This is a genomic window from Nocardia sp. NPDC006982, from assembly GCF_042869435.1.
GTDB lineage: Bacteria > Actinomycetota > Actinomycetes > Mycobacteriales > Mycobacteriaceae > Nocardia.
This window is the reverse complement of record NZ_JBIAFV010000009.1, coordinates 225,525-283,195: the sequence shown is the minus strand read 5'-3', so window position 1 is coordinate 283,195 and position 57,671 is coordinate 225,525. Positions and strand designations below refer to the sequence as shown.

Here is a 57,671-nt window from a genome sequence, read left to right as displayed (position 1 = left end):
CGGTCCAGCCGACCGTCGCGCAGCCGCAGGCCGAGCCGCAGGCCCAGCCGAAGTCGCTCTGAGCCCAGCCTTGCCGCCGGGGTGAGTAGCGAACTCGCTCCGGTCCTAGTGCTGTTGCCCGCCGACCGCTGCGGGCACCGTCGACCCCAGGGGCCAACACACCACCATGCGAATCCCGTTCGATCCCCGGCGCAGTAAGCGCAGGACGAATCCCGACGGCACCATGTCGTTGGTCGAGCATCTGCAAGAGCTGCGCCGTCGGCTGCTGGTCTCGATCGCCGCGGTCGTCGTCACCACGCTGTTCGGCTTCTTCTGGTACGCGCACACGATCTTCGGTATCGAAAGCCTCGGTTCGCTGCTGACCGGACCCTACTGTTCCCTGCCCGCCTCGTCGCGAGCCGTGCTCACCGCCGACGGCGCCTGCCGTCTGCTGGCGACAGCGCCCTTCGAGCAGTTCATGCTGCGGTTGAAGGTCGGTATGACGGCCGGCGTGGTACTGGCCGCTCCGGTGTGGCTGTATCAGATCTGGGCTTTCATCACGCCCGGTCTGTATGCGAAGGAACGCAAGTACGCGGTCGGCTTCGTCACCTCCGGTAGCGCGCTGTTCGTCACCGGCGCCGTACTCGCGTATTGGGTTGTCGCGCACGCGTTGAGCTTCCTGCTGAACATCGGCAACAACGCGCAGATCACCGCGCTGAGCGGTACGCAATACTTCAGCTTCATCATCCAGCTGCTCGTCATCTTCGGTGTCAGCTTCGAAATCCCGCTGCTGGTAGTCGGATTGAATCTGGTCGGAGTGCTGCACTACGACAAGCTCGCCAAGTGGCGACGCGGAATTGTCTTCGGGCTCTTCGTCTTCGCTGCGATCGTGACCCCGCAGGATCCGTTCTCCATGCTGGCCCTGGCGCTGGCGCTGACGGTGCTGTTCGAGGTTGCCATCCAGTTCTCCCGGATCAACGACAAGCGGCGCGCACGTCGGGAGGCCGAGGAATTGGCGGCACTCTCGGATGAGGAAGCCTCGACGATCTCCGGCCCCGAGCCGATCAACCCCGCCGATTCGATCATGGATCCCGCGGAGAAATCGGCGCGAGCTATGCCTACCCACTCCGCCGGCTCCGCCGGCGACCATCCCCCGATGTCGGACTACTCCGATACCCTCTGACCGTGACGTATCACCAGTCGCAGGCGGGCGAGCTGGCAAAGTTCTCCGCCGAGCTGACTTTCGGGTTGGATCCCTTCCAGCGCAATGCCTGTAAAGCCCTCGAGGGCGGGCACAGCGTGCTGGTCTGTGCTCCGACCGGCGCGGGTAAGACCGTCGTCGGCGAATTCGCGGTGCACCTCGCGTTGGCAGCGGGCGGAAAGTGTTTCTACACCACACCGATCAAAGCGCTGTCGAACCAGAAGTTCGCCGACCTGACCGAGCGCCACGGGCGCGACCAAGTCGGACTGCTCACCGGTGACCAGTCGATCAACCCGGACGCGCCGGTGGTCGTGATGACCACCGAGGTGCTGCGCAATATGCTCTACGCCTCCTCGGACGCGCTGCGCGGACTGTCGTATGTGGTGATGGACGAGGTGCACTACCTCGCCGACCGCTTCCGCGGCGCGGTCTGGGAGGAGGTCATCCTGCACCTGCCGCCGGAAGTGCGGCTGGTCAGCCTGTCGGCGACGGTCAGCAATGCCGAGGAATTCGGCGCGTGGATGGAAACCGTGCGTGGCGATACCGCGGTGGTCGTCGACGAGACCCGCCCGGTGCCGCTGTGGCAGCACGTCATGGTCGGGCGGCGGATGTTCGATCTGTTCGATACCGACTCCAGCGAGCAGAAGGTCTTGGTCGACGAGGATCTGGTGCGCTATATCCGCCACCGTGAGGCGGCGGACCGGATGAACAGCTGGGGTGGACCGCGCGGTCGCGGTGGCAACCGCAACTTCCGGCCGTTGCCGCGGCCGGAAGTGCTGGCCAAGCTCGATCAGGAAGGCCTGCTGCCCGCGATCACCTTCATCTTCAGCCGGGCCGGATGCGATGGGGCGCTTGCTCAGTGCCTGCGTTCGCGACTGGATCTCAGCTGTGACGACGAGACCGTAGAGATCGACGCGATCATCGAGAAGCACACCGGGGATCTGCCCAAGGTCGATCTGGAGGTGCTCGGCTACTGGGAGTGGCGCGAGGCGCTGCATCGCGGCTTGGCCGCGCATCACGCGGGCATGCTGCCCGCCTTCCGGCATACCGTCGAGGAATTGTTCGTGCGCGGTTTGGTGCGGGCCGTATTCGCCACGGAGACACTGGCTTTGGGCATCAATATGCCCGCGCGGACGGTGGTGCTCGAGCGGCTGGTCAAGTACAACGGCGAGTCGCACGCCGAGCTGACGCCGGGGGAGTACACGCAGCTCACGGGTCGGGCGGGGCGACGCGGGATCGATGTCGAGGGCCATGCGGTGGTGCTGTGGCAGCCCGAGGTCGATACCAGTGCGGTCGCCGGTCTTGCCTCCACCCGGACCTATCCGCTGCGCAGTTCGTTCCGGCCGGGCTACAACATGTCGATCAATCTGATCGATCGGATGGGCGCGGACGAGTCGCGGGCGCTGCTCGAGCGGTCTTTCGCGCAGTTCCAGGCCGACCGGTCGGTGGTGGGGTTGGTGCGCGGGATCGAGCGCAATGAGGGGCAGTTGCGCAAATTGCGAGGTCAGCTCGGCGGCGAGGACGGCGGCTTCCTGGAATACATCTCCCTGCGCGAGCGGATCAAGCAGCGTGAACGTCAGATCGCACAGCAGGGTCGGGCCGATCGGCGCGGGGCCGCGGTCGACGCGCTGGTCTCCCTGCGGCGGGGTGATGTGGTGGCCATTCCATCCGGGCGGCGGGCGGGGCTCGCGGTGATACTGGAGCCGGATGCCACGCCGGGGGATCCGCGTCCGTTGGTACTGACCGAGGACAAGTGGGCGGGTCGGGTATCGGTCGCCGATTTCCCGGTGCCCGCGAAGACATTGGGGCATATGCGGCTGCCGCGCAAGATCGATCACCGCACGGCACGGACTCGGCGTGATCTGGCGTCGGCGTTGCGCAGCACCGGGATCTCGGCGCCGGGCCGGTCGCGCCGTGGTGACCGTTCGCAGGCGGGCGAGGACCGCGAGCTGTCGACATTGCGGCGCAGTCTGCGTTCGCATCCGGCGCATACGCGGCCCGATCGCGAGCAGATGAGCCGGATCGGCGAGCGCTATAACCGGCTGCTGCGCGAGACCGAGACTATGCGCCAGAAGGTTGCCGCGACCACCAATTCGCTGGCGCGCACCTTCGACCGGATCCTCGGCCTGCTCGAGGAACGCGGGTTCGTGCACGCGGGCGAAGTGACCGCCGACGGACGGCGGCTGGCCAGGATCTACGCCGAAAGCGATCTGCTGGTCGCCGAATGTCTGCGGCAGGGACTGTGGCGCGGGCTCGGTCCGGCCGAATTGGCGGCGGTGGTTTCCGTTCTGGTGTACGAATCCCGCCAGGAGGGCGGCTATCTCGGCGCCAGCGGGCCGACCGAACCGATTCGCCGTGCCGTCGGCGCGACCGTCGGGGTGTGGAGCGAGTTGCGTTCCGATGAGGCACGGCACAAGCTGCCGCCCACCCGGGAACCGGATCTCGGTTTCGTGACAGGTGTTTACAAATGGGCGCGCGGCGATGGGTTGGCCGAGTCGTTGCTGGCCAGCGGCGATCATAACGCCCCGCTGTCCGCGGGCGATTTCGTGCGGTGGTGCCGACAGGTGATCGATCTGCTCGATCAGATCCACGGAACCGCCGACGATGCTGAGATCGCCGGGACCGCGGCCAAGGCCGTCCGCGCGATCCGACGGGGTGTCGTAGCCGTGGACGCCGCGTAGCCGATTCGATTGTGATTTGATTTCTTTCGCGTACCGACCGTGGCGGAGGAGTCGGACAGGATCGCACCTCATACGGGATTGGTCCTGTTGTGCGACGAGTCTCACGCGGGGGGCTACCGTGTGTATAACGATGCGAGTGGAGGCAACCAGATGAGCGGCCCGTACGGACCGAACGACGCCCCTGGTCCCGGGGAGGGACGCAACGATCCCACCCAGCAGTGGAGCGGACAGCAGGCACCCGGTGCAGCCGGGCCTACTCAGCAGTGGGGTGCTACCCCGCAGGCGCAGCCGACTCAGCAGTGGGGCGATCCGAACGCGCAGCAGCCGCAGTGGGGTCAGCCGAATCCGCAGAGCCAGCCGAGTCAGCCGCAGTGGGGCCAGCCTCAGCCCAGCCAGCCGAGTCAGCCGCAGTGGGGCCAGCCTCAGCCCAGCCAGCCGAGTCAGCCGCAGTGGGGTCAGCCGACCCAGCAGGACTGGTCCGCGCAGCAGGGGCAGCAGCAGCCCTGGCAGCAGGGCCAGCAGCAGCCGTGGCAGCAGCAGACCCCGCCGCCGAGCAGCGGCGGCAAGAGCAAGGGCCTGTTCATCGGCCTGGGTGTGCTCGCGCTCGCCGTCATCGGTGCCATCGTGGTGCTGGTGCTCGTGCTGACCAGCAAGGACGAGCTCGACCAGGCCGCCGTTCAGGACGGTGTCAAGAAGGTGCTCTCGGATTCTTACGGAATCCAGGACGTCGCCGATGTCTCCTGCCCCTCCGGCCAGCAGGTCAAGGTCGACGCGACCTTCACCTGTGACCTGAAGGTCAGCGGGGAGCAGAAGAAGGTCACCGTCAAGATCACCAAGGACGACGGCACCTACGAGGTCGGCCGCCCGAACTGACGGTTCTTCGGTCGGCAGGTCGGCGAGCGGGCGTCGGTGGGGCGACCCCGCTGCGCGGGCCTAGTAGAGGGCGAGCGCGCGTACGTCGGCGCGGCGACCAGGTACTCCGCAGGTAGGTACAACTCCTGAGTCGGGCGGCGCACCGCCGAGCTGTTCGCCTGGTGGCGCAGAGGTAGCGACGGCCTCGTCGCGCAAGCTGTGCAACCTATGCGAGGTCGCTACTGGGTATGCGAGGCCTCGTGCTTGTGCATGACAATCGGTGCGGTCACCCCGAGTGCGCTGCGGTCAGTGCCGCGATCAGGCGGGTGATGGGACTTTCCGCGTTGTAGGTGGTGGCCAGTTCGCGGAGGCGGTCCGGGTCGGCGGGGGTCATGGGGAGGGTGTCGGGGCAGGACAGCTCCACATCGGCGTCGCAGACCACGCGGGTGACCGGGGCGGCGGCCTTCAGGTAGGTCTCTGCGGCGCGGAGTTTGGCGCGGATGCCCTGGGCCATATCGGCTGCGGGGTCGTCCACGGCCGCGGTGAGCGCGTCAAGGGAGCCGAAGCGGGAGATGAGCATCGCGGCGGACTTCTCGCCGATACCTGCGACGCCGGGCAAGCCGTCGGAGGAGTCGCCGCGCAGGGTCGCCATATCCGCATAGGCAGGGCCCGCATTCTCCAGTGGCACACCGTATTTCGCGGACACCTCGGCGGGACCGAACAATTCGGCCTTGGCCAATCCGCGACCGGCGTAGAGCACGCGCACCGGCGGTGCCGGCTCGTCGCGGACCAGCTGGAGTAGGTCGCGGTCGCCGCTGACGACCACCACCGGATCGGTGCGCTCGCGGGTGGCCAGGGTGCCGAGCACGTCGTCGGCCTCGAGTCCGATCGCGCCGCCGGTGGCGATGCCCGCCGCAGCGAGCACGTCGAGGATCATCTCGACCTGCGGGGTCAAAGTATCCGGGACGTCCTCGGCGCCGGGTGCCGCATCGGCGGTGGTGTCGAGGCGGTGGGTCTTGTAGGTCGGCACCAGCGCCACCCGGAATGCGGGGCGCCATTCCAGGTCCAGGCAGACGACCAACCGGCTCGGCTTGTGCTTGGTGATGAGCGAGGCGACCATATCGGTGAAGCCGCGCAGGGCGTTCACCGATCGGCCGTCGGGTGCGGTGATTTTCTCCGGAATCGCGTGGAACGCGCGGAACCACAGGCTCGCGCCATCGAGCAACAGCAGGGGCCCACCGGAAGTCGCAGTGTTCACGCCGCTGAGGCTACCTGTCCGCAACGACAACCTCGGGTGATCGGTATTCACATTCGGGTTGATGTCGGGGGCGGGTAACGTCGCACGGTATGAGCTCGCACACGGAGTCCCGATTCGCGGCGGATATCTACGGTGATCGACTCGAGCGGGCGGTGCAGTTGATGCGCGCCGCTCACCTGGACGCGCTATTGATCACGCCGGGGCCGGATCTGCGCTATCTCATCGGCTCGGCGGCGGAGTCCTTCGAGCGACTGACTTGTCTGGTGATCACGGCCGACGGTGCCACCCCCTCGGTGGTGATTCCGAAGCTCGAACTGGCTTCGCTGGAGGGTTCGGCCGCGGGTGAACTCGGTTTGCAGGTGCTGGATTGGGTCGACGGCGTCGATCCGTATCAGCTCGTGAAGTCGTCGCTGCACGTCGGCTCCCGGGTCGCGGTCACCGATGTCATGCCCGCAATGCATCTGCTGCCTTTGGCCGAATCCGTCAGTGGACTGCCCACTTCGGCCACGCCGGTACTGCGGGAACTGCGAATGATCAAGGACCAGGCCGAAATCGAGGCTCTGCGGCGTGCCGGTGCGGCCATCGACCGGGTGCATGCGCGGATGGGTGAATTCCTGCGCGTCGGTCGCACCGAGGCCGAGGTCGGCGCTGACATCAAGGCGGCGATCGTCGAGGAGGGGCACACCGAGGCGGCGTTCGTCATCGTCGGCAGCGGACCGCACGGCGCCGACCCGCACCACGGCGTGTCCGATCGTCGCATCGAAGCCGCAGATGTGGTGGTGATCGATATCGGCGGCCCGGTCGACCCTGGCTACTACTCGGACTCGACCCGCACCTACGTCCTCGGTGAGCCCGAGTCCACCGTGGCCACACGATTCGGGGAACTCGAGCGCGCCCAAGCTGCCGCGGTAGCCGCCGTCCGCCCAGGTGTCACCGCCGAATCGGTCGACGCCGCAGCGCGAAACCTGTTGACCGAAGCCGGTTTCGGCCCCGCCTTCGTCCACCGCACCGGCCACGGCATCGGCCTCTCGGTCCATGAGGAGCCCTACATCGTCGAAGGCAACAGCCTGGTCCTGGAACCCGGCATGGCCTTCAGCATCGAACCCGGCATCTACTTCCGCGGCGATTGGGGCGCACGTATCGAGGACATCGTCGTGGTCACCGAAGACGGCTGCGAGTCGATGAACCAGCGGCCGCATGGTTTGACAGTGCTCTGAGCCGAGCTGTGTCTCCGTGACTGCTGGGGTGTGCCATTGCTACCGGCCGTGAATTCGTCGCAGAGTGACCGCGCTATGCGCGGCGTGGTGAATGCGCAAGCACGGTGATGGCGTTCCCAGCTCGATGATTCTTCGCGCGCTCAGCGGCGGTGCGGTAAGCTGCGCGGCGAAATACCCTGGGATGCAATGACTTCGGGTTCGAGGTCAGGTCGGCGGTGGTTCAGGCCGGGGCGGGGGCGAGGGTGCTGCTGGAGAGTACGTGCTGGACTTGGATTGCGATGACCACGCGGGTCGGGTTCTCCCGGGGGACTCGGTAGCGGCCCGCGTATCGGTCTACGGCTTCTGCGACGTTGTCCGGATCGTCGAGCACCGTGGCCGGGCCTTCCAGGGTGATCCAGCGGATTCCGTCCACCTGGCTCACTGCCGCGTAACCGGAGCGCCGCACATTGCGCACCTTCACCGAGCCGTCGTTGGTGATCACTCGCGCGATCCCGGCTTCCGGATCCCAGGTGAAGCCCACCGCGACCACATGTGGCGTGCCGTCGGCACGGAGGGTGGTCAGGGTCGCGAGGTGTCGCTCGGTGACGAATTCGAGTGCGGCAGTGGACAGCTGTGCGGTGCTGGTCGGCATCCCCTGACCGTAGCGGTATGCGGGCCGCCCGGCACCGGCACATACCGCGGCAGCACATCTGGTACGGACTGGTCAGTTCGGTGTTTCGTGCGTGCTCGGATATTCTGAGCGCCGAGATCGACAATCGAGGGGTTCAGGGATGCAGAGCACCGATGTCCAATTGGCCGCTCGATGGTGGCAGTGGGCCATGTCGATTCCGATCGCCAAGAATCCGGTCTGCGACGAGACCGGGGCCTGCGCGGCCGAAGCTCAGCCCGACGATGTCTGGTTCCTCGCCGGAACGTTCGGCGGCAAGGTCAGCCGAAGCTGTGCTGTGCCCTACGGTCGCCCTATCTTCTTTCCCGCCTTCAATACCTTCCAGAAGGTCGAAAGGTCGTTTTTCCAATTCGGCAGCCGACCGCCGGTGGTGCCGACGGCGAGCGGCCACGCCGAGCTGAACGGCGTCGCATTACCGCTGCTGGAAGTGACCAACCGCGCGGCATTCCCCATCAACCCGGCGGCGGGCGGCCCGTTCCAGGTGACCGGCCGTTTCAAGGCGACAGCATGGGGGCTCTGGTGCAGGCTGGACGACCTGGTCCGCGGCGACTACATCCTCGCCTTCGGTGGTGAGTACGAGCCGGGCGGCTTCTGGGTCGAGGCCTCCTATCAGCTCGAGATCGTCTGACCTGGCGGATCGGCACAGCGGGGTGGGGTGAAAGACTGGCAGCATGGGATCGCGTGGAATTGCCGAGGGGCCGGTGCTGGTACTCGGGGGCCGCAGTGAGATCGGGCTCGAGGTGGCGCGACGGCTGGCGCCGGGGCGTGTTGTGATACTCGCGGCGCGACGCAGTGCGGAGTTGACGCAGGAGAGTGCGGCGGTTGCGGCAGCCGGGGCGACGGCAGTGCATACCGTCGAATTCGATGCGGACGATACGGCGAGTCATCCCGCGCTGCTGGAGAAGATCGCGGCCGAGTACGGCGGGATCGGGGTCGCGGTGATCGCATTCGGAGTGCTCGGGGATCAGGCGCGGGCCGAACGCGATCCGGCACATGCGATCGCGGTCGTGCACACCGATTATGTCGCGCAGATCAGCGTGCTCACCATCCTCGCGAATATGCTTCGGGCGCAAGGCAGTGGGCATCTCGTCGTCTTCAGCTCGTTCGCGGGCGCGCGGGTGCGGCGAGCCAATTACGTCTACGGTTCGGCGAAGGCGGGTCTCGACGGATTCGCCGGCGGTCTCTCGGATGCTTTGCACGGCAGCGGTGTTCACCTGCTGCTGCTGCGTTGCGGGTTCGTCATCGGCCGGATGACCGAGGGCATGGACCCGGCACCGATGTCCAGCACCCCCGACCAAGTGGCGGATGCGGTCGTGCGCGGCCTGCGTCGTCGCGCCGGTCGGGTGTGGGTCCCCGGCATTCTGCGTCCGGTCATCTTCGCGATCCGCCTACTGCCCCAACCCATCTGGCGTCGGATGCCGCGGTGAACGGCGGTGCGCAGTGGAGTGGGCCGCCGATCGCTGTCATCGGTATCGGTGCCGACGGGTGGAGCGGGCTCGGCGAGGCTGCGCGCGAAGCGGTCTCGGATGCCGAAGTGGTATTCGGATCGGCGCGGCAACTCGAGCTGATTCCGCAGGATGTTGCTGTGGCGCGGCGAGAGTGGCCTTCGCCGTTGGTCCCTGCACTGCCCAGTTTGTTCGCCGACCACACCGGTCGGCGGATATGCGTGCTGGCCAGTGGGGATCCGATGTTCTACGGCATCGGGGTGACGTTGGCGCGGCTGTTCGGTGCGGATCACCTGCGGGTATTTCCGCAGGCATCATCGGCATCGCTGGCATGTGCACGGCTGGGTTGGGCGTTGGCGGAAACTCCGGTGGTCAGCGCGGTGGGGCGGCCGGTCGAGTCGGTGTTGCCCGAGTTGGCCGACCGGCGGCGGGTGCTGGTGCTGAGCGCGGACGAGCACACGCCGGGACAGCTCGCGGAACTGTTGCGGGACAATGGTTTCGGGGAGTCGGCATTGACCGTGCTCGAGCAGTTGGGCGGCCCGCGCGAAAGGGTCGTGCACGATCGCGCGACGGGGTGGGAACTCGCGGCGGGGGACCCGCTCAATATCGTCGCGATCGACTGCGTCGCCGACCCTAAGCACCTGCGGGCGACGCGTGTGCCCGGACTGGCGGATGAGCTCTTCGGCGGTGACGGTCAACTCACCAAATCCGAGGTCAGGGCACTGACACTGGCCGCGCTGGCACCCGCGCCCGGGGAATTGCTGTGGGACGTCGGCGGTGGTTCCGGCAGTATCGCGATCGAATGGTGCCGCACGCATCCGAGCTGTCGGGCGGTCAGCTTCGAGCGACTCGAACACCGGCGGCGGCAGATCGCCGACAACGCCGCCGCCCTTGGTGTTCCATACATCGGTGTTTTTGGAGAGATACTCACCGATGTCGGAAAATCTACCGAATCACCACCTCCGGACGCAATATTTATCGGTGGCGGGCTCACCCAGGATGGCGTACTCGAGACATGCTGGTCGCGTCTACGTCAGGGCGGCCGCTTGGTGGCGAATGCGGTGACAGCGGAATCCGAAGCATTGCTACTGAATTGGGCTGCTGTGCACGGCGGTGAACTGCGGAAGTTTCAGATTTACCGGGCCGAAGCCCTCGGCAAGTTCACGACCTGGCGGCCGCAATTGCCGGTCGCCCAGTGGGCAGTTGTGAAACGCGGCTCGGTCTGAAACCTCGCTTCGCGGGTGAAATGGACTGTAGGGTCGGTGCCCGAGATCCGGACGTTATCGTCGGATCCGCGTCCTATTGGGGAGATTTATGAAGTACAAGAAGTTTGCCGCCACCGCAATGATGGCCGTTGCCGCCACCGGAATCGCGGCGGGTACGTCCGGCGCTGCGCCGGCGGGACCCGCGCCTGCCGTGCAGAACCAGGCCGCGCCCGTCGCCCAAGGCGAGGATCACGGTGTGAACTACGCGGTGCAACTCGTCGACAAGTCGATCGTCGCGGCGGTCACCGGTGGCGCGTTCAGTCTGGATGCCGACCAGAGGTACGTCACGGTGCAGAACACCGAGGGTGCGGTCGTCACCTCGATTCCGCTGCAGGCGCAGGTCGGGGACCAGCTGATCCCGATCGCGGCCACCATCGACCCTGCGGGCCGGCAACTGACGCTGACTCCGGAAGTCGAGTCGAACGCCGCGATCAGCGCCGAGGCCATCTCCTCGCAGGAGTGGTTCTTCAGCGAACTGCAGCGTGCCTCGCTCGGTGCCGTGATCGGCGGCATCATCGGATTCTTCTTCTTCGGCATCGGTCTGCCGGTGGGTGCGTTGATCGGACTGCTCATCGCGGGTGGTCCGAACCTGATCAATGCGGGCATCGCCTACTTCAGCGGGCAGCCCTGAAAACACTGATTCTGGGCGGCACCCGGGAAGCCAGGGAGATCGCCCACATCGCTTCCGGCGAGCGAGGATTCGATATCGTCTCCTCGCTCGCCGGTCGTGTTCGCGACCCGCTGCTGCCGGAGGGGGCAGTGCGGATCGGCGGCTTCGGTGGTGTCGAAGGTCTACGGAAGTGGTTGGCAGACAACGAGATCGCTGCCGTCATCGATGCCACACATCCGTTCGCGGGCACGATCAGTGCGAATGCGGCCGGTGCCGCAACGGATCTCGGTGTGCCGCTGGTGCATGTGCGGCGGCCGGGATGGTCCGAACAGCCCGGTGATCGGTGGATCCGGGTGCCGGATCTCGACGCGGCCGCGCAGGAGATTTCGCAGCTGGGGCAACGCATCTTCCTGACCATCGGTCGCCAAGGTGTCGCCGCCTTCGCGGACCTGACGGACCAGTGGTTCTTGATCCGTGCCATCGATCCGCCCACCGGCGCGCTGCCGCCTCATCACGAATTGCTGCTCGCGCGTGGGCCTTTCTCACCCGCGGATGAGCAGCGCCTGTTGACGCAACACCGGATCGACGCGCTGGTCACCAAGGACAGTGGCGGCGATCAGACCGCTGCCAAACTGGATGCCGCTCGCTCCGCGGGCCTTCCCGTGGTCGTCGTGGACCGCCCCGAGCTGCCGCCCGGCGCGGCGGTCGTGGAATCCGTCGACGCGGCGTGGAAGTGGTTGCGGGAGATCGCATCCCGCTGATTCAACGGCCGAGCAGTTCTGGCAGGCGGTCGAACCAGGCGAGTACGGTGCGCTCGTAGCCGATGCCGAATTCGAGGGTGGCGCGTTGATACTCGGACATGTCGGTGTGGTCGTCGGTGAGGTAGCGGTCGAGGCGCTGCTGGTGAATTTCCTTGTTGGCGGCAATGATTCGATCGAGGTGGTCGGGATCGACGTGCTTGCCGAAGGACAGGGTCAGTAGCAGCGGCACCCGAATGGTCTCCGCGCCGGGGTCACGGGCGATCCATTCGAGGAACGCTTCGCGACCGGCGTCGGTGATCAGATACGGTGTGCGTTCGCGTGCCCCGATCTCACCTTTTTCGACGAGTCCGGCCGCGTCCATGGCGGCCAGTTCCCGGTAGACCTGGCTTTGGGTGATGGTCCAGAAATCGCCGATCCGGTCCTGGGCCTCGGTCACCAGATCCCAGCCCGACATCGGACCGTCGTGCAGGAATCCGAGCAGCGACGCCGCCGTGGAATTCAGCGATTTGCGTTGTGTCGAGGTGTTCGCCAAGGTACTGCTCCTCTCAGTCTCAACGTTCCATAGTGGAATGTTATACGACTCCTGCCTCACACCTGCTGAGGCTCCCACGACGTGTCGCTAAGATGCAACTTGTGTCTAAGACGTATTCATCTGCCGAACTCGCCTATCGCGAGGTCAAGGAACGCATCCTGACCGGCGCGCTACCGGGTGGTGAGCTGATCAGCGAGGGCGAAATCGCCACCGACCTCGGTATGTCGCGGACCCCGGTGCGGGAGGCATTCCTGCGGCTCGAGGTGGAGGGGTGGATGCGGCTGTACCCCAAGCGCGGCGCGCTGGTGGTGCCGATTCCGCCCGCCGAGGCAGAACACGTCGTACACGCCCGCTATGTCGTGGAGGCCGCAGCGGTGCGCGCGGTGGTCGCGCAGGAGCGATCCGCGTTGATCGCTGAACTGCATGCCTCGCTGGACCGGCAGCGCGAACTGGCCGCCGCCGCGGACTTCGAGCGATTCGCGGTGGCGGACACCGACTTTCACCGCACCTATGTGGTCGCTGCGGGCAATCCGCTGCTCACCGGGTTCTACGACTCGTTGCGGGAGCGGCAGCGTCGCATGAACAGCGCTGCCCTGCATTGGGGTTCGACCGACACCGCTCGCATTATCGAGCAGCACACGCGTCTGGCCCATCTGATCGAAATGGGCGACGCGGCAGGATTCGCCATCGCGCTGGTGGACCATATGTCCGGCGTGCACCAGTTGGAAATGAGAGGCCTGTAATGGCAACGCTGCTCGCCGTCGACATCAGGTCGGCAAGACCACGGCAGGGTACGCGGAATTGGTGGAGTGTCGCGGCCACGATGTTCGCGATCGCCTGGGGCGGAAACGAATTCACGCCGCTTTTGGTGATGTACAAGGGCAACGGACTGCCGGTCACCACAGTGGACCTGCTGTTGTTCGATTATGTGCTCGGCATCGTGCCCGCCTTGCTGATCGGCGGGCCGCTCTCGGACCGCTACGGGCGTCGCGTGCTGCTGCGACCGGCGCCGTTGATCGGTGCGGCCGGTTCGCTGCTGCTGGCTTTCGGATCGGCATCGGTGCCGCTTCTATCGGCCGGACGGGTGCTGTGCGGGGTGGCGCTCGGGCTGGCGATGGCGGTGGGAAGCAGTTGGCTCAAGGAACTTTCGCAGCCGCCGTTCGGTCCGGAACTGCCCGCGGGAACCGGGGCGCGCCGCTCGGCGATGAGCCTGACCGGTGGGTTCGCCGTCGGTGCCGGTGCGGCGGGTGTGCTCGCGCAGTGGGCTCCGATGCCGAATACGTTGGCGTATCTGATCAATGTGATGCTGTGTCTGATCGCGGCGGTGTGGGTGGCTCGGGCGCCGGAAACATTATCGTCGCAGCGGAATTCGGGGCGGTTGATCGATGATCTGAAGATTCCCGCGGCCGCGCATCGCAGGTTCCGGTGTGTTGCGCTGCCGGTCGCGCTGTGGTTGTTCACCTCTGCCGCAACGGCTTATGCGGTGCTGCCCACTCTGCTGGCGCCGAAGGTGCACGGTGTACCGATCGCGTTCTCGGCGTTGATCACGGTGATCACGCTCGGCTGTGGTTTCGCGATCCAGTCGCTGGTGCGTCGGATCGATCGAGCGGGCACCGCCCGTGCCGCAGTTGTCGCGCTGGCGTTGGTCGTGTGTGGAATGGCCTCGGCCGCATGGGCTTCCGGCACATTGGCCTTGGTTCTCACAATCGTCACCGCTGCTGTGCTCGGTGCCGGATATGGGATCGGGCTGGTCGCCGGACTACAGGAGATCGAGCGGATTGCTCGTCGCGACGACCTCGCTGGACTGACTGCGGTGTTCTACTCCGTCAGCTACCTCGGCTTCGGTATTCCCGCGCTGCTGGCATTCCTGCATCAATCTTTCGGCCTGGAATACCCGACAATGTTCGCGGCCGCCGCTGTTGGGGCGGCCGGATGCTTGGCGCTCGTCGTTGGGAATTACCGCGCCTGAGAATTGTCGGGGATGCCGATCGGCATCCCCGACGAGGCCGCGGTCAGGCGCTCTTCGGCCGGTAGTGCAGCTCGGTCACCCCGCACTCGAATCCGGTGGCGGAGACGAGGTCGAGCCGGGTGGTGCCACGGAAGACCGGCAGGCCCGCGCCGATCGCGGTCGGGCTGACGAACAGGTGCAGGTCGTCGATGAGGTCCTCGGCGATCAGATTCGCGACGAGGGTGCCGCCGCCGTAGACGATGATGTCGCCCCCCGGTTGGGCCTTGAGGTTGTTGATGGTCTCGGCGAGGTCGCCGCCCGCGACGACGGTGTTCTCCCAGGGCGATTCGGTGAGGCTGTTGGAGATCACGACCTTGGGCGTGTTGTTCATCTTGTCGATGGCCACCTGGGGCTCGTGTTCCGGCTTGGAGGCCCAGTGCGGAATGAAGCCTTCGGCGAGTTTGCGGCCGAGCACGATGGTGTCGAATTCGGTGGTAATGGCGGTGACGCGGGCGGCGAGGTCATCGGACCACTGGAATGTCATCCAGTCCATCTCACCGTTCGGGCCGGACATGTAGCCGTCGATGGTGGTCTGCACCTGGAGTTTGAGCTTGCGCATGGGGTTGCCCTTCCGAAATCAACGCTGGTAGCGGCGCGAAGTGTAAACCTTGATGCCCTGCTCGGACTCGATTACGGCGGTGGTGGAGGCACCGATGACCAGCAGTGTGCGCATATCGACCTCGGCCGGATCAAGCTCGGCAAGGGTGACCACACGGACGGATTCGGTGGGCCCGCCGACATCGCGACCGAGCACCACCGGGGTGTCGGGCTTGCGATGCTCGAGCAGCACGTCACGCATCGCCGCGACCTGCCAGGTGCGCTGACTGGAGGCGGGGTTGTAGATCGCGATTGCCATATCGGCCGCCGCGACCGCCGAAAGTCGTTGTGCGACAACCTCCCACGGCTTGAGTCGATCCGAGAGCGAAATCATCGCGTAGTCGTGGCCGAGCGGCGCACCGACCCGGCTGGCGACCGCATTGGCCGCGGTGAGCCCGGGCAGCACGCGCACCGGCACCCCTTGCCACTGCGGATCGGCGGACTCCTCGAGTACCGCAGCCGCCATTGCGAAAACCCCGGGATCGCCCGAGGACACGACAACGACCTTGGCCCCCTGTTTCGCTAGATCCAATGCCATGGCGGCACGTTCGGATTCCACCCGGTTATCGCTGGCATGCCTGCGCTGCCCGGGACGCGACGGCACCCGATTGATATAGGTCGTGTAGCCGACCAGATCGGTGGCCTCGGCGAGTGCGCGTTCGACTTCGGGTGTGGTCCAGTCGGGCGAGCCCGGGCCGAGTCCGACCACCACGACCTCACCGAAATTGCTCGAGGTTTCCTCGACTCGCGAGCTGTCGAAAGGAACTGTCTGCGCAGTGCGGGATTCGCTGCCCGCAGCCTCGGGCGCTGCCCTGGAGAGCTCGGTATCACCCTGCGCGCCGATCAGCCCGTGCCCCGGATTCGTAAGCGACAGTGGGGTTGTCGGCTGCGGGCCGGGAACGAGGGTGATGGCGAAGTACGGTACATCCGCATCGTCGACGTCGGCGGCGGCGAGTACGCGCTGGCGGGTGCTGCTCGCGCGCTCGATGTAGTAGGCGTCGGCAAGGCGGCCGGAGTCCGAGAGGGCTTGGCGCACACCGGGATAGGTGCGGCCGAGCTTCATGATGGCGGCGGCGTCGGTATCGCGGAGGCGGCGGGTGAGCTCGTCGGTGGGCATGGTGCCGGGCAGGACGGTCAGTACCTGCTCACCCTCGACGAGCGGGGTGCCGAGGGCCGCTGAGGCCGCGCTAACGGAGGTGATGCCGGGGATGATCTCGGCCTCGAACCGGTCGGCCAACCGGCGGTGCATATGCATGTACGAGCTGTAGAAGAGCGGATCGCCCGCGGCGAGCAGTGCGACGGACCGGCCCGCTGCCAGATGGGTTGCCAGGCGTTCGGCGGCCTGTTCGTAGAACTCGTCGATGGCGCCCTGATAGCCGCCGGGATGGTCGGTGGTCTCGGTGGTCACCGGATAGATCAGGTGTTCCTCGAGTTGGCCCGCGCGCATATACGGCGCGGCGATGCCACGCGAGATGCTGCGACCGTGGCGTGCGCTGTGGAAAGCGATGACGTCGGCCTCGGCGATCACCCGCGCCGCCTTCACCGTCACCAGCTCCGGATCCCCGGGGCCGAGTCCGACGCCCCACAACTTGCCGTTGCTCATTCCTGTTCGCTCGCAATCGCGTTCAGTGCCGACGCGGTAATGGCGCTGCCACCGCGCCGCCCACGCACCGTCAGATATTCGACCCCGCCGAATTCGATCAGCGCGTCCTTGGATTCGGCAGCGCCCACGAAGCCGACCGGAATGCCGAGGATGGCGGCGGGCCGCGGCGCCCCCGCATTGATCATGTCGAGCAGATGGAACAGGGCGGTCGGCGCGTTCCCGATAGCGACCACCGCGCCCCCGAGGCGATCGCGCCACAACTCCAGCGCCGCGGCCGACCGCGTATTGCCCATCGCCGCAGCCAGTTCCGGCACCCGCGGATCAGCGAGGGTGCAGATCACGTCATTGTCGGCGGGCAACCGCTTGCGCGTCACGCCGGACGCGACCATCTGCGCATCACAGAGAATAGGAGCCCCCGCACGCAGCGCGCCCCGCGCCGCCGCCACCACTCCAGGCGAAAACGCCACGTCCCCGGCCAGATCCACCTGTCCGCACCCATGAATCATCCGCACCACAACCTGCGCCACATCCTGCGGAAACCCACTCAGATCCGCCTCCGCCCGAATCATCGCGAACGACCGCCGATAAATCTCGCCCCCATCACTGACATAACGAACATCGGACATGCCCCCACCATATGAGCCCTCCCTCCCCACGCCCGCTGCGGGTCGAGAATGCGAGGGTGGCGGCAAACATCGAGAGGGCACCTGGCTGAATGCATTCTCGGCGGATCAGGTTCGGGGGCGTTCGAGGATTCGGGACATGACTATGGAGCTGCGGGTGCGGCCTACTCGGGTGTTTTCGCGGATGCGTTCTACGGTTGATTCGATTTCGGCCATGTCTGTTGCCATGACGTGGACGAGGGCGTCGGCTTCGCCCGCGATGGTCCAGACGCCGACTACCTGGGGGATCGGTTCGAGGCTGCGGCGGAGTTCGGCGGGGGTGATGTTGTCGCGGTAGTAGACCTCGACGTAGGCCTCGGTGGTCCAGCCGAGCGCGGCGGGATTGACCAGTGCGGTGAAGCCGGTGATCTGGCGGCTGGCGACCATCTTGTCGACGCGGCGCTTGACCGCAGGTGCGGACAGTCCGACCTTCGCGCCGATCTCTTGGAACGAGGAGCGCGCCGATTTGAGCAGATGCGCCAGAATCTGCCGGTCGATGTCGTCCACGTCACACCCACTCCCAATCGGCGCAATGATTCGCTGAATTGGCTCTATCATGCGCAATAAATCGTTGTTTCTGGCGCAATACTAGGCGAATTACCTTCGTGTCAGTGGAATGATCCGCGCCTACCTCCGGGAGACACGTTGACCTCTGTAGCCACCCTCCGTATCGAGCCCGCGCGGCAGCCGTCGCCACGGCAGTTCGTGATGTGCCGTCCGGATCACTTCGACGTCTGCTACTCGATCAATCCGTGGATGAATCCGCAGGAACCCGTCGATCGGGCGCTGGCGCTATCGCAGTGGGAGACGCTGTGCGCGACATTCGAGCACTACGGCCACCGCATCGACGTGGTGCCGGGGGAGCCGGGTCTGCCCGACATGGTTTTCGCCGCGAACAGCGGCCTGATCGTTGGTGATCGGGCGATGTCGGCGCGGTTCACCCATGCCGAGCGGGCCGCGGAAGGTCCTGCATATCACCGCTGGTTCGCGCAGTTGGGTCTAGTGGAGCTGGTCGGGGCGCAGGAAACAAATGAGGGCGAGGGCGATTTCCTGCTCGTCGGTGCGCGCATGCTGGCCGCGACCGGGTTCCGGAGTTCGATTGCCGCGCACCGTGAGGTCGAGCGGTACTTCGATCTGCCGGTGGTATCGCTCGAACTGGTCGATCCGCGTTTCTATCACCTGGATACGGCGCTGATGGCCCTCGATGACACGAACGTCGCGTATTTCGCGCCCGCCTTCAGTGCCGCGAGTCAGGCGATACTGGCCGAGCTCTATCCGGACGCCATCCTCGCCACCGATGCCGATGCGGTGGTTCTGGGACTGAACGGTGTCTCCGATGGGCTGAATGTCTTCATCAGTAGTCGCGCCGACAACCTGGCTTCGGAGTTGCGTGCGCAGGGGTACAACCCGGTGGGCGTCGATCTGTCGGAGTTGTTGAAGGCCGGTGGTGGCGTGAAGTGCTGCACCCTGGAGATTCACGAGGACCCGCGGAGTGCACCGACCGCGGTTGCATCGTAAGGCGCGAGCACCGCTGTCAGAACGGGAGTTTGGTGCGCAAACCGCTGACGCCCGGTTCGGCCAGCGGGTGGAGTTCGGCAACGAATTTGAACAGCAGGAGTGCGCCGCTGATCTGTAGCAGGGCCAGGGGGATTTCGGCGACGCAGGCGATGGTGATGGAGAACCAGACGTCGCGAGAGTTGGCGGTCGTGATGTCGAACCAGGCGTCCACGAGCAACAGCAGCCCGGTGCCGAATGCGGGCAACATGAGCAGTTGCTTGCGCTGCCAGCCCAGATAGGCGGTCGTCGCCATCATGATGACCAGCAGTATGTCGAACCCGACCCAGGTCAGCGTCCAATTACGGGCCTGATAGTCAGGCGGCAGCGCCACCGCGAGGTACACGATCCACGGAATCAGCGCGATCGACCCACCCACCATCAGCGTCAGCCGCACTCGCCGATGTATCCGCACCACCTCCGGGCGCGGCAACACCCCCTCCGGTGGCAACTGCAACCGCCGAATCAACTCCCGCCGCTCCTGCGCCGACATCGCATCGATCTCGGCATCACCGAGCCGCCCGAGCGTCATAGGAACACTCCTCCCACGAGTCAACCACTGCCCTCACCGTGCCACGCGCTGGGCCCGAGAACCAGCTCGACTGGGCCCTTTGCGGCGCACATGCCACAGTCACGTCCTGTCGCTTTCAGCAGATAGCAAACCACCGCGGCGCCGGATCGTCGGTCCGCGGACTGCGGCGCGATATGGTGGTTCGGGATTCCCTGCGATCGCTCGCTGGGCAGTGTCAGCCGATGCGGTAACCGCTTTCGGTGGCGACGATGTCGGTGACCGGGCCGCGGGGACGGCCGCAGCGGCGTTCGCAGCCGGACCAGTGTTGGCGGCCGACGACTGCGACTTCGTCGGCTGTGCGGAGTGTCGGGCCGGGTTCTGTTGCGTGGCCGCCGGCATCGCTGTCTGGGGCGGGCTGGTCGGTGGGAAGTACGCGACCGGTTTGGACGGCGGCTGCGGCGTCTGCGCGGACGTCGGTGAGCGCCTTCGCACACCCGGGTTGACCCGCGCATGCGCTGACCTGGAGCCAAGGGGAGTTGGCGTCGAAGATCAGGCCCATGGGGGCTAGTACGCGGACGACCTGTTCGGCGGGCCATTCCGCTAGATCGGTGATTACCAGGCTGCGCCAAGGGGTGATGAAGATGGGGCGTTCGATGGCGGCGATGAATTCGGCGATGCGGGCGGGCAGGGAGCCGAGGCGAACGGCCGCCCCGAGGCTGACCAGGCCATTGTCCTGGTCGAGCCAGCCGATCGGAATGTCATGGGCGGCACCGAATTCCAGGCGTTCGGGGCCGGGGGACAGGCCGAGGATATCGATTACTCGCCGCACACCGTCATCGACTTCGTGCAGTCGCCATTGACTCGAGCCGAGATCGAGGAAGGCGTGCGCGGCGGCAAGCATCACATGGACCCCGTCGGCCGCGGATACTCGGATGCCGGAGTCGCCACCGGCCAGCACGAGCGCGAATTCCGCTGCGCCCGTCGCGTGTACGCCGATATCGCCACCGAGGCCGCTGATATCGCCGCGACCGTCGTCGAGGGTGAACAGCACGCGGCCGGGCAACTCCGCCAACCGCGGTGCGGCGCGCAAGCCTGTGTCGAGCGCCGGAACGAGCGGACGTACGTCCGCCCTGCCACCGATCCGACCCGACAGCGGTGACGCGACGATATTGCGCACCCGCTCATGCGTATCGCTCGGCAACAGCCCGGCACCCGCCAGCCGCTCACTCAGCGCGGCCGCATCACGCACCTGTCGCAACTGCACATTGCCCCGCGAGGTCAGCTCGATATTCCCATCGCCGAGTTCTGCGGCCGCCTCGGCCAACACCTGCAACTGCCCCGGCTCCAGCCGCCCACCAGGCAGCCGAATCCGAGCCAACGGGCCATCGGCCGCCTCATGCAGCCGCAGCACGCCGGGGCAGGAATCGGGATTCGTACGCGTCATGACCCATCCAGCCTACGACCCCGCCGCCGCGCCATCAGCGACGGCTGCAACGTGTGACCGCCGAAAGGGGCCAGCCGCGAAATCCGGCGACGACAGTGACGCTTGACCGCGAGAGCGCCTCGTCGCGAATCCCGCGCAATCGGCGCTATGCCCGCTCGGCCGTGACCGTCGCATCGTCCTTGGGGGGCTGCGTCAGCGCCGGATCGCGGCCTGATCATGTGAGCGAGCAGATGGGGCCGCGCACCAGAAGGCATTCGAGCCTGGCAACGTACAGCCAAGACGGCACTGATCTCCGGTGTCTCGCACTAACGCTCGGTGCGGCCGGACAATAGCGACCGACCAGTCGGCGTAAACCCCGGCCCGCCATTAAGGTTGGCGGAATGAGCGAAATCTCCACCGTTGCCGACCGACTCGCGATCATCGACGTTGTCACCAGGATGTTCGTCTACACCGATCAGAAGCGCTGGGATGACCTTGTCGCGGAGGTATTCACGCCGAAGGTCGACTTCGATGGTGGCTTCGGCGGCGAGGTGGCGGTGCGGCCCGCAGCCGATATCGTCGGCGATTGGCGCACGGGTCTCGCCGACCTCGACGGCGTCCATCACCAGGCGGGCAACTACCTGGTCGATCTGCAGGGCGACCACGCCGAAATCCACGCCGACGCCATCGCGGTGCACGTGAAGAACGATGCATCCCATGGCAAGACGCGCACCTTCGTCGGCAGCTACAGCATCGGCGCCGAACGCTCCGCTGCGGGCTGGCGCGTCGACAAATTCCACTACCACCTGAAGGTGATCGACGGAAACGCCGACCTGACCTGAGCGTCGGGCACTTACCTGTCGGCAAGCGGTGCGAGGCGGCGGGCTAGCATCTGGTTGCTCGGCGGGCGATGAGGAAACCGGTGGAACTCCGGTGCGGTCGCGCCACTGTCGAAAGCCAGACCCTCTCCGGCGAGCACCGTAACCGATGGGCGCGTCACCCGAGGAAGGCTGCCACCTGTGATTTTGCTGCTGTCGACATCCGACACCGATCTGTTGAGCGCGCGTGCGAGTGGTGCGGAATATCGGTGGGGGAATCCGGCTCGGCTGTTGGTCGACGACCTGCCCGCGCTGCTCGACGGCGTCGATCTGGTGATCGTGCGTATCCTCGGCGGCAAGCGCGCCTGGGAGGACGGGCTCGCGGCCGTGCGCGCGAGCGGGGTGCCGATGGTGGCGCTCGGCGGTGAGATTGCACCCGACGCCGAGTTGATGGAATGCTCGACGGTGCCCGGTGGTGTGGCCGCCGACGCGCACAACTACCTCGCCGCCGGCGGTGCGGAAAATCTCCGTCAGCTGCACAACTTCCTTTCGGATACGGTGCTGCTCACCGGCCACGGCTTCGAGCCGCCGGTGCAACTGCCGAGTTGGGGCGAGTTGGAGCGCACGCCGAGCACTGATCTGGGCACAACTGCCGAGCGCCTCCCGACAGTGGCCGTAATCTATTACCGCGCACAGCATCTCGCCGGAAACACCGCCTACATCGACGCCCTCTGCACGGCAATCGAGAACGCCGGTGCGAAGGCCTTGCCGCTGTACTGCGCGTCCCTGCGCACCGCCGAGCCGGAACTCCTCGACACCTTGCGCACCGCAGACACACTGGTGGTAACCGTGCTCGCGGCGGGCGGCACCAAGCCCGCCAACGCATCGGCCGGTGGCGACGACGAGGCCTGGGATGTCGCCGCCCTCGCCGAACTCGATGTGCCCATCCTGCAGGGCCTGTGTCTCACCAGCGGCCGCGCCCAATGGGAGGCCAACGACGACGGGCTCTCCCCGCTGGATGTCGCTACCCAGGTGGCCGTCCCGGAATTCGACGGCCGCATCATCACGGTTCCGTTCTCCTTCAAGGAATTCGACGCCGACGGACTGTCTACCTACGTGCCGGATCCCGAGCGCGCGGCTCGCGTCGCCGGTATCGCGGTCCGGCACGCACGGTTGCGCCACATCCCGGCCGAACGGCGACGCATCGCCATCATGATGTCGGCGTATCCGACCAAGCATGCGCGCATCGGCAACGCCGTCGGCCTGGACACCCCGGCCAGCGCGATCCGGCTCCTCACCGAGATGCGCACTGCCGGTTACGATCTCGGCGACGAGAGCGAGGTACCAGGACTCACGGAACGCGACGGAGACGCGCTGATCCACGCGCTGATCGCCGCGGGCGGTCAGGATCCGGACTGGCTCACCGCCGAACAGCTCGGAGGCAACCCGATCCGCATCAGCGCCGACCAGTACACCAGCTGGTTCGACACCCTGCCCGATGATCTGCGCGAAGCCGTGATCGAGGCGTGGGGACCGCCACCCGGCGAACTCTACGTCGATCGCTCCGCCGATCCCAAGGGCGAAATCGTCATCGCCGCACTGCGTTTCGGCAATATCGTATTGATGGTGCAGCCGCCACGCGGCTTCGGCGAGAACCCGGTCGCCATCTACCACGACCCGGACCTGCCGCCCAGCCACCACTATCTCGCCGCGTATCGATGGATCGCCGCGCCGGACGGTTTCGCCGCCGACGCCATGGTGCACCTCGGCAAGCACGGCAATCTGGAATGGTTGCCCGGCAAGACCCTCGGCATGTCCGCCTCCTGCGGCACCGACGCCGCGCTCGGTGACCTGCCGCTGATCTATCCGTTCCTGGTCAACGACCCGGGCGAGGGTACCCAGGCCAAGCGCCGCGCCCACGCGACCCTCGTCGACCACCTCATTCCGCCCATGGCCCGCGCCGAAAGCTACGGCGATATCTCGCGTTTGGAGCAACTGCTCGACGAACACGCCAATATCTCGACCCTCGACCCGGCCAAACTGCCCGCCATCCGCCAGCAGATCTGGACGCTCATGCGCGCCGCCAAAATGGACCACGACCTGGGTCTAGCCGAGCGCCCTGACGAGGATGTCTTCGACGATATGCTGCTGCACGTCGACGGGTGGCTGTGCGAGATCAAGGATGTACAGATCCGCGACGGTCTGCACGTCCTCGGGCAGGCGCCGGCGGGGGAAACCGAACTCGACCTGGTCCTCGCCATGCTGCGCGCGCGCCAACTGTGGGGTGGCGAACGGAATGTGCCGGGTCTGCGGGAGGCCTTGGGGCTGAACGAATCCGGTACCGAGGTGCGCGAACGAGTCGACGCGGTCGAGACCCAAGCGCGTGAGTTGCTCGCCGCACTGCAAGCTGCCGAGTGGTCCGTAGACGCCGTCGACGGAATTGTCGACTCACTGGACGCACCCGCCCCGACGTCTGCTGCGGCGCGAACTGTGCTGCGCTTCGCCGCGACCGAGGTCGTGCCCCGCCTACGCCAGACCGGCATCGAGATCGATCGAATCCTGCACGCGCTCAACGGCGGTTTCATCCCGGCCGGGCCCAGCGGATCCCCATTGCGCGGCCTGATCAATGTCCTGCCGACCGGTCGGAACTTCTACTCGGTCGACCCGAAGGCGGTTCCGTCCCGACTGGCCTGGGAGACCGGGCAGGCCATGGCGGATTCGCTGCTCGATCGATACAAGACCGATCACGGTGAGTATCCGCGCTCGGTCGGGCTGTCGGTGTGGGGCACCTCCGCCATGCGCACCTCAGGCGACGACATCGCGGAAGTCCTTGCGCTGCTGGGCGTCCGCCCGGTCTGGGATGAGGCGAGCCGCCGGGTCACCACCTTGGAGGTGATACCGCTCGCGGAACTGGACCGTCCACGTATCGACGTGACGGTCCGCATCAGCGGCTTCTTCCGCGATGCTTTCCCGCATGTGCTCGCGTTGCTCGATGACGCAGTCCGTCTGGTCGCCGACCTCGACGAGCCCGCCGAGTCGAATTACGTTCGCGCCCACGCCCAGAACGACCTCGCCGAACACGGCGACAAGCGCCGCGCCACCACCCGCATCTTCGGCTCCAAACCCGGCACCTACGGCGCAGGCCTGCTGCAATTGATCGACTCGAAGAGTTGGCGCACCGACGACGACCTCGCGCAGGTGTACACCGCTTGGGGCGGCTTCGCCTACGGTCGCGACCTCGACGGCGCACCCGCCGCCGACGATATGCGCACCGCGTACCGCCGGATCACGGTGGCCGCCAAGAACACCGACACCCGCGAACACGATATCGCCGACTCCGACGACTACTTCCAGTACCACGGCGGCATGGTCGCCACCGTGCGCGCGCTGACCGGCAAGAACCCTGAGGCCTACATCGGCAACAGCACCCGACCCGACGCCGTGCGCACCCGCACGCTCTCGGAGGAGACCGCACGCGTCTTCCGTGCCCGAGTTGTGAATCCGCGCTGGCTCGAAGCGATGCGCCGCCACGGCTATAAGGGTGCATTCGAAATGGCGGCCACCGTGGACTACCTCTTCGGCTACGACGCCACCACCAATGTCGTGGCCGACTGGATGTACGAAAAGCTCGCGGAGAGTTACGTTTTCGATGACGTGAATCGAAAGTTCATGGAACAGTCCAACCCGTGGGCGCTGCACGGCATTGCCGAGCGTCTGCTGGAGGCGGCGCAACGGGAGTTGTGGGAGCATCCGGAGCAGGCAACACTGGACCGATTGCGCCAGATCTACCTGGAGACCGAGGGTGAACTGGAATAGCGGGAAAAGCAATACCCCAGTTCCTTGGGTATTTCCAATTATTTGATCTTGCAACGTAATTCGATTTCCTGATTCCCGCGACGCCGAGTGTGTCGAGGGCGCATGATGATTGATGTCCGATGTCCGTTTCTCGGGAACATCGATCGAATCGGCTGGATGATTGGAAATCATAATGAAGATCAAAAAGTTGGTAGCGACAACGGTTTTGACCGTTGCCGCGACAGGCATCACCGCGGCCACTGCCTACGGCTCGCCGGAAGTATCGTCGGAAACAGTTCTCAACGGCGTTGATCACGGCGTCCAATACACCGCCGCGGTGGCGACGGACCGCTCCGATGCCACCATCACGCTGGCCGCGGGCAAGTTCGTCCTGACGCCCGATGCGGGCATCACGGTGCTCGCACCCGACGGCTCCGTGGTCGCCACCGTACCGACCACACTGCAGACGGTGGCGGGTCAGCAGGTACAGGTCACGCCCGAAGTCGACGCCACGGCAACGACATTGACGCTGACGCCGGTCAACGCGCCGGCACCGCAATCGGCCCCGTTGCAGTTCATCGGTGATGCGGGTACCACGGTCGCCGGTGTGTTGATCGGATGCGCCGTCGGTGCGCTGATCGGGCTGCTGTTCTTTATCGTCGGATTCCTGCCCGGATGCGTCATCGGGGGAATCATCGGCGGTATTGCCGGCGCCAATCAGTAATGAGGTAATTCGAGCTGTTTGAGTAAGTCTCGAACGGGTACTCCCGGCCGGGCATTCCGTGGCATTCGCCCGACCGGGGTTGCCGCTCACCGAAATTCAGGACACATCGCATTTTAATTCTCGCCCGCCGCTTTCCGAAACCGTTCGGCAGTTGCTCGGAGGTGCGTGGCGAGCTCCGGAGCGTCCAGGACTTCGAAATCGACGTCGAGCAGGCCGAGATACAACGTCAACGAATGGGGCGTGTCCGAACCGACCTGGATCACACAGTGGTTCGGGCCATCGGGTTCTACCGTCACGGCGGCGGGCAGACGCATACGCACGGCGGTAGCCGGGGCCGCTACCCGCACCGTGGCGCGGTAGCGCCACGTCGCGGCGCCGACGCCACGCTGTATACGTTCGGCCACGTCGGTTTCCGGAACACTGCGCGGGGTGAAGCGCGCACCGTTCGGTGTCCGCGGCGTCATCCGGTCGACCCGGAACGTGCGCCAGTCCGCGCGCCCGACATCCCACGCCACCAGATACCAGCGGCCGTTCCAATGCGCGAGCCGATGCGGTTCCACCTCACGCCGCGTGAGCGATCGTTGCTCGATTGCGTCCGAATGGGTTTCGTAATCGAACCGCAGCCGCTCACTCGCCCGGATCGCCGCGGCGATGGCGGTCAGCACTCCCGCGTCCACATTCGTCTGACCCGGATGCGGCACGTGCACGGTGGCGGCCGTCAGCGCCTGCACCCGGTGCCGCAGCCGCGATGGCAGCACCTGCTCCAGCTTGGCCAGCGCCCGCACCGAAGTCTCCTCGATCCCGGTCACCGCCCCATTGGCCGCGGTCGCCAACCCCACCGCCACGGCCACGGCCTCCTCGTCATCCAAAAGCAATGGCGGCAGCGAAGATCCGGCTCCCAGTCGATACCCACCCGCAACCCCCGGCGTCGCATCCACCGGATACCCGAGCCTGCGCAACCGCTCGATATCCGTACGAATAGTCCGCGTAGAAACCCCGAGCCGCTCAGCCAACGCGGGCCCGGTCCAATCCCGATGCATCTGCAGCAACGACAACAACCGCAACAACCGCGCCGAAGTTTCCAACATCGGTCGATCATCTCAGGAATTGCGGAAGGAAGCCTTCCGTAATCGACCGGGCGCGCCGCTGCACCGGTGTGCGGCCGTTGCCGAGTCGCGGTACCGTCCGGCAACGTGAGACCGAGGTTTGGCGTCGCGGTTGCAGTTGCCGGGTTGATTCTGGCCGCTTGCGGGAGTGCTTCGGACGCGAATTCCGCACTGCCGAGTACAGGTGGCAGCGCAAACGGGTTCGTGCATCCGGGCTCGGTGGTCGACCGAGCGCAGCTCCAATTCGTTCGCGACCGGGTCAAGGCTGGAGCGGAGCCGTGGACCTCTGCGTCGCATGCGGCTGAGCAGAGCAAATACGCCGATCTCTCCGCTGTGCCCAAGCCGCGGCCAGTGGTCGACTGCGGTTCGTATTCCAAGCCGGATAACGGCTGCAGCGACGAGATCCACGATGCTGTCTCGGCTTACACCGAGGCGCTTCTTTGGACCTACACCGGCGACCCGCGCCGCGCGGACAAGGCCGTGGAGTTCATGGACGCCTGGGCGGTCACAATCCACGACCACACCAACAGCAATGCCCGAGTCCAAACGGCATGGGCAGCCGAGATCTGGCCGAAGGCCGCCGAGATCGTCCGCCACACCAGCGACCGCTGGCCCGCCGACCGCCTCGCCCGGTTCTCCGACATGCTGCGCACCGTGTACCTGCCCAAAATCGTCGACGGCGCACCGCGCGAAAACGGTAACTGGGAGCTGTCCATGATCGACGGCACCATGCAGAGCGCCGTATTCCTCGATGACAGAGAACTTTTCGACCGAGCCGTTGCCATGTGGCGCAACCGGGTCCCCACCTACTTCTACTTGACCAGTGACGGCCCCCTGCCGCTCGCGCCGCCAGGCGGCCTTCACGACGGCCCCGATAAACTGACCCAATACTGGTATGGCCAAACGACTTTCGTCGACGGACTGGCCCAGGAAACCTGCCGCGACCTGGCCCATACCCAATGGGGCCTCGACGCCGCGAGCAACGCCGCAGAGACCGCCCGCCATCAAGGTGTCGACCTTTACGCCGCCGAACAACAACGCCTCACTGCCGCAATGGAATTTCACGCTCGCTACCTCACCGGCACTCCACCGCCGGACTGGCTGTGCGGCGGAAAACTGAACCGGATCACCTTCGAACCCACCTGGGAAATGGCCTTCAACCACTACCACTCGGCCCTCGGCCTCGACCTCCCCGCGACCCGCCGACTACTCGACTCCCACCGTCCCACCGCAGTAGACCACTTCTTGGACTGGGAAACCCTCACCACCGCCGACACCGAAAACCGCTGATTCCGGATCGGTTCCAGTGCGCTCGTCGGCGACCGGCTCGACTGCACCGGCGCATTCCATTCCGAATCTGATTCAGAAATGCGGAACAAAGTCTTCCGCAATGGGGTCGAGAGTGGTTCTCATGACGAAAACAGAGCCTATTCGCCCCTTCCGGATCGACATTCCGCAGGTCGAGCTCGACGAGTTGCGTGCGCGCCTCGCGAGCACCCGGTTGCCGCATTCGGTGCCCGGCACGGAATCCGATTGGGGGCGTGGCGTTGCGCCGGGTTACCTGCGGGAGCTGGCCGAGTATTGGCGGGATGGGTTCGATTGGCGGGCGCAGGAAGCCAAGCTCAATGCGTATGACCAGTTCACGACCGAGATCGATGGGCAGACCCTGCATTTCTTCCATGCGCGTTCGCCCGAGCCGGATGCGGTGCCACTGCTGATCACGCACGGGTACCCGAGTTCGGTCGTCGAGTTCCTCGAGCTGATCGGTCCGTTGACCGATCCGAGGGCGCACGGTGGGGATCCGGCGGACGCGTTCCATGTCGTGATTCCGTCGCTGCCGGGTTTCGGGTTCTCCACGCCGCTCGCATCGACCGGATGGGAGTTGGCGCGCACCACCGAGGCTTTCGCCGAACTCATGTCTCGGCTCGGCTACGAGAAGTTCGTTGCTCAGGGCGGTGACATCGGTGCGGGTGTGACCGGGCGCTTGGCCGCCACTCATCCGGAGCGGATCATCGCGACGCATGTGAACAGTGACCGGGGCTCACTCGGTCTGGTGGGCGAGCAACTGCCGATGCCCGATGATTTGACCGAGGACGAACTGTCCGCCATCCAGGCTGCGCAGGCCAGGTGGAATCAGCAGAAGGGCTATCTGGTCCTGCAGTCCACCCAGCCCAATGCCATTGCCGCCGCGCTGACCGATTCGCCGATCGCGCAACTGGCGTGGATCGCGGAGAAGTTCCAGGTCTGGACCGATCCGACCCGCGCAACCGGCGAGGCGGTGGACCGCGACCTGCTGCTGACCAATATCAGCATCTACTGGTTCACGCGCGGTGGCGCTTCGGCCGCGCAATTCCTCTGGGAGACGGCGCATTCCGGGATGGATTGGGTGGCGTCGTCGGGTGTGCCGCAGGGGTGGGCGGTATTCAATACCGATCCGCTGATGCGTCGGGTGATGAATCCGGATGGGTACATCGAGCACTTCAGCGAGTACACCGAGGGCGGTCATTTCGCTGCGCTGGAGCAGCCGCAACTCCTCGTGGACGATCTCCGTACGTTCTTCCGCGCCTACCGCGGCTGATCAGGGGCGCGCCCCCTGCCACCCGCTGGATGCCCTCAACCTCCAGGCCCATGGAGCTGCCCAGTCCGCGCAGCCGGTGCGTGGTACCCAACTCGGCGTGCGGGTCCGGCAGCCGGATCCCCTCGGCTTCCGCGGCCTGGCACACCAAGCGGTTGACACTGACGGCATCGGCTGCCAGCACGGTGAACACGATCGCCGACCCGGGCGTGCGACTCGGACGGCCGTGTCGGCCTGTCAGCGCGACGGCCTCCCGCACGGCCAGCCCTGTTCCGGTGGGCCACGTCGAGGACCTGCGATGCTGACGCGGCGTGGCCAGGCGGACTGCTTCTTGCGCCAGCCACCGGTGCATGGCGCTGGTGTCGCGTCGCTGCCCGCTGGTCGAACTCCGCGCCGCCTTGTGCGGGGTCGGCGAACGCCGGTGCTGCGGTACGCAGGGGGCCGGTCAGTGCGCCGCCGACCATCAGCGCGGCAAGCAGCTTGTGCAGCGCCGGAGGGGGGCCCAGCGGGGTGTGGCCGCGGTGCACCTCCCGTGACGGTCGGGGCGGCGCGGTTCACTAATTGGCGGCCAGCACTGCCGCGAGGCCTTCTTGCAGATCCTTGACGAAATACTCGGGAACCTCCAGCGACGGGAAATGTCCCCCGGTTTCGGGCGACCTCCATCGGACGATCTGTCGGTACCGCTGCTGTGCCCAGGGGCGCGGACACTTCTCGATGTCGCGGGGATAGATACTGATTGCTGACGGGACGTCGACCCGAAGGTCGGGGTCGAGCGAGAGGTGGCTTTCGTAGTAGATGCGGGCCGACGATGCGCCGGTCCGCGTCAGCCAATACAGGGTGACGTCGTCGAGAATGCGGTCTCTGGAAATCGTCTCGAACGGGCTGTCTTCGGTATCTGTCCACTCGGCGAACTTGTCGAGGATCCAGGCGAGAAGCCCGACTGGTGAGTCGACGAGCGAGTAGCCGATGGTCTGCGGTCGGGTCGCCTGCTGCTTCGCGTACGCCGCGCGGTAGCTCCAGAAATCGCGGGTTTCCTCGGTCCATTTGCGCTCGGTCGCCGTCAGCCCGTCCGTTGTCAACCCGGGCGGTGCCTGCGGGGTCAGCGTGTGGATGCCGAGAACGTGCCCCGGGAACCTGCCGCCGAGGACCGTGGTGATCACACCTCCCCAGTCGCCGCCGTGGGCTGCGAACTTGTTGTAGCCGAGCCTTTCCATCAGTTCCACCCATGCGGCCGCGATCTTTTCGATTCCCCACCCGGTGGTGGCAGGCTTGTCGCTGTAACCAAAGCCCGGTAGCGACGGGGCCACGACGTGGAACGCAGGCGCGTCTGCGTCTGTCGGATCTGCCAGCTCGTCTACTACATCGACGAACTCGGCAATGCTGCCCGGCCAGCCGTGCGTCATGATCAGAGGTGTGGCATCCGCGCGCGCGGATCGGCGGTGTAGGAAGTGGATTCCCAGGTCATCAATGGTCGTGCGGAACTGGCCGATCCGGTTGAGGCGCGCTTCGAACGACCGCCAGTTGTACTCGGTGCGCCAGTAGTTCACGACATCGACGAGGTCGGCGAGAGGAACGCCCTGTTCCCATCGGCGAGGGTCGGGCGCGGCGCGATAGACCGTCTCAGCTTCCGGCAGTCGTGCCGCGGCTAATCGCGCGCGCAGATCGTCGAGGTCAGCATCTGTTGCGTGGGCTTCAAATGCTTGCACGTCGCTGGTTGGACGGTTCATGAGATCTTGCCGCCGAAGTGAGCTGCCGTGGTGACGACGCCGCGATCAATGCCGGGTGCTGCGTCGGCGACGAACCAATGTGTGGGCATGAGACCTCCTGCTCATCGTGGAACCGGCTAAGGCCTGCCTCGAACCGGCTAAGGTGGTTCTAACATGTTTCTGTGTCAGCGTGCAACCTTCTAAGGTGGTTCCATGTCTGCTCGGTTCCCTGAATTCCGTCTCGGCAACGTGCTAGCGACCAGCTTCACGGCGACTCTGACGGAGCGTCGTGGCGACGCTGTGGAACGCATTCCCACGCCTCAGCGACTTGTCGACTGGCTGGCAGTGAACGGCCTAGCCGTAGAGTCCTGCACCCCCGCCCAGCTCGAACTCGCTTGGGAACTGAGGGAATCGATTCACGCCGCCGTGACAGCGGCCGCGATCCAAGACGCTCTGCCTGCGTCTGCTGTCCAGGTCATCAATGACTGCAGCATTCGGGGTCGGGCCGCAGCTGTACTGACGCCCGAGGGCCATCGGCGATGGCGACTCAGCTCGGCTTCCTGTGTAGAAGATGCCCTAGGCGTGATCGCCGCCGACGCGATCAGCATCATCGCAGGCGAACGAGACGGAAAATTGGCCTTGTGCGCATCGCCAACCTGCCGAGCCGCCTTCTTCGACACCAGCCAAAGTCGTACCCGCAAATGGTGTGACATGAACACGTGCGGGAATCGTCAGAAGAAGGCGCGCTTCAATGCCAACCAGCGCAAAAACACCAGACCAGCAAAGTAATCCCTCAGTTCCGCGCCGACGTCGACGCCTGGGTCGCCGCGCTGCGTGGCGCCGGTCGACGGCCCTCGCGGTCGGTCGCTTGGGCGACCGTGCGAACTCTGCGAAGGCCTTCTGCGGTTGCGTCGGCCGCCAGATGTCGCGTCGCGCGGCGACCATACGCAGGCTCGTCCCATTACGTCGTCAGGCGTACGCGTGAGTCTGTCCGCATACGGATGTCGTGGTCGGCGCCCCGGCCTACCGTTTCGGGTATGACTTGGAACGAAGTGAGCACGAGCAGGTTCGCCCTGCTGACCACCTACAAGAAGGACGGCACGCCGGTCGGCGCCCCGGTATGGGTGGCTCCGGACGGCGAGCGAATCGTGGTGTGGACCAATTCGAAGACCTGGAAGGTCAAGCGTATTCGCCGCAATCCGGCGGTGACCCTGCAGATGTGCGACGGTCGTGGCCGCCCGAAGAACGAGGAGAAGGTTGCGGGCAAGGCCGAATTGCTCGATGCCGCGGGAACACAGCGGGTGCGCGACCTCGTCTCGCGCAAATACGGGATCATCGGCACCGTGCTGATCCGTCTGCACAAGCTGTTCAAGGGCGCGGACGGGTCCATCGGGATCGGGATTACACCGGCGTAGGTCAGGCCGATTCCGCGAGGCCCGCCGAGCGCCAGGTATCGGCGAGTTCCTGCAGCGGAATCTCCAGGGCAGCCGCCAGCGACACGATCGTGCCGAATGCGGGAGTCGGCAGCCGTCCGGTCTCGATCTTGCGCAGCGTCTCCGGTGAAATTCCGGCGACCTGGGCGATCAGGGCCGGGTCGCGATCGGCGCGCGCGGCCCGCAGCCGGGCTCCGAGACGGCGACCGGCCTCGACCTGGGCGGGAGTCAGCGGAAGTCGGACCATGTGCCCAGACTATGGACGGTATTTAAATACCGCAAGCTCCACCGTTGTACTTCACCCGGAACGGTCCGCCGACACTGTTGAACAGCAGATCCCCATTCGGAAAGAACTGGATCAGCGCGTAGGCGCCGTTGCCGAGATTGCTCTGCCCGAAGATGGTGCGGTGCACTGTCTTTCCGGATTTCCAGTCCAGACCGTTCACCTCCCAGCCGTCGGTCTTGGTGTAACCGTTGACGAAAACCACACCGGATTTGCTGCTCTCGGTGGGCACCATGCTCGTGGAGACCACATCGGCGCGCGACCACACCGATGACCAACTGTGGCTGGCCGGATCCCATTGGAACCGCTCGATACCCGACGGCGGCGCGAATACCGGGCCGCCCGCGAGCACATCGATGAGCCGATCGGGCGCGCCTTGCGGCCGGGCATTGTTGACCACGAATGCGCCGTAGCCGTCCACCACGACCGACTGCTCGCTCTGGATGAATTCGGGCTGCGGATTCAGACCGGCCGTCACCTGGATCTGGTCGGCGATCCGGTTGGATGTGGTGCCCGGCTTCGGTTGGAACCCGTCGGGAATGGCGTCGCGCCAGAAAGCGACCAGTTTCATCCGATCGGCGCCGTCGGTGATCACCACGAGCCGGTCGTCCGTGCCGTAGCCCATCAGGGTGGGTGTCGAGCCGGTGCCGATGCCGAACTTCACCGCGGGTGGCTGTTGGCCGAAATCGTAGGGTGAAGCCCATGCGCCGTCGGTGGCGGCGGTCGAGAGTTTGGATCCGGTCCAGACGATCTTGCGCATGATCTTGTCCGAGGCGGCGTAGATCCCGCCCTTGTCGTCCACGGCCATGGCATTGGAGACCACCTCGTCCGCACCGAAATGGACCTGCTGCGGTTCGCCCTGCAGGCTGCGGTCGATGATCGACAGCCCGCGGGTGCTGAGCACGGCCAATTTGCCGTCATAGGTCATATTCAGGCCGACGATGGACTCGGGTTGACCGCTCAGACCAGGGCCGCTGCCCAGCCAGGGTTTGAAGTCGAGGGTGCGCAGAACCCGTACGCCCGCTTCGGGATTGTTCGCATTCGTCAAGCCGAACACGACGATCTGCGCGTTCTGCGTGACGTAGTAGACCCGATTGTCCTTGTCCACCAGGCTGTAGACGCCATTGGCGATGCGCGTCCAATCGATGCCCCAGTCGTTGTGCACGGCGGCCTCCACCTGACCCGGGTCGGTGAAGTGCTGGTCGAGCACCTGGTCCAACGCTTGCGACGGTATCGGTTTCACGCCCGGTGCGTCCGCACGTGCGATTTCGTGGAACATGCCATTGGCGACCTGAACATAGACCACGCCCTGGGTGGAGGAGACCCACATGTGGTCCGGATCGGTGGCGGCGAGCGTCATGATATTGACTGGTCCCGAGGTGATGCGCTGCTGCTGCTTCGGGTCGATATGGAATTCGCCCTGCGGCGTTTGGTACGGGAAGGTGTCGGACTGGCCGGGATCGATATGGGTGAGCCCATAGGTCGCGGCGGCGAGGTAGGGATTGCGGGCGGGGCCTGCGGTGGTGCCCGACTGGTTCTCCTTCTTCGCCGAATCGCCGCCGCAGGCGGGAATGGCCAGGGCCACGGCCAGCGCCCCGGCGACGACGAGTGCCTTGTGGCGCGGGCGCATCGCTTGCTCCTCTACGTTCGCTATCGGGGAGTCGATCGGGCGGAACGCATGCCGCTCGGAGCGGCGAACAACCAAACAAACCAGTGCTCTTTCGCGTTCGCGAACATAACACATCGCCTGGTCACGCGGGGTGATTGGTATTTTTATACCGACCGCAGCTATGCTCGGTATAAAAATACCGAGGTGGAGGTTTGGGCATGGTGGAGTTGAAGTCGCCGGGAGAGATCGAACGCATGCGGGTGGCGGGGCGCTTCGTCGCCGAGATCCTGGCCGAACTGCGTGCGCTGGCCCGGGTCGGAGTGAATCTGCTGGAGCTGGAACAGCATGTGCGGCAGCGGATTCGGGAGCGCGGCGCGGTGTCGTGCTACTGGGACTATGCGCCGTCGTTCGGGCGCGGGCCATTTCGGAATACGATCTGCCTCTCGGTGAATGATGCTGTCCTGCACGGACTTCCGTTCGACTATGCGCTGCGCGACGGGGATGTCCTCAGCATGGATCTGGCGCTGGGCGTCGACGGGTGGGTCGCCGATTCGGCCACCAGCATGATCGTCGGCACCGCCGATGCGGAGGATCTGCGGCTGATCAAGGCTACCGAGGATGCGCTGGCGGCTGCCGTCGCGGTTGCGTTGCCCGGCAATCGGATCGGCGATATCTCCGCCGCCATCTCCGCGGTCGCGCGGGCGAATGGCTACCCGGTCAATACCGAATTCGGCGGGCACGGACTCGGGCGGACGATGCACGAGGATCCACATGTGCCGAATGTGGGACGCGCCGGTCGCGGGTATCCGCTGCGACCCGGTTTGACCATTGCGATCGAGCCGTGGTTCGCACGCACGACCGACCGGATCTACACGGATCCGGATGGTTGGACGATCCGCTCGGCGGATGGCTCGCGGACCGCGCACTCCGAACACACAGTCGCGATCACCGCGGACGGACCCCAGGTGTTGACCGCTGCCGCATAACCCGTCTCAATCCGTTTCGGAGAGCCAATCCGCGAGATCGGTGGCGGCGCGTAACTCGGCCGCGACGCTCGCGCGTTCGGCTTTCGAAAGCGATATGCCCCTGAGTTCGGCGCGTACCTTCTCGGCCCGCTCGGAATCGCCGGTGGCGACGGCCAATTCGGTCAGTGCGGCAAGTGCCCGAGCCTTGTCGACGGCCGATGCTTCCGCGCCGTAGCGACGGAGACCGACATCGAGCACCCGGACCGCGGTCGCGTCGTCATTCTTGAAATCGCGCAGGATGCGGACATTGTCCAAAACCCGTGCCAGGCCGTCGAGTTCGCGGGAGCCGCCGTAATCGACGTCCTCGGGCTCGTCGCGCTGAATGTAGATGATGGTATTGCCGACCGGGTCGACCACGCTGAATCTGCTCTGGCCGGGGCGGAACCGGGTGATGCGTGGACAACCCTTCGCGGGCACCTTCCCATAGCGCTTGCGCAGCGCAGCGGTAAATGTGCCGTGTCGCTCGGCGACGTCGTCGAGCATGATCAGGCAGCCGACCTGTTCGGTGGGGAGTTCGATGCCCGGCGGTGCGGCGGCGAAATGGACCGCACAGCCATTGGCCTCGATCGCGCCGTAGGGATATGGCCTGGTCTGCTCGTGGGTCACCGTGTAGCCCAGCGCTCGGTAGAAGTCGAGGGTGTCCTTCAGATCGCCGCTCCACAACACCGGAACCGCCGAATCGCCTGTCATCGCTCTGCCTCGCTAGCGGTAATCAATTTTGACTACCCGAGGTTAGGGCGGTGAAATGTTGGAAGTCAAATTTGAGTAGTATAGCCGTTTCGAGAGAAGGGAAGTCCGGATGTCGGCTGTGCGCCTGCTCGTCCTCGGCGTGATGCGGTCGCGTCAGCCCACCTACGGCTACGCCGTGCGTCGCGAACTGCTGTCCTGGCGGGCCGAAACCTGGACCAATGTGAAGCCTGGGTCGATCTATCACGCGCTGAAACAGCTGACGCAGGAAGGGAAATTGAGCGCGTTCGGCACCCAGGGCAGTACCGAGGGGCCGGGGCGGACCCTGTTCGAACTGACCGAGGCGGGGGAGGCCGAGTTCCGCAAGCTCATGGACGAGGCGCTGGTCAGCGTCGATATGGAAGAGCTCGGTGCGGGTATCGCGTTCATGGATGCGTTGCCGCGCGCGCACGTCATCGAGAAGTTGCGCGAACAGCGCCGCAATGCCGCGGCGGTTCGTGACGATCTGATCGCCATGATCCCGACCTTCCCCGGCCGGTACGAACCACCGCATGCGACCGATCTGCTCGAGCTGTGGAGCGGCGTTTTCGACAACCTGTCGAACTGGACCGGTGGCGTGCTCGAGCGCCTGGAGGCCGGTGAATACCGGATGTCGGACTGATGGCAGGGGGCGCCCGCCGGTCCGATGGCGGATAGGCTGCCCGCATGACGAACACGCTGGGTGCGGTCGGCAAGGCCGACTACGTGCTGCTGACGACCTTCCGCAAGGACGGCACACCGGTCGGCACCGCCGTATGGGCCGCCGAGGACGACGGCAAGCTGTATGTGTGGACCGAAACCAACAGCTGGAAGGTCAAGCGGCTGCGCAAAAATCCGGCCGTCACCCTCCAGCCGTGCAACCCGTCGGGCAAGCCGCGCGGTGATGTCATCGAAGGCACCGGCCGGGTGCTCGATGCCGCCGACACCGAACGGGTGCGCAAGCTGATCAAGAAGAAGTACTGGCTCCTCGGCCCGATTCTGGTCACCGCGAGCAGTATTCGCCGCGGCAAGTCCGGCACCATCGGCCTCGAGATCACCCCGACCGCATAGTCAGGTCGCCTGGCTCACCGAGGACATGTGGAAGTCCGGGATGCGTAAGGGTGGCATGGCGGTTCGGGTGAACCAGTCCTTCCATTCACGGGGGAGGGTGGTCTCGGTGGCGCCGGCTTCGGTGGTGCGGCGGAGCAGGTCGATGGGGCTTTCGTTGAAGCGGAAGTTATTGACCGCCGCAGTGACTTCGCCGTTTTCGACCAGGTAGACGCCGTCGCGGGTGAGACCGGTGAGCAGCAAGGTCGCGGGATCGACCTCGCGGATGTACCAGAGCGTGGTCAGCAGTAGGCCGCGCTCGGTATTCGCGATCATCGAGTCGATACTCGCGCTCGAGCCGCCGGTCAGCAGCAGGTTATCACCGGGAACCGTGGTGGGAGCGTCGAATTCGGCGGCGGTGGCACGTGGGTAGACCAGCGATTCGATGACCCCATCGCGCAGCCAGTCCACGCGACGGGCCGGAAGACCGTTGTCGAAGACCGACAGCGATTCCGAGGACGACGAGGTCACCACGAACGGACGATATTCGAGTCCGCCCGCGCTCGGATCGGAGTAGAGCGTCAATGGAATGTCGCTGAGCCGCTCACCGATTCGAGTGCCGCCCGCCTTTGCGAAGGCGCTGTGCCCTTCGTGCGCGCCCCGACCCTCCATGGACCAGGCCAGGTAGATCATCAGGTCCGCGACCGCCGAGGGCGGCAGCAGGGTTTCGTAGCGACCTGCGGGCAGCTCGACCCGGCGTTTGGACCAATCCAGCCGCCGCGACAATTCGGTCAGCAGTCCGGGTACGTCGACATTGGTGAAATCCGCGCTGCCGACACCGACCCAGGCGCTCGCGAGATCCGCACCCTCGCCGCGCTTTCCGTTGATCTCCACCGAACCGGTGGGCTGCACGAAGCGGCGGCGGATACCGGTAGAGGTGCCGAGCCATGTCGTATGCATCTGGTGGTAGGCGAAACCATAGAGCCGATCGGCGCCGTCGAATCCGCCCGCCAAGTCGCGTGCGAGGTCGGTAAAGACTTCGATCCCAGTGCTGCCCGGTGCGGACGCCCACTCACTCCCGGCGTTCGGCAGACCATCCGAATCCGGAGTCAGCAGCGGCATCGCATCCTTCGCCGGTTCGGCGGTGCGGGCCGCCGCCTCGCTGGCGCGGACCACCTGCTCGATCTCGGCCGGGTCGACGCTGGTGGAGCTGACGCTGCCGACGCGCGCGGAGTTCGGGCCGTCGCGGAAGATCGAAATGATCGCCCAGTCCCTGGAAATCGAGGAACCATTGGTGGTCATCGAGCTGCCCGCCCAGCGCAGCGACGCCTCGTGCGCATCGGTGACGATGACCATCGCCTCGTCCGCATGCGAGAGCGCCAGCGCCTGCTCGACGACCGCACCAGCGGGCATCATCACCTCGATCACTGACCTGCCTCCGTCCGGGTGTTGAGAATGTTGATGCCGCGCACCAGGATCGACGGGCAGCCGTGGCTGACCGCGGCAACCTGGCCGGGTTGCGCCTTACCACAGTTGAACGCGCCGCCGAGGCGCCAAGTGGACGCTCCGCCGACGGCCTCCATCGCACCCCAGAAGTCGGTGGTGGTGGCCTGATAGGCGACATCGCGCAGCTGGCCGTCGAGCTTGCCGTCGCGAATGCGGAAGAACCGCTGGCCGGTGAACTGGAAGTTGTAGCGCTGCATATCGATCGACCACGACTTGTCGCCGACGATATAGATGCCGTTCTCCACCCGGGAGATGAGTTCGGTGGTAGTGGTGTCGTTTTCGGGATCCGGTTGCAGCGAGACATTGGCCATGCGCTGGATCGGTACATGGTGCGGTGAGTCCGCGTAGGAGCAGCCGTTGGAGCGTTCCAGGCCCAGGCGCGGGGCGAAGACACGGTCGAGTTGATAGCCGACCAGAACGCCGTCGCGGACCAGATCCCAGCGCTGTCCGGCGACGCCCTCGTCGTCATAGCCGACCGAGGCCAGACCGTGCACCTCGGTGCGGTCGCCGGTTACGTGCATGATCGGCGTTCCGTACTTCAGCGTGCCGAGCTTGTCCGGGGTTGCGAACGAGGTACCCGCATAGGCGGATTCGTAGCCGATGGCGCGGTCGTATTCGGTGGCGTGGCCGATGGATTCGTGGATGGTCAGCCACAGATTGGTCGGATCGATCACCAGGTCGGTGGGTCCCGCGTCGACGCTGGGCGCCTTCACCTTCTCGGCCAGCCATCCCGGTATCTGCGAGAGTTCCTCGCTCCAGTCCCAGATTCCGTCCGCACCGGTGACGTACTCCCACCCGCGTCCGGCCGGTGCGGCGAGGGTGCGCATGGTCTCGAAGACGCCCGCCGCCGTGTCCACGGTGATCGCCTCCAGTTGCGGGTGCAGGCGAACGCGCTGCTGAGTGATCGCGGAGCCCGCGGTGTCGGCGTAGAAGGTCTGCTCCTTGACCTGCAGCACCGAGGCGGTGACGTGATCGACGCCGTCGGCGGCGGACAGGCGGCCCGAATAATCCTGCAGCACAGCGACCTTGTCGGCGGTCGGCACCGTGAACGGGTCCAGGTCGTAGGCCGAAACCCAGTGCACATTGTCGTATCGCGGCTCGTCGGCGAGTTCGACGCGCTCACGATTGAGCGCGCGCAGGGTCGTCGCCACCGTGACCGCCCGCCGCGCCACCTCGGCCGCGGTTTCGGGAGTGAGCGCGGCATGCGAGGCGAAACCCCAGGTGCCGTCGACGATCACGCGCACGGCGAAGCCGAGGTCGGTGGCATTGCTGATCGCCTCGACCCGGCCGTCGCGCAGCCGGATCGACTGGGTGACCAACCGATGCACTCGCAGATCGGCATGCTGCGCGCCCGCCGCTCGCGCCGCCGACAGTGCGGCGTCGGCGAGCGTGTGCAGTGGTAACGCAAGGAACTCGGCGTCCACATCTTTGGAAGTCGCGATGCTCACCCGCTCCAACCTAGCCGGTCGGGCCGGCGAGCGCCGCTCCCGCTGCGCTGACGCAGACCTTGTAGACATGCATCGACTGCAATGCCGCACGATATGCCAAGCGGCGCAGTTCTAGACCATGGCCGAAGGGGTGGCGGCGACGAGACCGCCGTCGATGAGCAGGTCCTGGCCGTTGATGTACGACGCCTCGTCCGAGGCGAGAAAGGCGACCGCGGCGGCGACATCCTCCGCGGTGCCGATGCGTCCCGCGGCCACCGTGCCGACGGCGGCGGCCTGCACTTCCGGCGATGCTTCGGCATAGAACGCGGGAGTGCCGGTGTAACCCGGGCTGACCGAGTTGACCCGGATGCGCCTGGGTGCCAGTTCGGCCGCCAGCGTCCGTGCCAGGTTGTGCACCGCCGCCTTGGTCGCCGAATAGAGTGCCGCGCCGGGCCCACCGCGATGCAGCGCGAATGATGCGTTGATCACGATCACGCCGCCAGCGACCAGCAGGGGAAGGGTCTGTTGGATGGTGAAGAACGCGGCCTTGAAGTTGATATCGACCACCCGGTAGAACTCGACCTCGGTGACATCGCCGACCGCCTGGAACGCCCCGACACCCGCATTGGCGAAAACGATGTCGAGGCGTCCGTATAGGTCCCGGACCGCGGCCGTCAACGCGTTCAGATCGGCGAGATTCGCTGCGTCACCAGGGATTCCGAGGACGCGATCGCCGTCGTTCAACTCTTCGACCGCGGCGTCCAGACGGGACTTGTCACGCCCGGTGATGACAACCCGCCCGCCCTCGTCGAGCAACCTGCGCGCGGTGGCCAACCCCATACCGCTGGTTCCGCCGGTGATCAGCGCGATCTTGTCCTCGAATCGGGAATTGCTCGCCATGGCACGACCTCTCATACAGTTGGATAGTTCAAGAACATATGAACAGTTCGACTGTATGTCAACAATCGAGCTATTCTGGTCGGTGTGATGACGGCACATCCCGAGCGGGACCGGATCGAGTTGGCGAATGTGTTCGCCGCATTGGGAAATCCATTGCGCCTGCAGATCGTTCGCGTCCTCGCGGATGGGGCGGAGCACACCTGCGGTTCGATCGTCGACGGTGTGCCCAAATCCAATCTGACGCACCACTATCGGGTGCTGCGCGATGCGGGGATCATCTGGCAGCGGCCGTCCGGACGGGAAACCTTGCAGTCGTTACGCCGCGACGATCTCGATGCGCGGTTCCCGGGTTTGCTGGATTCGGTGATCGATGCAGCCCGCCGGGAGCAGTCGCACGCGACCCGAACTTGATCACGGTTTGGCCGCATGGCGCGCGCGAAAGTCGTGGTTACCGTACCCAAGTCGGGTTATGCCGTACTGTGCCCGCGTGCCGCCATCCGCCCTCCGCGATCGCAAACGAGAACGTACCCGCCGTGCCCTCCTCGAGGCAGCCGTCGAGCTTTTCGAGAACAGAGGCTATGAGGAGACCACGGTGGCCGATATCGCCGCCGCGGCCGAGGTCGGCACCCGGACTTTCTTCAACTACTTTGCCAGCAAGGAAGAGTTGCTCTTCCCGGAACAGGACGAGCGGGTGCGCGCCGCGGTGGCTGCCATTGCGAGCCGTCGGCCCGGCGAGCGGCCCGTGGAGGTGCTGCTGCGCGCGTTGCGAGCGGCGGGCGACAATCCGGGCGAACACCTCGTCGATGATCTGAGTGCGCGCATTGCCGCACTGCGCGCACAGGTTTCGCGCACCGTGCCCGCGGTGAGCGGGCGGGCCGCGCATGCGCAGTTGGTCGCGCAGCGCGAGATCGCGCGACAGTTGCATATGGCGTTTCCCGCCGAATTGGACGATGTCGGCGCCGCCGCATTGGTCGGTGCCGTGGTCGGTGCGGTTTCCGGTGCGTTGACGGTGCTGTTCCAGAGTCCGGTGGCGGGAGTGGACGGCGAGCGGCTGCATCGCCAGATCCACGAAACGACCTCACGGGTGCTGCAGCCCTGGCTCGCCTCGAATTCGAAGATGCATGTCGGACCCGTGCACTGATCGCCTCAGCCGAATTGCTGCCAGCCCAAACGGATCACCATGCCGATGACGACGACCAGCAGTACGACGCGCACGAACTCCGCGCCCTTGCGTAATGCCATGTGCGAGCCGATGATCGCGCCCGCCACATTGCCGACCGCCATGGCCGCGCCCAGCGCGAACATGATGTGGCCGGTGACACCGAAGTAGAGCAGCGCACCGAAATTGGACCCGCAGTTGATCACCTTCGCCATCGCGGCCGCGCGCACGAATTCGGTGCCGAGCAGGGTGGCGAAGGTAATGATCAGGAAGGTGCCCGTGCCGGGGCCGAGCAGTCCGTCGTAGAAGCCGATCAATCCGGCAGCCAGGGCGATCACGAGCACGAACTTGCGCCGGGTCGGCGGGTGCGTGGCCAGGGTGATGCCGATTGATGGGCGAAGCGTGACGAAGACGGCGACGCCGACCAGCACGACCATCACGATCGGGATGAACAGGTCGCGATCGATGAGTGACACCGCCGCCGCACCGGTCGCCGCGGTGACCGCCGCGATCGCCGCGGCGGGCAGCAGCGTGCGCCACTGTATGGGAACTTTGCGCGCGAATGTCATCACCGATGCGCTGGTGCCCGCGACCGCGGCGAGCTTGTTGGTGCCGAGTGCGGTTTGTGGCGTGATGCCTGGTGCGACGAGGAACAGTGTCGGCAGGATGATCAATCCGCCGCCGCCGACCACCGCATCCACCCAGCCCGCGGCGGTCGCGGCTGTTAACAAGGCCGCCCAGTCTGCAAAATCCACCCGGCCAGCCAACCAGATGGTTGGATCGGGCCCGCCCGCACCTAGGCTGATATTCGTGCGCCGGTTCAGTCTGTGGCTTCGCGGCAAGCCCCTCATCTCGGATTCGATGCTGGCCGCCGCCCTGCTGCTGCTCGAGATTCTCGGGGTCGGCAATTCCGACAGCAAGCTGGCATACCTGGGAATCGGAGTGTTGTTGCCGGTACCGGTCGCGTTTCGCCGGCTCTATCCGCGGGCTATGGCGGCCGCGATGCTCGGACTCTCGATCGCCTCGACGCTGGTGAGCTACGCGTCCGAGGACAAGGCCGACCATATCGCGCTGTTCGGGCTCGGCATCATGCTGTACACGCTGGTCGCGTATGTCGGTCGCAAGGAAGGAGTTTGGTACGCGCTCGGCCTTATCGCCGACTGCACCAGCTCATTTCTGTTGCTGCACAAGCCGGCCGGTTCGGATCTGATCTTCACCGCGATGTTCTATGCGCTGTGCTGGACACTGGCCGAGTTCATCGGCGCGCGCCACGCCTACGACCAAGAGGTGGCGGCGCGGCTCGCGGTCGCCGACTACGACCGGGAACGTCGCGCGCACGATGCCGTCTCCGCCGAACGCACCCGCATCGCCCGCGAACTACACGACGTCGTCGCCCACGCGGTGAGCGTGATCATCGTGCAGGCCGACGGCGCGAAGTACGCGCTGCGGCGCGATCCGGACGCGGCCGAGCGTGCATTGACCACGATCGCGAGCACCGGCCGCGAGGCCCTGCGGGAATTGCGCCGAACCGTGGCGCTGCTGCGTATCGAGCACGCCCCGGATCAGTTGCCGCAGCACGGAACCGCGGGTCTGGCGAAGGTGGTCGAGATGATGCGCGACACCGGACTCGCGGTCGAACTCGAAATGACCGGTGAACTCGACGATATCGCCCCCGAGGTGAGTCTCGGCATGCATCGCATCGTGGCCGAATCACTGACCAACACGCTCCGGCACGCGGGTTCGCATCCCAAGGCATGGGTGCGGGTGCAGCGCCGCGAAACCGATGTGGTCATCGAAGTCACCGATACCGGCGGAGTTCCGGTGCAGGAACAGGCCGCGAGCCCGATCGTCGGCGGCGGCATGGGACTGGTCGGCATGCGCGAACGCATCGCCGTACTCAGCGGCACGCTGGAAGCGGGCCGCACCTCCGATGGCGCCTGGCGGGTACACGCGACCATCCCGCTGGTGCGCGGCAACGAAAACGGTTAGCCGCAGGCTTCTTTCGAGCCGTGCGCCCGGTGCGGAAAACACGCTGGACGGGGCCGATAGATTAGGGACGTGCCGATTACCGTTCTCGTTGTCGACGATCAGGAACTCATGCGTATGGGGTTGAAGATGGTGCTCGGTGCGCACCCGGACATCGAGGTGATCGGAGAGGCCGAGAACGGCGCCGCCGCGATATCCCGGGCCAAGGAGTTGCGGCCGGATGTGGTGCTGATGGATGTGCGGATGCCGGTCGTCGACGGGGTATCCGCCACGCAACGCATCGTCGAGGCCGGTGACGGCTGCAAGGTGCTCGTGATGACGACCTTCGACCTCGATGAACACGCATTGGGCGCGCTGCGAGCGGGTGCGAGCGGATTCCTGTTGAAGGACACGCCGCCCGAGGATCTGGTCTCGGCGATCCGGAGTGTGGCGGGCGGTGATGCGGTGGTTTCGCCGAAGGTGACCAAGCGACTGCTGGACCGGCTCATCGCCGACGACCCGGGTGGTATGCGGGATCCGGCGGTGCTCGAGGTGCTGACCGCGCGTGAGCGTGAGGTGCTGGAGCAGATCGCGGCAGGGCGGTCCAATGCCGAGATCGCCGAGCAGTTGTACCTGTCCGAGGCCACCGTGAAGACGCATGTCGGGCGGGTGCTGACGAAACTCGGTCTGCGCGACCGGGTTCAAGCCGTCGTGCTGGCCTACGAGACGGGGTTGGTGCGACCCGGCGGGTGAGATCTCAGCGACCTATCAGGCTGGATCGGGAGAAAATTCGGACCGTGCGACGTTGAACCGGGTAGATCGTCCGAAAGGATCGCCATGCCCGCCGTACTGTTCGTGCTCTACGTCATCGTCGAGATCGCTGCGCTGATCGGCGTCGGCCAGCTCATCGGTGTGATGCCGACCATCCTGCTGCTCATCGCCGGGTCCGCCGCGGGCATGCTGCTCATCGGCTCCCAAGGCCGTCGCGTCTTCGAACAATTCCGACGCGCCGGACGCGGGGAGATCAACCCGGGCACCGCGGTCGCGGACGGCGCGCTCGTCGCTGCGGGCGGGTTCCTGATGTTCATCCCGGGCCTGGTCACCTCGTTGTTCGGGCTGCTCCTGCTGCTGCCGCCGACCCGCTTCCTGGTCCGTCCGCTGGTCGCCGCGTTCGCCGCGCGCCGTTTCAGCCGTCTGGCCGCCGCGATGCCGTATCGCGGCGTGATCATCGATGGTGACGATGTGGTCGACGGCGCGGTCGTCAGCGAGTGGTATGACGACCCTCGGCCCTCGACTCGCCCGGCTCTTCCGTAGCGATTGCTTGCAGGTCGCTCGAAAGTGTGAGCCCGCTGATCGGGTTCACGTCTGGCCGCTTCCGCAAACCGTGCCATCTATCACCCTCGTGCCCATTTCGTAAGACGAGTCAAAGGACTAGGGTGGCCGGATGGCGACCGAAGAGCTCACCGTCACGGTGAGTGAGGAGCTGGCAGCGGCGGTGCGGCAGGCCGCGGCGGCTGCGGGACAGTCGATTTCCGGATTCACGGCTGCGGCACTGCGGCTGGAACTGATCGCGGTGGAGGCGGGTATGCGAGCCGCACCCGGCGGCGCGCCGCCGAGATACGCGGAGGTCATGGCAGTGCTCGCACAACCGGCGGACGTTTCGTCACCGACCATTTAGCGCGGCCTGCAAGCAGCCGCTACGGAGCGGAGGCTGTCCGACTCGACGGACTGAAACACCCATGCGGCAGACTGGTCTCTCGTGAGTACCCAGTTGCTGATCGGCGGTCGTTTCTACAGTTCGAGTTCACCCGACGCGACGGCAATGGCCGTGACCGACGGCACCGTGGTGTGGCTGGGCGCCGAGCAACCGGGACGCGCGCTGCATCCGAATGCGGAGATCATCGACCTCGACGGTGCTTTCGTGGCACCGGCATTCGTCGATCCGCACGTGCATGTGACGGCGCTGGGCTTGAAACTGACCGGCCTCGATCTGTCGGTGGCGCGTTCACTCGAACACTGCCTGGAACTGCTGCGCGCGTTCGCGGCGTCGCATCCCGACGGCGCGATTCTCGGTGACGGCTGGGACGAGACCGGATGGCCGGAACGTCGGCCACCGACGATGGAGGAGGTCGACGCGGCGGTGCAGCCGGGGCGGCGGGTCTATCTGTCACGGGTGGACGCGCATTCGGCGGTGGTGTCGTCGGGGTTGTTGACTGCGGAAGTCACCGCCGCGGCAGGTTTCACCCCCGGTGCGCCTCTGCGCGCCGACGCGCACCATCTGGTGCGCACCGCGGTTCTCTCGGGATTGGATCGTGCACAACGGGATCGGGCACGCAAGGCCGCACTGGATACGGCGGCCGCGCACGGTGTCGTGGCGGTGCACGAATGCGGGGGACCGGAGATCGCCGGGCGCACCGATATTCGTGAGTTACTCGACTTCGAGCACGGTGTGGAAGTCCGGGCCTATTGGGGTGAGGCGGTGCACACCGCGGACGAGGCGCGGGCATTGGTCGCCGAACTCGGGGTGCACGCGCTCGGCGGCGATCTGTTCGTGGACGGCTCGATCGGCTCGCGCAGCGCCCGGTTGCGCGCGCCTTACGCCGATGACGCCGGAACCGGTCTCGGCTACCTCGACGCCGAGACGATCGCCGCACATGTGCGCGCCTGCACCGAGGCGGGCATTCAAGCCGGATTCCACGTCATCGGTGATGCTGCGATGGATGCTGTCGTCGCCGGATTCGGACAGGTGGTCGACGAACTCGGCGGGCCGGCCGTCGCATCCCGCGCGCACCGCGTCGAGCATGCGGAGATGATCGATGCCGATCAGATCGCGAAACTGGCCGCCTGGGGCGTAATCGCCAGTGTCCAACCGGGTTTCGACGCGACCTGGGGCGGCCCGGACGGCATGTACGCCACCCGCCTCGGCTCCGAACGCGCCGCCACCCTGAATCCCTTCGCGGCCATGGCCGCGGCGGGCATCGCCCTCGCCATCGGCTCGGACGCGCCGGTAACCGCCCTCGATCCCTGGTCGGCGGTCCGCGCCGCGGTCAACCACCGCACCCCCGGCCACGGTCTCTCCCCTCGTGCCGCCTTTGCCGCTGCCACCCGGGGGGCCTGGCGCGCGGGCGGAATCCGCGACGGCGTCGCGGGCACCTTGGTCCCGGGAGCTCCCGCCTCCTACGTGATCTGGGACGCCGCCGACCTCGTCGTCGCAGCAGCCGCCGATACCGTCCAGCGCTGGTCCACCGATCCGCGCTCCCGAGTCCCCGGCCTACCCCCGCTCGACCCTGACGCGTCCCTGCCCACCTGCCTGCGCACCGTCCACCGCGGAGTCACTATCCATGAAGCCTGAAACACCCGGCGCGGCTCTGCGCCGCGTGGCGGTCGCGCTCGGTCGGTATCCGGTGCTGGGTCGGTCGGTCGCGGCGGTGCTGTCGGGGTTGTTGATTTTCGGGAGTTTTCCGCCGCGGCCGTTCTGGTTTCTTGCGCCTATCGGGATCGTGGTGCTGACGCTGACCATACGGGGCGCTGCGCGGATGCGTGGGGGGTTCGGGTACGGGTTCCTGGCGGGGCTGGCGTTCTTCGTGCCGCTGTTGCCGTGGACCGGGATCTACGTCGGGCCGGTGCCGTGGCTCGCGTTGTCGACGGTGTGTGCCTTATATATAGGACTGTTCGGGCTACTGGCGCGGTTGTTGTTTTCGCTGCCGGGATGGCCGGTGTGGGTGGCGTTGACGTGGACGGCCACCGAGTGGCTGCGATCGAGCTTTCCGTTCGGCGGATTCCCGTGGGGGCGTTTGGCGTTCGGCCAGGCCGACGGGTGGTACCTTTCGCTGGCCATGGTAGGGGGCGCGCCGCTCATCGGATTCGCGGTGGCGCTCACCGGAACCGCGGCGGCGGCAGTGCTGGTGTACGTGTGGACTCGCGTGACGGTCGTGCCGACAGACGATCGGTCGCCCACCGAGTCTGGTCGTACCACCGCGACCCGCATCGGAATTATCGCCGCAGCGGCGACTTTGGTTACCATCCCGGTCACCGGAGCGATCCTGCGGACCGCGCTGCCCGGCCCCGAGGAGGGCGACCGGACGATCACGGTCGCCGCCATCCAGGGCAGCGTGCCGCGGCTCGGGCTGGACTTCAATGCCCAGCGACGCGCTGTACTCGACAACCATGTCCGGCGCACCGAGGAATTGGCTCGAGCAGTCGCGCAGGGGCAGGCGCGCAAGCCGGACGTGGTGATCTGGCCGGAGAACTCATCGGATATCGACCCACTGCGCAATGCCGACGCGGCCGCGGAGATCACCGAGGCGTCCGAGCAGATCGGTGCGCCGATACTCGTCGGCGCTGTACTGGTGAACGGCGATCGCACGACGACGAACTCGGTCATCGTCTGGAACGGTGCGGCCGGTCCGGGGGAGCGGCACGACAAGAAGATCATCCAGCCGTTTGGTGAATACCTGCCGATGCGCAGCTTCTTCCGACTGTTCTCCGAGTACGCCGACCGCGCCGGATACTTCGTCCCGGGCCACGGCGACGGCACTGTCCGTGCCGACCCTTTCGAACGACCGGCAAGCAGTCGCTACGGCGGCATCGATATCGGCGTCGCGACCTGCTACGAGGTCGCCTTCGACCGCGCCTTCCGCGATTCCATGCACGCGGGCGCGCAATTGCTGACCGTGCCCACCAACAACGCCACCTTCGGCGACAGCGAGATGACCTATCAGCAGCTGGCCATGTCTCGGGTCCGTGCCGTCGAACACGGCCGCGCCCTCGTGGTCGCCGCCACCTCCGGTGTCAGCGCGATCATCACCGCGGACGGCACAGTCCAGCAGCAGACACCCAAGTTCGTACCCGCCGCGCTGGTCGCCGAACTGCCGTTGCGGAGCACCAGGACACTTGCGACCCGATTCGGCGCCGAAGCGGAACTGCTCTCGGTTATCCTGTCCGGTGCTGCCGTCGTGGTGGCGGTTATCCGGCGGCGAAAGACCCGCGGTAGGTACGTGAACGACCAGGCCACCATGGACCAGCCGGTCGGCTGAGCTCGCCAGATCGGTTGAGCGCGACGAATAAGGCATTCCCCTAACCAAACAACGGTATGTTTCGGGGCTCGAAACCATCTTTCGGTCTGCCCTGAGCGTTAGCGTGTAGTTCGCCAGATTGCAACAGGGCTGGCGTAAGTCGTCGTTTTTCAGTGTTTTCTGCCGCTCAAACCGCAAATTTGGAGAGTTTGCGGGAATATTGCTGGTGAAAGTGCCTTACTGCCAACGTCGTTCGAAGTGAAACAAATCCGCAACGCTGGCCATCCGTTGCATTCGATGCTCCGAATCTATGGGCGTGGATCACGTCCTACGGCTGGCGCGTGCGCGCCTGCGGTGGCGGTGCTCGGGAGTTGTGCATCAACAGCGGCAGAAGGAGTGATTGATGAAGTCATTGGCCACGGATCGCGTCGACCAATGCTCTTCCGGTGAATTCTCGGCACAACCATTCGCTCTGTCGCCAGCGCAAACAGCCCTCTGGTACGCCCAACGTATCCGCCCGGATGTCCCGCTGACCATTGCGCAGTATGTCGAGATCCACGGAGACTTGGACGTCGGACGTCTGCTGTACTCGATCGAACGGTTCGGTGTCGAAACGCAGGTCGGACATGTGCGTCTGATCGAGATCGACGGTGTCCCGCATCAGGTGATCGACCACAGCCGCCGCCCCGGCTGGGGCCGGATCGATCTGCGCGACGAGCCTGATCCGCACGCTGCCGCGCTGCGCTGGATGAATGAGCACGCCAGCTCGCCGATCGACTTCGAGCGGGATCCACTCACCACGAACATAGTGTTGCGGACCGGCGAATCCGACTACATCTGGTACGCACGCGGCCATCACATCGTGATCGACGGCTACGGCGCGATGAACGCACTCACCCGCACCGCGGAGATCTATACGGCGGTGGAGAACCGCACCGAACCGGAGGCATCCCGAGCTACACCGCTGGCCAAAATCTATGCGGACGAATCCACATACCGCGACTCCAGCCGGTTCCGCAACGACCGCGACTATTGGCTTGAGCAATTAGCGGGCGCGGGTGGACCGATGACTCTGTCCAACGTGAACGGCCTCACCGCCGCCCCCGACGCGGGGCGGCGGCGTGCGTGCGCGGTCCTCGACGGACCCGCCGAGGCCGCCATGACCGCGGCCACGGCCGAACTCCAGACCCAGAACTCGACCATGTTCGTTGCCGCACTGGCCGCCTATGTGCGGTCGGTGACCGGCAATTCCGACGTGGTGCTGAGCCTGCCGGTATCGGCGCGGACTACGGTCGCGCTGCGCCGCTCCGCCGGCGTGGTCTCGAATGTGGTGCCGATCCGGGTGCGCTTCGATGCCGATACCACCGTCCGCGATGTGGTGCGCGCCGCCGAATTACAGATCACCGGCGCGCTGCGGCACCAGCACTACCGGCACGACGACATCCGCCGCGATTGCGGCTACTCCCGCGATGCGCGCGGATTCTTCGGCCCGATGGTCAACATCATGCTGTTCCACGACGAGGTGAAGTTCGGCAGTCTGCTCGGCTCGCTGCATGTGCTGGCCACCGGCCCGGTCGAGGACCTGTCCATCAATCTGTACAACGGCGAGGGCGGTCGCATCCATATCGACTTCGAGGCCAATCCGCGGCTCTACACGGAGTCCGAGGTCACGGCGCACCACCGCCGGTTCCTGAACTTCCTGACCCGGTTCCTCGCCGCCGATCCCGATATGCACGCCGAGAGTCTGATCGCCATCACCGATGACGAGCGCGAGCGCGTGCTGCACACCTGGAATGCCACCGAGACCGCGCCGCAGCAGGGGACCTTGTCCAGCCTGTTCGCCGATCGCGCGATGATCTGCCCGGATGCGGTCGCGCTCGAATTCGGTGACGAGACACTGAATTACCGCGAACTCGACGAGCGTGCGAACCAGTTGGCCCGATTGCTCATCGCGCGTGGGGCGGGGCCCGAGCAGGTTGTCGGCCTGTATCTGCGGCGCGGCCTCGAACTCGTCGTGGGCATCTACGCGATCATCAAGGCGGGCGCGGCGTACCTACCGCTGGATTCCGATCATCCGGTCGAGCGGATCGAACAGATCCTCGAACAGGCCGATCCGGTCTGTGTACTGACCACGGCCCGAGACGAACTCGCGCTGCCTGCGGGCGCGGACACGGTCGCGATCGATACCGCAGACCTCACGGATTTCGACGCCCACCCGATCACCGACACCGACCGCCTCGCTCCGCTGCGTGCCGATCATCTCGCGTACGTGATCTTCACCTCGGGATCGACCGGAAAACCCAAGGGCGTCGGCGTAACTCACGCCGCGATCGTCAACCGGCTGCGCTGGATGCAGCACGAATATCCGCTGGACGGCACCGACGCGGTGCTGCAGAAGACCCCGGACACCTTCGACGTCTCGGTCTGGGAATTCTTCTGGCCCTTGCAGATCGGCGCGCGACTCGTCGTCGCGACGCCCGACGGACACCGCGATCCCGGCTACCTCGCCCGGACGATCGCCGAAAAGTCCGTCACCGTAGCCCATTTCGTGCCGTCCATGCTTTCGGTATTCGTCACCGATACCGATGTACGCCGCTGCACCACGCTGCGCCGGGTGTTCTGCAGCGGTGAGGCGTTGCCCGCGGCCACCGTCCGTGATTTCCACGCCGCCCTGCACGGGCCGGAACTGCACAATCTGTACGGGCCGACCGAGGCCGCCGTCGATGTCACCTACTGGCCGTGCCCGGCCGATCCGGATACCGTGCCGATCGGCTCGCCGGTGTGGAACACCCAGACCTACGTCCTGGACGCACGCCTGCGGCCGGTGCCTCCGGGGGTGGTCGGCGAGCTGTATCTCGCGGGTGTCCAACTGGCGCGCGGTTACCTCGGCCAATCTCGGTTGACCGCTGATCGTTTCGTGGCCAACCCATTCACCCCGGGCGCCCGCATGTACCGCACCGGCGATCTGGCGCGTTGGCAGGGCGAGCCGGATCTCGGTAGCCACCAAGGGAATTCGGCTCTAGGAGTCCTCGAATACCTGGGTCGCAGCGACTTCCAGGTGAAGATCCGCGGTCTGCGCATCGAACTCGGTGAGATCGAGGCGGCGCTGCTGGCCGACGAACGGGTGGCCCGCGCGGTCTGCGTCGCCCATCGCGGCCGCACCGGCGACGAACTCGTCGCCTATGTCGTTGCCACCCCGGCCTTTTCGGACCACTTGGACAGCACCGCGTTGCTGAATGCCTTGCGTCGCACGCTGCCCAGCTACATGGTGCCTTCAGTGCTGATGGTGCTCGCCGAACTACCGTTGAGCGCGAACGGCAAGATCGATCGCAAGGCGCTGCCGGAACCCAATGCCACCCGCCCGTCCGGCCATCTCACGGCCGAGCCCCGCACCGAGGTGGAGCGGGTGCTCGCCGGTGTCTTCGCTGAAGTTCTCGGTATCGACGGAATCGGTGTCGAGGACGGCTTTTTCGATCTCGGCGGCAATTCGCTGATCGCCGCCCGCGCGGTCGCGCGGATCAATGCCGCCCTCGGTACCGGGCTGACTATCCGCGACCTGTTCGAGGCCTCGACCATCGCCGCGTTGATCGAGCGCTTCGCCGCCCACAACCCGGACGCGTCGTCTCCGAAGCTGGTACCGGCCGAACGGCCGCAACGGATTCCGCTGTCGCTGGCTCAGCAGCGGCTGTGGATCCTCAATCGCTTCGCCGAACATGCCACCGCCTACAACATGCCGCTTGCCGTCGAGATCGATGGACCCATCGATCTCGTGGCGCTGCGTGCCGGACTCATCGATGTAATCGAGCGGCACGAATCCCTGCGCACCACCTTCCCGGATGCACCGGAAGGTCCGTACCAGCTCGTGCATCCGGCCACCGATATCCCGCTCACCCTGGACCCGATCGACGCGACCGGCGCCGATGTGCGGGAACTGGCCGAGGAGTTCGCCGGATACGGCTTCGATCTGCGCAGTCAGGCCCCGATCCGGGTGGCCCTGTGGACCACCGGACCGGAGCGGCACGTATTCCTCATCGTGCTGCACCACATCTGCGGCGATGGCTGGTCGATCGCGCCGCTGGCCAGGGATCTGATGGCCGCAGTGGCCATGCGCGCGAAGGGCATGGCACCGCAGTGGACTCCGCTGCCGGTGCAGTACGCTGATTTCTCCCTGTGGCAGCGCGAACTGCTCGGCGACGAAGCCGATCCGGCGAGTGCGCTGAGCCGTCAGCTCGCCTACTGGCGCGCGGCCCTCACTGGTCTGCCGGATCAGCTCGACCTGCCGCTGGATCGCCCGCGCCCGCTGCGCCGCTCCACCGACGGCGGGCGGGTCGAGTTCACTATTGCACCCGAGATCCGCCGCGCCGCAGGCGAACTCGCGGCCAGCCGGGGTGTCAGCATGTTCATGGTGCTGCACGCCGTACTGGCCACGCTGCTCGCGCGGCTGTGCACGAGCACAGATATCGCCATCGGCACCCCGATCGCGGGCCGTTCGGATCCGGCGCTCGACGATCTGGTCGGCATGTTCGTCAACACGCTGGTGTTGCGGACCGAGGTCGATCCGGCCGCCGGATTCGACCAGATGCTCGATGTGGTTCGCGAAACCGATCTGAACGCCTTCGCCAATGCGGATGTGCCGTTCGAGCGGCTGGTCGAACTCGTCAATCCGGAGCGCTCCGCCGCCAGGCATCCGCTGTTCCAGGTGATGCTGTCCTATGACCGCGCACCGGATCTGAGCATCGATCTGCCCGGGGTGCGGGCGCGGGTGCTGCCGATCGCCGCCGATATCGCCAAATTCGATCTCCAGCTGGAACTGCACGATGGTATCGCCGACGGCCCGCTGCACGCCGAATTCGGCTATGCCACCGATGTTTTCGACAAGCGCACGGTCGAATCGTTCGCCCGCCGATTCCTCGCCGTGCTCAGTGCCGTCGTCGCCGAGCCGAATCGACCGGTCGGCGATCTGCAGATCCTGGACCGGCGCGAGGCGGCGAAGCTCGCGCCGATCGCCGGTGCTCCGGGTGAGCCCTCGATCACCTTGGCGCAGCTGTTCACCGACATCGCCGAGCGGCTGCCGGATGCGACCGCCGTGCGCTACGAGGGCGTCGACACCAGCTACCGCGAACTCGACGAAATGTCGAACCGCCTGGCGCGCACGCTGATCGAACACGGCGCCGGACCCGAGGACGTAGTGGCGATCGCCTTGCCGCGCAGCCTCGATTCCATTGCGGCCATCTGGGCCGTGGCGAAAACCGGTGCGGCATATGTGCCGATCGATCCGAGCTACCCGGCCGAGCGGATCGGGCATATGATCGCCGATTCCGGTGCCATGCTCGGGCTGACCGTGCCGGAATCCCTGGCCACCATGCCCGCCTGGCCCGCCGCAGGCGGTAAGCACCGCAAGCACTATGTCGATTGGCTGGTACTCGGCTCGGATGAACTGGCCACCGAATCCGCCCGCTACTCAACCGATCCCATCACCGATGCGGACCGCCACTATCCGATGCGCACCGGGTATCCGGCCTACCTGATCTACACCTCGGGTTCCACCGGCAAGCCCAAGGCCGTCGTCGTCACCCACGCCGGTATCGCATCGCTGGCACAGGAGCAGATGCATCTGTTCGGTGTCACGGATTCGGCACGCACGCTGCACTTCTCCTCGCCCAGCTTCGACGCGTCGGTGCTGGAGATCCTGCTCGGGTTCGCGGCGGGCGCCACCATCGTCGTCGCACCCGCGGGCATGTACGGCGGTACGGAACTCGCCGATCTGCTGCGCACCGAGCGGGTCACCCATGCGTTCATCACCCCGGCCGCGCTGGCCACCGTGCCGGAGGAGGGGCTCGACGAGCTCGAGGCCGTCATCGTCGGCGGTGAGGCGTGCTCGGAGGAACTGGTCGAACGGTGGTCGGCCAGGCATCGGATCCACAATATGTACGGGCCTTCCGAGGCGACCGTCGCCGCCACCGCCAGCGGTCCGATGCAGGCGGGCCGCCCGGTGCCGCTCGGCATGCCGGTGCGCGGTATGCGACTGTTCGTGCTGGACGGTCGACTGCATCCGGTGCCACCGGGCACCCCGGGTGAGCTCTACCTGTCCGGCCCGGGGCTGGCCCGCGGCTACCTGGGCCGATACGGCCTTACCGCACAGGGCTTCCCGGCCAACCCGCACGGTAGGCGCGGTGAAAGGATGTACCGCACCGGCGATCTCGTGGTCTCGGATCCCACCGGACAGCTGCGCTTCCTCGGCCGCGCCGACGACCAGATCAAGATTCGCGGCTTCCGCATCGAACTGCGCGAAATCGACCATGTGCTGCGCGCCCATCCGGGTGTGCGCGCCGCGCTCACCGTTGTACACACCGACGAACACGGCCAGCCCCGCCTGGTCGCCTATGTGACCGCGGACGAACCGATCGAGGCCGCCGCTATCGCCGAGACCGCGCGTCAGCGGCTGCCCGGCTACATGGTGCCCGCCTCGATCGCCGTACTCGACGAGATGCCCGTCACCCAGGCCGGCAAGCTGGACCGAAAGGCCCTGCCCGCCCCGGTTTTCGCGGCCGCGGGTACCTCGCGTGCGCCGAGTACGCTGCTGGAGCAGCGCGTCGCCGCCGCGTTCGGTGAAATCCTCGGCCATCCGATGACGGGCGCGGAGGACAGCTTCTTCGAGGTGGGCGGCAACTCGCTGCTCGCCACCCGCCTCGCCGCCGCACTGCACGCGGAATTCGGCGTCGACCTGCCGGTGCGGCTGATCTTCGAGGCGCCGACGGTGGCCGGTGTCGCGGAACGGATAACGGAAGCGCCCCGGACGCAACGGGTGGCGCTGGCTGTGCATACCCCACGTCCGGGACGCATTCCATTGTCGCTGCCCCAGCAGCGACTGTGGTTCCTTAATCGATTCTCACCCGAATCGAGCGCATATAACATCGCATTCGTCATTGGGATCGACGGCGATCTGGATGCGGCGGCCCTGCGCGCGGCGCTGACCGATCTGGTCGAGCGGCACGAGATACTGCGCACGGTGTTCCCGGAGGACAATCTCGGCGCCCGGCAGTCGGTGCTGCCGACCGCCAAAGCAATGCCGGTGGTCGAGCCGGTGGCGACCGACGAAGGCGCCGCCGAGCAGACACTGCGCGCTATGGCCCGCACCGGATTCGATCTCACCAAGGACATCCCGCTGCGGATCACCTTGCTGCGCACCGACTCTCGTCGTCATCTGCTCGGCATTGTGTTGCACCACATCGCCGCCGACGGTTGGTCGCTCGGCCCGCTGACCCGGGATTTGGCCGCTGCTTACGTGGCAAGGCGTGCAGGTGGTGCACCCGATTGGACACCACTTCCGGTGCAGTACGCCGATTTCGGGTTGTGGCAGCGCGCCTACCTCGGTGACGAGGCCGATCCGGACAGCCTCGCAGCCGAGCAACTCGCGTACTGGCGCAGCGCACTGGCGGACCTGCACGACGAACTGCCGCTGCCCTACGATCGGCTGCGGCCGGCCGAGCCGACGCAGGAGGCGGGTTCGGTGCGCTTCAGCGTGCCCGAGCCGGTGCAGCGGGCGCTTGCCGAACTTGCGCGCGAACAGGGCGTCAGCATGTTCATGGTGCTGCGCTCGGCCCTCGCCGTCATGCTGCGGTTCATTACCGGCGGCCGGGATATCGTGATCGGCACGCCGGTCGCGGGGCGCACCGATACCAAGCTCGACGAGCTGGTCGGCATGTTCGTCAACACGCTGGTGCTGCGCTCGGATGTCGACCCGGATATTCCGTTCGCGACGCTGCTGCGCGCGGATCGCGATAACGAGCTGGCCGCCATGGCGCACACGGATATCCCCTTCGAGCGCATCGTCAACGAGTTGGGCAGCGACGGGCGTGGCAGCGGTCGCCCGCCGCTGTTCCAGGTGGCGCTGACGGTGCAGGACGGTCCGGTTCCCGCGCTCGAACTGCCCGGCCTCGCCTTGCATGCCGAGGAATTGGATATCGCGCTGGCCAAATTCGATCTGGAACTGCGGGTCGGTACCGGCGCCCGCGACGCCGGACCGGACGCGTCGGCGCGTACCTTC

Annotated in this window: 50 protein-coding genes (2 of these 50 cut by a window edge); 32 read left to right on the top strand and 18 right to left on the bottom strand. The window is 66.1% G+C overall.

Translation table 11 applies throughout. The features are described 5' to 3' along the window. From tatA to ACFYOW_RS31900, 4 genes are all read left to right on the top strand, one after another. Window positions 1–62, top strand: partial view of a Sec-independent protein translocase subunit TatA gene (tatA, locus tag ACFYOW_RS31915; RefSeq protein ID WP_387293783.1) — the 3' portion only. The gene continues 214 nt to the left of window position 1, outside the view; the window shows 62 of its 276 coding nt (coding positions 215–276); its start codon lies off the left edge, out of view; it ends in the stop codon at window positions 60–62. A 104-nt stretch (window positions 63–166) separates the two neighbouring features. Then, entirely contained in the window at window positions 167–1,162 is a 996-nt protein-coding gene (tatC, locus tag ACFYOW_RS31910; protein WP_387293782.1) for a twin-arginine translocase subunit TatC, read from the top strand. Beyond that, complete coding sequence (locus ACFYOW_RS31905; protein ID WP_387293821.1) at window positions 1,159–3,861, top strand: DEAD/DEAH box helicase; 2,703 nt, start codon at window positions 1,159–1,161, stop codon at window positions 3,859–3,861. The genes tatC and ACFYOW_RS31905 overlap by 4 nt, the downstream gene beginning before the upstream one ends. Window positions 3,862–4,011: 150 nt before the next feature. Next, on the top strand, window positions 4,012–4,734 hold the full coding sequence (locus ACFYOW_RS31900) for a DUF4333 domain-containing protein (protein ID WP_387293781.1): 723 nt from the start codon (window positions 4,012–4,014) through the stop codon (window positions 4,732–4,734). A gap of 265 nt (window positions 4,735–4,999) precedes the next feature. Here ACFYOW_RS31900 and ACFYOW_RS31895 read toward each other — a convergent pair whose 3' ends face one another. Further along, entirely contained in the window at window positions 5,000–5,971 is a 972-nt protein-coding gene (locus tag ACFYOW_RS31895) for a 5'-3' exonuclease H3TH domain-containing protein (protein WP_387293780.1), read from the bottom strand. Between the two features lie 89 nt (window positions 5,972–6,060). On the opposite strand from ACFYOW_RS31895, the gene ACFYOW_RS31890 reads away from it, so the two are divergent. Continuing rightward, entirely contained in the window at window positions 6,061–7,188 is a 1,128-nt protein-coding gene (locus tag ACFYOW_RS31890) for a M24 family metallopeptidase (RefSeq protein WP_387293779.1), read from the top strand. 220 nt (window positions 7,189–7,408) lie between these two features. Here the strand turns inward: ACFYOW_RS31890 and ACFYOW_RS31885 are convergent, their stop codons facing one another. After that, window positions 7,409–7,819 (bottom strand): PPOX class F420-dependent oxidoreductase, encoded by a 411-nt coding sequence (locus tag ACFYOW_RS31885; RefSeq protein ID WP_387293778.1) that lies wholly within the window; start codon window positions 7,817–7,819, stop codon window positions 7,409–7,411. A gap of 139 nt (window positions 7,820–7,958) precedes the next feature. Here ACFYOW_RS31885 and ACFYOW_RS31880 point away from each other — a divergent pair, with 139 nt between their 5' ends. The 5 genes from ACFYOW_RS31880 (at window position 7,959) to ACFYOW_RS31860 (ending at window position 11,936) form a co-directional block, all read left to right on the top strand. Continuing rightward, complete coding sequence (locus ACFYOW_RS31880) at window positions 7,959–8,483, top strand: hypothetical protein (protein WP_387293776.1); 525 nt, start codon at window positions 7,959–7,961, stop codon at window positions 8,481–8,483. A 43-nt stretch (window positions 8,484–8,526) separates the two neighbouring features. After that, entirely contained in the window at window positions 8,527–9,282 is a 756-nt protein-coding gene (locus ACFYOW_RS31875) for an SDR family NAD(P)-dependent oxidoreductase (RefSeq protein WP_387293775.1), read from the top strand. Further along, on the top strand, window positions 9,261–10,526 hold the full coding sequence (gene cbiE / locus ACFYOW_RS31870; RefSeq protein ID WP_387293820.1) for a precorrin-6y C5,15-methyltransferase (decarboxylating) subunit CbiE: 1,266 nt from the start codon (window positions 9,261–9,263) through the stop codon (window positions 10,524–10,526). The genes ACFYOW_RS31875 and cbiE overlap by 22 nt, the downstream gene beginning before the upstream one ends. Before the next feature lie 88 nt (window positions 10,527–10,614). Beyond that, window positions 10,615–11,196 (top strand): hypothetical protein, encoded by a 582-nt coding sequence (locus tag ACFYOW_RS31865; protein WP_387293774.1) that lies wholly within the window; start codon window positions 10,615–10,617, stop codon window positions 11,194–11,196. Further along, complete coding sequence (locus tag ACFYOW_RS31860; protein ID WP_387293819.1) at window positions 11,193–11,936, top strand: cobalt-precorrin-6A reductase; 744 nt, start codon at window positions 11,193–11,195, stop codon at window positions 11,934–11,936. Before ACFYOW_RS31865 ends, ACFYOW_RS31860 begins: the two co-directional genes overlap by 4 nt. A 1-nt stretch (window position 11,937) precedes the next feature. On the opposite strand, the gene ACFYOW_RS31855 is transcribed toward ACFYOW_RS31860, so the two are convergent. Continuing rightward, a complete protein-coding gene (locus ACFYOW_RS31855; protein WP_387293773.1) occupies window positions 11,938–12,468 on the bottom strand; it encodes a PadR family transcriptional regulator in 531 nt (176 codons plus the stop codon). A gap of 101 nt (window positions 12,469–12,569) precedes the next feature. Between ACFYOW_RS31855 and ACFYOW_RS31850 the strand changes: the two genes are divergently transcribed. Both ACFYOW_RS31850 and ACFYOW_RS31845 read left to right on the top strand, forming a co-directional pair. After that, window positions 12,570–13,211: a GntR family transcriptional regulator gene (locus ACFYOW_RS31850; protein ID WP_387293772.1), complete on the top strand. Its 642-nt coding sequence runs from the start codon at window positions 12,570–12,572 to the stop codon at window positions 13,209–13,211. Next, window positions 13,211–14,437, top strand: a complete 1,227-nt coding sequence (locus tag ACFYOW_RS31845; protein WP_387293771.1) for an MFS transporter — start codon at window positions 13,211–13,213, stop codon at window positions 14,435–14,437. The genes ACFYOW_RS31850 and ACFYOW_RS31845 overlap by 1 nt, the downstream gene beginning before the upstream one ends. Window positions 14,438–14,480: 43 nt before the next feature. Here the strand turns inward: ACFYOW_RS31845 and ACFYOW_RS31840 are convergent, their stop codons facing one another. The 4 genes from ACFYOW_RS31840 to ACFYOW_RS31825 form a co-directional block, all read right to left on the bottom strand. Continuing rightward, window positions 14,481–15,035, bottom strand: a complete 555-nt coding sequence (locus tag ACFYOW_RS31840) for a dihydrofolate reductase family protein (RefSeq protein ID WP_387293770.1) — start codon at window positions 15,033–15,035, stop codon at window positions 14,481–14,483. Between the two features lie 18 nt (window positions 15,036–15,053). Beyond that, window positions 15,054–16,676, bottom strand: a complete 1,623-nt coding sequence (cobJ, locus tag ACFYOW_RS31835; RefSeq protein WP_387293769.1) for a precorrin-3B C(17)-methyltransferase — start codon at window positions 16,674–16,676, stop codon at window positions 15,054–15,056. Continuing rightward, window positions 16,673–17,302 (bottom strand): precorrin-8X methylmutase, encoded by a 630-nt coding sequence (locus tag ACFYOW_RS31830; protein WP_387293768.1) that lies wholly within the window; start codon window positions 17,300–17,302, stop codon window positions 16,673–16,675. The genes cobJ and ACFYOW_RS31830 overlap by 4 nt, the downstream gene beginning before the upstream one ends. A gap of 105 nt (window positions 17,303–17,407) precedes the next feature. Further along, window positions 17,408–17,845 carry an Lrp/AsnC family transcriptional regulator gene (locus ACFYOW_RS31825; protein WP_387293767.1) on the bottom strand — a complete coding sequence of 146 codons (438 nt, stop codon included), beginning with the start codon at window positions 17,843–17,845 and terminating at the stop codon, window positions 17,408–17,410. Between the two features lie 138 nt (window positions 17,846–17,983). Here ACFYOW_RS31825 and ddaH point away from each other — a divergent pair, with 138 nt between their 5' ends. Continuing rightward, a complete protein-coding gene (ddaH, locus tag ACFYOW_RS31820) occupies window positions 17,984–18,856 on the top strand; it encodes a dimethylargininase (protein ID WP_387293766.1) in 873 nt (290 codons plus the stop codon). A 16-nt stretch (window positions 18,857–18,872) separates the two neighbouring features. On the opposite strand, the gene ACFYOW_RS31815 is transcribed toward ddaH, so the two are convergent. Beyond that, the gene (locus ACFYOW_RS31815) at window positions 18,873–19,424 is read right to left on the bottom strand and encodes a hypothetical protein (RefSeq protein ID WP_387293765.1); all 552 of its coding nucleotides are present in this window, start codon (window positions 19,422–19,424) and stop codon (window positions 18,873–18,875) included. A gap of 214 nt (window positions 19,425–19,638) precedes the next feature. Continuing rightward, complete coding sequence (gene cobG / locus ACFYOW_RS31810) at window positions 19,639–20,847, bottom strand: precorrin-3B synthase (RefSeq protein ID WP_387293764.1); 1,209 nt, start codon at window positions 20,845–20,847, stop codon at window positions 19,639–19,641. Window positions 20,848–21,227: 380 nt separating this feature from the next. On the opposite strand from cobG, the gene ACFYOW_RS31805 reads away from it, so the two are divergent. The 3 genes from ACFYOW_RS31805 (at window position 21,228) to ACFYOW_RS31795 (ending at window position 26,163) form a co-directional block, all read left to right on the top strand. Further along, on the top strand, window positions 21,228–21,668 hold the full coding sequence (locus ACFYOW_RS31805; protein WP_387293763.1) for a nuclear transport factor 2 family protein: 441 nt from the start codon (window positions 21,228–21,230) through the stop codon (window positions 21,666–21,668). 177 nt (window positions 21,669–21,845) lie between these two features. Continuing rightward, window positions 21,846–25,460 carry a cobaltochelatase subunit CobN gene (gene cobN, locus ACFYOW_RS31800; RefSeq protein ID WP_387293762.1) on the top strand — a complete coding sequence of 1,205 codons (3,615 nt, stop codon included), beginning with the start codon at window positions 21,846–21,848 and terminating at the stop codon, window positions 25,458–25,460. A 172-nt stretch (window positions 25,461–25,632) separates the two neighbouring features. Then, complete coding sequence (locus ACFYOW_RS31795; RefSeq protein ID WP_387293761.1) at window positions 25,633–26,163, top strand: hypothetical protein; 531 nt, start codon at window positions 25,633–25,635, stop codon at window positions 26,161–26,163. A gap of 113 nt (window positions 26,164–26,276) precedes the next feature. Here ACFYOW_RS31795 and ACFYOW_RS31790 read toward each other — a convergent pair whose 3' ends face one another. Continuing rightward, the gene (locus ACFYOW_RS31790; RefSeq protein WP_387293760.1) at window positions 26,277–27,251 is read right to left on the bottom strand and encodes a helix-turn-helix transcriptional regulator; all 975 of its coding nucleotides are present in this window, start codon (window positions 27,249–27,251) and stop codon (window positions 26,277–26,279) included. A 105-nt stretch (window positions 27,252–27,356) separates the two neighbouring features. Here ACFYOW_RS31790 and ACFYOW_RS31785 point away from each other — a divergent pair, with 105 nt between their 5' ends. Both ACFYOW_RS31785 and ACFYOW_RS31780 read left to right on the top strand, forming a co-directional pair. Continuing rightward, window positions 27,357–28,559: an alginate lyase family protein gene (locus ACFYOW_RS31785; protein WP_387293759.1), complete on the top strand. Its 1,203-nt coding sequence runs from the start codon at window positions 27,357–27,359 to the stop codon at window positions 28,557–28,559. A gap of 121 nt (window positions 28,560–28,680) precedes the next feature. Next, entirely contained in the window at window positions 28,681–29,847 is a 1,167-nt protein-coding gene (locus tag ACFYOW_RS31780; RefSeq protein WP_387293758.1) for an epoxide hydrolase family protein, read from the top strand. A 554-nt stretch (window positions 29,848–30,401) separates the two neighbouring features. On the opposite strand, the gene ACFYOW_RS31775 is transcribed toward ACFYOW_RS31780, so the two are convergent. Next, entirely contained in the window at window positions 30,402–31,571 is a 1,170-nt protein-coding gene (locus tag ACFYOW_RS31775) for an epoxide hydrolase family protein (protein ID WP_387293757.1), read from the bottom strand. Window positions 31,572–31,763: 192 nt separating this feature from the next. Between ACFYOW_RS31775 and ACFYOW_RS31770 the strand changes: the two genes are divergently transcribed. Both ACFYOW_RS31770 and ACFYOW_RS31765 read left to right on the top strand, forming a co-directional pair. Further along, on the top strand, window positions 31,764–32,339 hold the full coding sequence (locus ACFYOW_RS31770; protein ID WP_387293756.1) for a CGNR zinc finger domain-containing protein: 576 nt from the start codon (window positions 31,764–31,766) through the stop codon (window positions 32,337–32,339). Window positions 32,340–32,587: 248 nt separating this feature from the next. Then, entirely contained in the window at window positions 32,588–32,965 is a 378-nt protein-coding gene (locus ACFYOW_RS31765; RefSeq protein WP_387293755.1) for a PPOX class F420-dependent oxidoreductase, read from the top strand. A 1-nt stretch (window position 32,966) separates the two neighbouring features. Here the strand turns inward: ACFYOW_RS31765 and ACFYOW_RS31760 are convergent, their stop codons facing one another. Continuing rightward, window positions 32,967–33,230 (bottom strand): helix-turn-helix domain-containing protein, encoded by a 264-nt coding sequence (locus tag ACFYOW_RS31760; RefSeq protein WP_387293754.1) that lies wholly within the window; start codon window positions 33,228–33,230, stop codon window positions 32,967–32,969. Window positions 33,231–33,252: 22 nt separating this feature from the next. Then, window positions 33,253–34,896, bottom strand: coding sequence for a hypothetical protein (locus ACFYOW_RS31755; protein WP_387293753.1), 1,644 nt, complete (start codon window positions 34,894–34,896; stop codon window positions 33,253–33,255). 197 nt (window positions 34,897–35,093) lie between these two features. Here ACFYOW_RS31755 and map point away from each other — a divergent pair, with 197 nt between their 5' ends. After that, the gene (map, locus tag ACFYOW_RS31750; RefSeq protein ID WP_387293752.1) at window positions 35,094–35,861 is read left to right on the top strand and encodes a type I methionyl aminopeptidase; all 768 of its coding nucleotides are present in this window, start codon (window positions 35,094–35,096) and stop codon (window positions 35,859–35,861) included. A 6-nt stretch (window positions 35,862–35,867) separates the two neighbouring features. Here map and ACFYOW_RS31745 read toward each other — a convergent pair whose 3' ends face one another. Beyond that, on the bottom strand, window positions 35,868–36,590 hold the full coding sequence (locus ACFYOW_RS31745) for a glyoxalase (RefSeq protein ID WP_387293751.1): 723 nt from the start codon (window positions 36,588–36,590) through the stop codon (window positions 35,868–35,870). Between the two features lie 109 nt (window positions 36,591–36,699). Between ACFYOW_RS31745 and ACFYOW_RS31740 the strand changes: the two genes are divergently transcribed. Both ACFYOW_RS31740 and ACFYOW_RS31735 read left to right on the top strand, forming a co-directional pair. Beyond that, window positions 36,700–37,248 (top strand): PadR family transcriptional regulator, encoded by a 549-nt coding sequence (locus tag ACFYOW_RS31740; RefSeq protein WP_387293750.1) that lies wholly within the window; start codon window positions 36,700–36,702, stop codon window positions 37,246–37,248. A gap of 44 nt (window positions 37,249–37,292) precedes the next feature. Further along, window positions 37,293–37,676 carry a PPOX class F420-dependent oxidoreductase gene (locus ACFYOW_RS31735; protein ID WP_387293749.1) on the top strand — a complete coding sequence of 128 codons (384 nt, stop codon included), beginning with the start codon at window positions 37,293–37,295 and terminating at the stop codon, window positions 37,674–37,676. Here ACFYOW_RS31735 and ACFYOW_RS31730 read toward each other — a convergent pair whose 3' ends face one another. From ACFYOW_RS31730 to ACFYOW_RS31720, 3 genes are all read right to left on the bottom strand, one after another. Next, complete coding sequence (locus ACFYOW_RS31730) at window positions 37,677–39,068, bottom strand: metallopeptidase TldD-related protein (RefSeq protein ID WP_387293818.1); 1,392 nt, start codon at window positions 39,066–39,068, stop codon at window positions 37,677–37,679. It lies immediately after the preceding gene. 8 nt (window positions 39,069–39,076) lie between these two features. Beyond that, a complete protein-coding gene (locus ACFYOW_RS31725; protein WP_387293748.1) occupies window positions 39,077–40,606 on the bottom strand; it encodes a TldD/PmbA family protein in 1,530 nt (509 codons plus the stop codon). Window positions 40,607–40,717: 111 nt separating this feature from the next. Continuing rightward, on the bottom strand, window positions 40,718–41,485 hold the full coding sequence (locus ACFYOW_RS31720) for a glucose 1-dehydrogenase (protein ID WP_387293747.1): 768 nt from the start codon (window positions 41,483–41,485) through the stop codon (window positions 40,718–40,720). An 87-nt stretch (window positions 41,486–41,572) separates the two neighbouring features. Here ACFYOW_RS31720 and ACFYOW_RS31715 point away from each other — a divergent pair, with 87 nt between their 5' ends. Then, window positions 41,573–41,896, top strand: a complete 324-nt coding sequence (locus ACFYOW_RS31715) for an ArsR/SmtB family transcription factor (RefSeq protein WP_387293746.1) — start codon at window positions 41,573–41,575, stop codon at window positions 41,894–41,896. Window positions 41,897–41,972: 76 nt separating this feature from the next. Then, on the top strand, window positions 41,973–42,626 hold the full coding sequence (locus tag ACFYOW_RS31710) for a TetR/AcrR family transcriptional regulator (protein ID WP_387293745.1): 654 nt from the start codon (window positions 41,973–41,975) through the stop codon (window positions 42,624–42,626). Between the two features lie 5 nt (window positions 42,627–42,631). Here ACFYOW_RS31710 and ACFYOW_RS31705 read toward each other — a convergent pair whose 3' ends face one another. Further along, window positions 42,632–43,399: a TSUP family transporter gene (locus ACFYOW_RS31705; RefSeq protein WP_387293744.1), complete on the bottom strand. Its 768-nt coding sequence runs from the start codon at window positions 43,397–43,399 to the stop codon at window positions 42,632–42,634. 55 nt (window positions 43,400–43,454) lie between these two features. Here ACFYOW_RS31705 and ACFYOW_RS31700 point away from each other — a divergent pair, with 55 nt between their 5' ends. From ACFYOW_RS31700 to ACFYOW_RS31670, 7 genes are all read left to right on the top strand, one after another. After that, window positions 43,455–44,633, top strand: a complete 1,179-nt coding sequence (locus tag ACFYOW_RS31700; RefSeq protein ID WP_387293743.1) for a sensor histidine kinase — start codon at window positions 43,455–43,457, stop codon at window positions 44,631–44,633. 69 nt (window positions 44,634–44,702) lie between these two features. Further along, on the top strand, window positions 44,703–45,362 hold the full coding sequence (locus ACFYOW_RS31695; protein WP_040691387.1) for a response regulator transcription factor: 660 nt from the start codon (window positions 44,703–44,705) through the stop codon (window positions 45,360–45,362). Between the two features lie 84 nt (window positions 45,363–45,446). Further along, window positions 45,447–45,923 carry an FxsA family protein gene (locus tag ACFYOW_RS31690; RefSeq protein WP_387293742.1) on the top strand — a complete coding sequence of 159 codons (477 nt, stop codon included), beginning with the start codon at window positions 45,447–45,449 and terminating at the stop codon, window positions 45,921–45,923. A gap of 130 nt (window positions 45,924–46,053) precedes the next feature. Continuing rightward, on the top strand, window positions 46,054–46,287 hold the full coding sequence (locus tag ACFYOW_RS31685) for a hypothetical protein (RefSeq protein ID WP_387293741.1): 234 nt from the start codon (window positions 46,054–46,056) through the stop codon (window positions 46,285–46,287). A gap of 81 nt (window positions 46,288–46,368) precedes the next feature. Continuing rightward, window positions 46,369–47,961 carry an amidohydrolase gene (locus tag ACFYOW_RS31680; RefSeq protein WP_387293740.1) on the top strand — a complete coding sequence of 531 codons (1,593 nt, stop codon included), beginning with the start codon at window positions 46,369–46,371 and terminating at the stop codon, window positions 47,959–47,961. Then, window positions 47,951–49,645: an apolipoprotein N-acyltransferase gene (gene lnt / locus ACFYOW_RS31675; protein WP_387293739.1), complete on the top strand. Its 1,695-nt coding sequence runs from the start codon at window positions 47,951–47,953 to the stop codon at window positions 49,643–49,645. The genes ACFYOW_RS31680 and lnt overlap by 11 nt, the downstream gene beginning before the upstream one ends. A gap of 382 nt (window positions 49,646–50,027) precedes the next feature. Beyond that, a protein-coding gene (locus ACFYOW_RS31670) for an amino acid adenylation domain-containing protein (protein ID WP_387293738.1) crosses the window boundary here: on the top strand, window positions 50,028–57,671 show its 5' portion. It continues 6,003 nt past the right edge of the window; 7,644 of the gene's 13,647 nt are visible here — the first part of the coding sequence; the start codon lies at window positions 50,028–50,030; its stop codon lies beyond the right edge, outside the window.

Bases quoted from the DNA above. Each gene is read 5' to 3' on its own strand.
- tatC (WP_387293782.1), top strand. From the start codon at position 167: ATGCGAATCCCGTTCGATCCCCGGCGCAGTAAGCGCAGGACGAATCCC.
- ACFYOW_RS31900 (WP_387293781.1), top strand. From the start codon at position 4,012: ATGAGCGGCCCGTACGGACCGAACGACGCCCCTGGTCCCGGGGAGGGA.
- ACFYOW_RS31890 (WP_387293779.1), top strand. From the start codon at position 6,061: ATGAGCTCGCACACGGAGTCCCGATTCGCGGCGGATATCTACGGTGAT.
- ACFYOW_RS31885 (WP_387293778.1), bottom strand. From the start codon at position 7,819: ATGCCGACCAGCACCGCACAGCTGTCCACTGCCGCACTCGAATTCGTC.
- ACFYOW_RS31880 (WP_387293776.1), top strand. From the start codon at position 7,959: ATGCAGAGCACCGATGTCCAATTGGCCGCTCGATGGTGGCAGTGGGCC.
- ACFYOW_RS31875 (WP_387293775.1), top strand. From the start codon at position 8,527: ATGGGATCGCGTGGAATTGCCGAGGGGCCGGTGCTGGTACTCGGGGGC.
- ACFYOW_RS31865 (WP_387293774.1), top strand. From the start codon at position 10,615: ATGAAGTACAAGAAGTTTGCCGCCACCGCAATGATGGCCGTTGCCGCC.
- ACFYOW_RS31845 (WP_387293771.1), top strand. From the start codon at position 13,211: ATGGCAACGCTGCTCGCCGTCGACATCAGGTCGGCAAGACCACGGCAG.
- ACFYOW_RS31840 (WP_387293770.1), bottom strand. From the start codon at position 15,035: ATGCGCAAGCTCAAACTCCAGGTGCAGACCACCATCGACGGCTACATG.
- cobJ (WP_387293769.1), bottom strand. From the start codon at position 16,676: ATGAGCAACGGCAAGTTGTGGGGCGTCGGACTCGGCCCCGGGGATCCG.
- ACFYOW_RS31830 (WP_387293768.1), bottom strand. From the start codon at position 17,302: ATGTCCGATGTTCGTTATGTCAGTGATGGGGGCGAGATTTATCGGCGG.
- ACFYOW_RS31815 (WP_387293765.1), bottom strand. From the start codon at position 19,424: ATGACGCTCGGGCGGCTCGGTGATGCCGAGATCGATGCGATGTCGGCG.
- cobG (WP_387293764.1), bottom strand. From the start codon at position 20,847: ATGACGCGTACGAATCCCGATTCCTGCCCCGGCGTGCTGCGGCTGCAT.
- ACFYOW_RS31805 (WP_387293763.1), top strand. From the start codon at position 21,228: ATGAGCGAAATCTCCACCGTTGCCGACCGACTCGCGATCATCGACGTT.
- ACFYOW_RS31795 (WP_387293761.1), top strand. From the start codon at position 25,633: ATGAAGATCAAAAAGTTGGTAGCGACAACGGTTTTGACCGTTGCCGCG.
- ACFYOW_RS31790 (WP_387293760.1), bottom strand. From the start codon at position 27,251: ATGTTGGAAACTTCGGCGCGGTTGTTGCGGTTGTTGTCGTTGCTGCAG.
- ACFYOW_RS31780 (WP_387293758.1), top strand. From the start codon at position 28,681: ATGACGAAAACAGAGCCTATTCGCCCCTTCCGGATCGACATTCCGCAG.
- ACFYOW_RS31775 (WP_387293757.1), bottom strand. From the start codon at position 31,571: ATGAACCGTCCAACCAGCGACGTGCAAGCATTTGAAGCCCACGCAACA.
- ACFYOW_RS31770 (WP_387293756.1), top strand. From the start codon at position 31,764: ATGTCTGCTCGGTTCCCTGAATTCCGTCTCGGCAACGTGCTAGCGACC.
- ACFYOW_RS31765 (WP_387293755.1), top strand. From the start codon at position 32,588: ATGACTTGGAACGAAGTGAGCACGAGCAGGTTCGCCCTGCTGACCACC.
- ACFYOW_RS31760 (WP_387293754.1), bottom strand. From the start codon at position 33,230: ATGGTCCGACTTCCGCTGACTCCCGCCCAGGTCGAGGCCGGTCGCCGT.
- ACFYOW_RS31755 (WP_387293753.1), bottom strand. From the start codon at position 34,896: ATGCGCCCGCGCCACAAGGCACTCGTCGTCGCCGGGGCGCTGGCCGTG.
- map (WP_387293752.1), top strand. From the start codon at position 35,094: ATGGTGGAGTTGAAGTCGCCGGGAGAGATCGAACGCATGCGGGTGGCG.
- ACFYOW_RS31745 (WP_387293751.1), bottom strand. From the start codon at position 36,590: ATGACAGGCGATTCGGCGGTTCCGGTGTTGTGGAGCGGCGATCTGAAG.
- ACFYOW_RS31740 (WP_387293750.1), top strand. From the start codon at position 36,700: ATGTCGGCTGTGCGCCTGCTCGTCCTCGGCGTGATGCGGTCGCGTCAG.
- ACFYOW_RS31735 (WP_387293749.1), top strand. From the start codon at position 37,293: ATGACGAACACGCTGGGTGCGGTCGGCAAGGCCGACTACGTGCTGCTG.
- ACFYOW_RS31730 (WP_387293818.1), bottom strand. From the start codon at position 39,068: ATGATGCCCGCTGGTGCGGTCGTCGAGCAGGCGCTGGCGCTCTCGCAT.
- ACFYOW_RS31720 (WP_387293747.1), bottom strand. From the start codon at position 41,485: ATGGCGAGCAATTCCCGATTCGAGGACAAGATCGCGCTGATCACCGGC.
- ACFYOW_RS31715 (WP_387293746.1), top strand. From the start codon at position 41,573: ATGACGGCACATCCCGAGCGGGACCGGATCGAGTTGGCGAATGTGTTC.
- ACFYOW_RS31690 (WP_387293742.1), top strand. From the start codon at position 45,447: ATGCCCGCCGTACTGTTCGTGCTCTACGTCATCGTCGAGATCGCTGCG.
- ACFYOW_RS31685 (WP_387293741.1), top strand. From the start codon at position 46,054: ATGGCGACCGAAGAGCTCACCGTCACGGTGAGTGAGGAGCTGGCAGCG.
- lnt (WP_387293739.1), top strand. From the start codon at position 47,951: ATGAAGCCTGAAACACCCGGCGCGGCTCTGCGCCGCGTGGCGGTCGCG.